This is a genomic window from Marinobacter sp. (assembly GCF_041686475.1).
Taxonomy (GTDB): domain Bacteria; phylum Pseudomonadota; class Gammaproteobacteria; order Pseudomonadales; family Oleiphilaceae; genus Marinobacter.
On record NZ_JAWLDU010000025.1, the window covers coordinates 1 to 47278 of the forward strand.

Annotated in this window: 37 protein-coding genes and 3 pseudogenes; 4 read left to right on the forward strand and 36 right to left on the reverse strand. The window is 58.3% G+C overall.

All coding sequences use genetic code 11. The features are described from left to right. Positions 1 to 495, reverse strand: a pseudogene (locus tag ACESMB_RS07800) (hypothetical protein); the annotation flags it as partial. A gap of 124 nt (positions 496 to 619) precedes the next feature. Between ACESMB_RS07800 and ACESMB_RS07805 the strand changes: the two are divergent. Further along, positions 620 to 1693 (forward strand): 3-deoxy-7-phosphoheptulonate synthase, encoded by a 1074-nt coding sequence (locus ACESMB_RS07805; protein ID WP_372925963.1) that lies wholly within the window; start codon positions 620 to 622, stop codon positions 1691 to 1693. A 2-nt stretch (positions 1694 to 1695) separates the two neighbouring features. Here the strand turns inward: ACESMB_RS07805 and cobA are convergent. The 20 genes and pseudogenes from cobA to leuC form a co-directional block, all read right to left on the reverse strand. Beyond that, positions 1696 to 2517, reverse strand: a pseudogene (gene cobA, locus ACESMB_RS07810) (uroporphyrinogen-III C-methyltransferase); the annotation flags it as partial. Between the two features lie 14 nt (positions 2518 to 2531). Continuing rightward, entirely contained in the window at positions 2532 to 3806 is a 1275-nt protein-coding gene (gene serS / locus ACESMB_RS07815) for a serine--tRNA ligase (RefSeq protein ID WP_372971265.1), read from the reverse strand. A 110-nt stretch (positions 3807 to 3916) separates the two neighbouring features. After that, a complete protein-coding gene (locus ACESMB_RS07820) occupies positions 3917 to 5263 on the reverse strand; it encodes a replication-associated recombination protein A (protein ID WP_372925965.1) in 1347 nt (448 codons plus the stop codon). After that, on the reverse strand, positions 5263 to 5919 hold the full coding sequence (gene lolA / locus ACESMB_RS07825) for an outer membrane lipoprotein chaperone LolA (RefSeq protein WP_372925966.1): 657 nt from the start codon (positions 5917 to 5919) through the stop codon (positions 5263 to 5265). Before lolA ends, ACESMB_RS07820 begins: the two co-directional genes overlap by 1 nt. A gap of 12 nt (positions 5920 to 5931) precedes the next feature. Further along, positions 5932 to 8529 (reverse strand): DNA translocase FtsK, encoded by a 2598-nt coding sequence (locus tag ACESMB_RS07830; protein ID WP_372971266.1) that lies wholly within the window; start codon positions 8527 to 8529, stop codon positions 5932 to 5934. A gap of 6 nt (positions 8530 to 8535) precedes the next feature. Further along, positions 8536 to 9777 (reverse strand): O-succinylhomoserine sulfhydrylase, encoded by a 1242-nt coding sequence (locus ACESMB_RS07835; RefSeq protein ID WP_372971267.1) that lies wholly within the window; start codon positions 9775 to 9777, stop codon positions 8536 to 8538. 30 nt (positions 9778 to 9807) lie between these two features. Next, the gene (purF, locus tag ACESMB_RS07840; protein WP_372925969.1) at positions 9808 to 11340 is read right to left on the reverse strand and encodes an amidophosphoribosyltransferase; all 1533 of its coding nucleotides are present in this window, start codon (positions 11338 to 11340) and stop codon (positions 9808 to 9810) included. Between the two features lie 35 nt (positions 11341 to 11375). Next, positions 11376 to 11945 (reverse strand): CvpA family protein, encoded by a 570-nt coding sequence (locus ACESMB_RS07845; protein ID WP_372925970.1) that lies wholly within the window; start codon positions 11943 to 11945, stop codon positions 11376 to 11378. A 95-nt stretch (positions 11946 to 12040) separates the two neighbouring features. Further along, positions 12041 to 12673 carry an SPOR domain-containing protein gene (locus ACESMB_RS07850; protein ID WP_372925971.1) on the reverse strand — a complete coding sequence of 211 codons (633 nt, stop codon included), beginning with the start codon at positions 12671 to 12673 and terminating at the stop codon, positions 12041 to 12043. Positions 12674 to 12794: 121 nt separating this feature from the next. Then, entirely contained in the window at positions 12795 to 14111 is a 1317-nt protein-coding gene (folC, locus tag ACESMB_RS07855) for a bifunctional tetrahydrofolate synthase/dihydrofolate synthase (protein ID WP_372971268.1), read from the reverse strand. Then, a complete protein-coding gene (accD, locus tag ACESMB_RS07860; protein ID WP_372925973.1) occupies positions 14095 to 15021 on the reverse strand; it encodes an acetyl-CoA carboxylase, carboxyltransferase subunit beta in 927 nt (308 codons plus the stop codon). Before accD ends, folC begins: the two co-directional genes overlap by 17 nt. Before the next feature lie 41 nt (positions 15022 to 15062). Next, a complete protein-coding gene (gene trpA, locus ACESMB_RS07865; RefSeq protein ID WP_372925974.1) occupies positions 15063 to 15875 on the reverse strand; it encodes a tryptophan synthase subunit alpha in 813 nt (270 codons plus the stop codon). Between the two features lie 20 nt (positions 15876 to 15895). Then, positions 15896 to 17110: a tryptophan synthase subunit beta gene (gene trpB / locus ACESMB_RS07870; RefSeq protein WP_372925975.1), complete on the reverse strand. Its 1215-nt coding sequence runs from the start codon at positions 17108 to 17110 to the stop codon at positions 15896 to 15898. Then, on the reverse strand, positions 17097 to 17726 hold the full coding sequence (locus tag ACESMB_RS07875) for a phosphoribosylanthranilate isomerase (RefSeq protein ID WP_372971269.1): 630 nt from the start codon (positions 17724 to 17726) through the stop codon (positions 17097 to 17099). The genes trpB and ACESMB_RS07875 overlap by 14 nt, the downstream gene beginning before the upstream one ends. 7 nt (positions 17727 to 17733) lie before the next feature. Beyond that, positions 17734 to 18630 carry a tRNA pseudouridine(38-40) synthase TruA gene (gene truA / locus ACESMB_RS07880; RefSeq protein WP_372925977.1) on the reverse strand — a complete coding sequence of 299 codons (897 nt, stop codon included), beginning with the start codon at positions 18628 to 18630 and terminating at the stop codon, positions 17734 to 17736. Between the two features lie 106 nt (positions 18631 to 18736). Further along, positions 18737 to 21955, reverse strand: coding sequence for a FimV/HubP family polar landmark protein (locus ACESMB_RS07885; RefSeq protein WP_372971270.1), 3219 nt, complete (start codon positions 21953 to 21955; stop codon positions 18737 to 18739). Between the two features lie 381 nt (positions 21956 to 22336). Further along, the gene (gene asd, locus ACESMB_RS07890) at positions 22337 to 23452 is read right to left on the reverse strand and encodes an aspartate-semialdehyde dehydrogenase (protein ID WP_372925979.1); all 1116 of its coding nucleotides are present in this window, start codon (positions 23450 to 23452) and stop codon (positions 22337 to 22339) included. Positions 23453 to 23571: 119 nt separating this feature from the next. Then, positions 23572 to 24645, reverse strand: coding sequence for a 3-isopropylmalate dehydrogenase (gene leuB / locus ACESMB_RS07895; protein ID WP_372925980.1), 1074 nt, complete (start codon positions 24643 to 24645; stop codon positions 23572 to 23574). A gap of 69 nt (positions 24646 to 24714) precedes the next feature. After that, a complete protein-coding gene (leuD, locus tag ACESMB_RS07900) occupies positions 24715 to 25362 on the reverse strand; it encodes a 3-isopropylmalate dehydratase small subunit (protein WP_372925981.1) in 648 nt (215 codons plus the stop codon). 17 nt (positions 25363 to 25379) lie between these two features. After that, complete coding sequence (gene leuC / locus ACESMB_RS07905) at positions 25380 to 26798, reverse strand: 3-isopropylmalate dehydratase large subunit (RefSeq protein WP_372925982.1); 1419 nt, start codon at positions 26796 to 26798, stop codon at positions 25380 to 25382. A 170-nt stretch (positions 26799 to 26968) separates the two neighbouring features. Between leuC and ACESMB_RS07910 the strand changes: the two genes are divergently transcribed. Continuing rightward, the gene (locus tag ACESMB_RS07910) at positions 26969 to 27835 is read left to right on the forward strand and encodes a LysR family transcriptional regulator (RefSeq protein WP_372925983.1); all 867 of its coding nucleotides are present in this window, start codon (positions 26969 to 26971) and stop codon (positions 27833 to 27835) included. A gap of 6 nt (positions 27836 to 27841) precedes the next feature. Here ACESMB_RS07910 and ACESMB_RS07915 read toward each other — a convergent pair whose 3' ends face one another. The 10 genes from ACESMB_RS07915 to ACESMB_RS07960 form a co-directional block, all read right to left on the reverse strand. Continuing rightward, positions 27842 to 29005, reverse strand: coding sequence for an MFS transporter (locus tag ACESMB_RS07915; protein WP_372971271.1), 1164 nt, complete (start codon positions 29003 to 29005; stop codon positions 27842 to 27844). Between the two features lie 181 nt (positions 29006 to 29186). Then, on the reverse strand, positions 29187 to 30281 hold the full coding sequence (gene aroC / locus ACESMB_RS07920; protein WP_372925985.1) for a chorismate synthase: 1095 nt from the start codon (positions 30279 to 30281) through the stop codon (positions 29187 to 29189). Between the two features lie 24 nt (positions 30282 to 30305). After that, on the reverse strand, positions 30306 to 31196 hold the full coding sequence (prmB, locus tag ACESMB_RS07925) for a 50S ribosomal protein L3 N(5)-glutamine methyltransferase (protein WP_372971272.1): 891 nt from the start codon (positions 31194 to 31196) through the stop codon (positions 30306 to 30308). Between the two features lie 54 nt (positions 31197 to 31250). Further along, positions 31251 to 32465 carry a patatin-like phospholipase family protein gene (locus tag ACESMB_RS07930; RefSeq protein WP_372971273.1) on the reverse strand — a complete coding sequence of 405 codons (1215 nt, stop codon included), beginning with the start codon at positions 32463 to 32465 and terminating at the stop codon, positions 31251 to 31253. A gap of 5 nt (positions 32466 to 32470) precedes the next feature. Then, on the reverse strand, positions 32471 to 33358 hold the full coding sequence (locus ACESMB_RS07935) for a DUF4892 domain-containing protein (RefSeq protein ID WP_372925988.1): 888 nt from the start codon (positions 33356 to 33358) through the stop codon (positions 32471 to 32473). A 4-nt stretch (positions 33359 to 33362) separates the two neighbouring features. Beyond that, positions 33363 to 34280 (reverse strand): alpha/beta fold hydrolase, encoded by a 918-nt coding sequence (locus ACESMB_RS07940; protein WP_372925989.1) that lies wholly within the window; start codon positions 34278 to 34280, stop codon positions 33363 to 33365. Positions 34281 to 34288: 8 nt separating this feature from the next. Continuing rightward, positions 34289 to 34639 carry a PilZ domain-containing protein gene (locus ACESMB_RS07945; protein ID WP_372925990.1) on the reverse strand — a complete coding sequence of 117 codons (351 nt, stop codon included), beginning with the start codon at positions 34637 to 34639 and terminating at the stop codon, positions 34289 to 34291. A 115-nt stretch (positions 34640 to 34754) separates the two neighbouring features. After that, on the reverse strand, positions 34755 to 35759 hold the full coding sequence (gene holB, locus ACESMB_RS07950; protein WP_372925999.1) for a DNA polymerase III subunit delta': 1005 nt from the start codon (positions 35757 to 35759) through the stop codon (positions 34755 to 34757). 17 nt (positions 35760 to 35776) lie between these two features. Then, positions 35777 to 37852, reverse strand: coding sequence for a transglutaminaseTgpA domain-containing protein (locus ACESMB_RS07955; RefSeq protein ID WP_372971274.1), 2076 nt, complete (start codon positions 37850 to 37852; stop codon positions 35777 to 35779). Further along, positions 37849 to 38886 carry a DUF58 domain-containing protein gene (locus ACESMB_RS07960; protein WP_372925992.1) on the reverse strand — a complete coding sequence of 346 codons (1038 nt, stop codon included), beginning with the start codon at positions 38884 to 38886 and terminating at the stop codon, positions 37849 to 37851. The genes ACESMB_RS07955 and ACESMB_RS07960 overlap by 4 nt, the downstream gene beginning before the upstream one ends. Before the next feature lie 289 nt (positions 38887 to 39175). Here ACESMB_RS07960 and ACESMB_RS07965 point away from each other — a divergent pair, with 289 nt between their 5' ends. Then, entirely contained in the window at positions 39176 to 40480 is a 1305-nt protein-coding gene (locus tag ACESMB_RS07965) for an anthranilate synthase component I family protein (RefSeq protein ID WP_372971275.1), read from the forward strand. A gap of 44 nt (positions 40481 to 40524) precedes the next feature. On the opposite strand, the gene thrH is transcribed toward ACESMB_RS07965, so the two are convergent. Continuing rightward, positions 40525 to 41136 carry a bifunctional phosphoserine phosphatase/homoserine phosphotransferase ThrH gene (gene thrH / locus ACESMB_RS07970; protein ID WP_372925994.1) on the reverse strand — a complete coding sequence of 204 codons (612 nt, stop codon included), beginning with the start codon at positions 41134 to 41136 and terminating at the stop codon, positions 40525 to 40527. A gap of 203 nt (positions 41137 to 41339) precedes the next feature. Between thrH and ACESMB_RS07975 the strand changes: the two genes are divergently transcribed. Then, positions 41340 to 42062 (forward strand): phosphoadenylyl-sulfate reductase, encoded by a 723-nt coding sequence (locus ACESMB_RS07975; protein ID WP_372925995.1) that lies wholly within the window; start codon positions 41340 to 41342, stop codon positions 42060 to 42062. Here the strand turns inward: ACESMB_RS07975 and cysB are convergent. The 4 genes and pseudogenes from cysB to ACESMB_RS07995 form a co-directional block, all read right to left on the reverse strand. Further along, on the reverse strand, positions 42059 to 43036 hold the full coding sequence (gene cysB, locus ACESMB_RS07980) for an HTH-type transcriptional regulator CysB (protein WP_372925996.1): 978 nt from the start codon (positions 43034 to 43036) through the stop codon (positions 42059 to 42061). The genes ACESMB_RS07975 and cysB overlap by 4 nt on opposite strands. A gap of 207 nt (positions 43037 to 43243) precedes the next feature. Then, entirely contained in the window at positions 43244 to 45487 is a 2244-nt protein-coding gene (dinG, locus tag ACESMB_RS07985; RefSeq protein WP_372925997.1) for an ATP-dependent DNA helicase DinG, read from the reverse strand. Further along, entirely contained in the window at positions 45487 to 46191 is a 705-nt protein-coding gene (locus ACESMB_RS07990; RefSeq protein ID WP_372971276.1) for a general secretion pathway protein GspB, read from the reverse strand. Before ACESMB_RS07990 ends, dinG begins: the two co-directional genes overlap by 1 nt. 1 nt (position 46192) lies before the next feature. Further along, positions 46193 to 47278, reverse strand: a pseudogene (locus ACESMB_RS07995) (peptidoglycan-binding protein); the annotation flags it as partial.

The following is a 47278-nucleotide window of genomic DNA, read 5'->3' on the forward strand; positions in this document are numbered from 1 at the left end:
GACCGCAATAGTCAGGGCATCGAGCTGATCCACCAGGGCTCTGTCAGAACGCCCGCCGGAGGCGCTCCAGCCGCGGCAGTCCTGCAGGCTGTCCAGCCACCCAATCAACGTCTCATGGAGTGCCCCGGCACCATCAAGATTCATGCGCCAGGCGAAAAAGAACCTCAGGCGGGCGATGCGACGGGCCAGCTCCGGATGCAGTCCGCTGGTCTTGAGGAACACGCCCATGATGCGGTCGGCAACATAGGCGGAGTTGATCTGCCGAACAGACCATGTCAGTGACACGGAACGAATGACACGGGTAACGGGCTCATCCCTCTGCTCTGTCCAGCAGGACAGCAGCAATGGCCCCCAGTCGCTGGCCGCGTCGGGTGACAGCTTTTGGGCAGGGTATGGAAGATCGGGAACGCGAATGCCGGAAAGCACGTCAGCCATCTTTTCTGCGACCCGTTTCCGGGGCAGGACTTCGCGCTTGTTCTGCGTGCTTTGCTGCATCCGTTCTCCGCGCGTCAGAAGCGTTGAAAAGGTCAATCAAATAACGCAGTATAACCAACTCGCCGGGGTTTACTGCAACTAAACGCCGGCCTGTTATGTTTTATGCGACGGGGATAACAACAGCATGTCGGGTACCAAACTAGAGAATCTGAATGTGGCGAGTCAGGAACCATTGATCACCCCTGAAGCGCTCAAGCAGGAGATGCCGCTTTCCGGCAAAGCCGCGGAAACCGTGGAGAACGGCCGCCAGGCTATTTATGACATCATGGACGGCAGGGATCATCGTCTGTTTGTGGTGGTAGGCCCCTGCTCCATTCACGATGTTGAGGCAGCCCGCGAATACGCCGCAAAGCTCAAGAAGCTGGCAGACGAAGTCAGTGATACCCTGCTGATTGTGATGCGTGTTTATTTCGAGAAGCCGCGTACAACCGTGGGCTGGAAGGGGCTGATCAACGACCCGCACCTGAACGATACTTTTGATATCGAGCAGGGCCTGCATATCGGTCGCCGCCTGCTGCTGGATATTTCCGAGCTGGGGCTGCCGACGGCCACCGAAGCTCTGGACCCGATTTCCCCGCAATATCTTCAGGACACCATTTCCTGGTCTGCCATTGGAGCCCGTACCACCGAGTCCCAGACGCACCGGGAGATGAGCAGTGGCCTGTCCATGGCCATCGGCTTCAAGAATGGCACCGACGGCAGTCTCGATGTTGCAGTCAACGCCATGAGATCCGTTTCACACCCCCACAGCTTTCTGGGCATCGACCAGCAGGGAAAAGTGGCAGTCATCCGCACCCGTGGCAACAACTATGGCCATGTGGTTCTTCGGGGTGGCGGCGGCAAGCCCAACTACGATTCAGTAAGCGTTGCCCTGTGTGAACAGGCACTGGAGAAAGCAAAACTGCGCCAGTCCATCATGGTGGATTGCAGCCACGCCAACTCCAGCAAGGATCCGGCGATCCAGCCGCTGGTGCTGCAGGACATCACCCACCAGATTCTGGAAGGCAACCAGTCCATCCAGGGAATGATGGTGGAGAGCAACCTGAACTGGGGCAACCAGTCAATTCCGGAAAACCTGGCAGATCTCAAGTACGGCGTGTCAGTGACCGATGCCTGTATCGACTGGGAGACCACCGAGAAAGCGCTGCACGATATGCGGGACAAGCTCAAGGACGTGTTGCCGAAACGGCGCGGCTGAGATCAGCCGCCTACCCAGTCCAGCCTGCTCCTGAGGGTTACCACCCTGCCGATCATCACCAGCGTGGGAGCAGGCGCGGCATTCCGCTCCACCCGCTCGACAATATTGGAAAGATCACCGACTACCACCTGCTGTTCAGGTGTGGTGCCTCGCGACACAAGAGCCACAGGCATATCCGCAGGCATGCCATGGGCGATCAGCTGCCGGCAAATAATCGGCAGACCCACCAGGCCCATGTAGAACACCAGAGTCTGGTTATTCTGGACAAAGTCCTTCCAGGGCAGATCGCAGGTATCATTCTTGAGGTGGCCGGTTACAAAACGGACCGACTGGGCATGATCCCGGTGGGTCAGTGGTATTCCGGCATAGGCGGCACACCCGGAGGCCGCGGTAATGCCCGGTACTACCTGGAATCTCACACCGGCGGCCGCAAGGGTTTCAATCTCCTCGCCGCCGCGACCAAAAATGAAAGGATCTCCCCCTTTCAGCCGAACCACCCGACGCCCTTTGCGGGCAAGCTCCACCAACCGGTTATTGATCTGATCCTGGGGCAGAGTGTGGTTCGCCCGCTGCTTGCCTACATGAATCTTTTCTGCAGATTCCGGTATGAGTGACAGGATTTCTGGCGAAACCAAGCGATCATAGAGCACCACTTCCGCCGAATGGATCAGCCGCCACGCCTTGAGGGTCAGCAGTTCCGGATCGCCCGGCCCCGCGCCGACAAGAGCGACCTCTCCTTCCGAACTGTTGGGGTTTTCCGTTACCGGATTCTTGCGGTACCGAACGGGTGCAGGCTTTGCACCAACGCCCTTCCATGGTGCGTCGTCGGATCTCTCACTCATTGGATTCGTTCCATGCCTCCCATGTACGGTTTCAGAACCTCCGGAACCAGAATGCTACCGTCTTCCTGCTGGTAGTTTTCCATGACTGCAATCAGTGCACGGCCAACCGCGAGGCCGGACCCGTTCAGGGTATGCACGGGTTCCGGCTTGTTGGTTTCCGGATTGCGCCAACGTGCATGCATGCGACGTGACTGGAAGTCCCGGGTGTTGGAGCAGGAGGAAATTTCGCGGTACTTGTCCTGTCCCGGAAGCCATACTTCAATATCGTAGGTGCGTGCGGCAGCGAAGCCCATATCGCCGCCACAGAGATCCACCAGACGGTAAGGCAGATCCAGGAGCCGCAGCACCTTTTCTGCGTGGCCTGTCAGTGTCTCAAGAGCGGCTTCGGAGTCCTCAGGGCGAACCACCTGCACCAGTTCCACCTTGTCGAACTGATGCTGCCGGATCATGCCCCGGGTATCCCGACCGTAGGAGCCGGCCTCGCTGCGGAAACAGGGCGTGTGGCACACCATCTTCAGGGGCAGCTCTCCGGCATCCAGAATGGTGTCGCTGACCAGGTTGGTGGCCGGCACTTCTGCCGTGGGAATCAGGTACAACGGCTTCTCACCGTCCATACGGAACAGATCTTCCTCGAACTTCGGAAGCTGGCCGGTGCCGTACAGGGTCTCTGCATTCACCAGATACGGAACATAGGCCTCCATGTAGCCATGCTCTTCGGTGTGCAGGTTCAGCATGAACTGAGCCAGGGCCCGATGAAGCCGCGCAACCGGGCCACGCATCACGGCGAACCGGGAATGGGCCAGACGGGTGGCAGTTTCAAAGTCCAGCCCACCGAGGGCCTCTCCCAGGGCAACATGATCCCTGGGCTCGAAATCAAAGCTTCTTGGCGTCCCCCAGCGACGAACCTCAACATTATCGTCTTCGCTCTCTCCCGCAGGTACTGACTCATCCGGCAGGTTCGGAATCGCGGCCAGGAAGTCGTTAAGTTCCTCCTGAAGCACCCGCAACTCGTCTTCGGCTTCCGACTTCTGCTTCTTCAGGTTTTCCACCTCATCCAGCAGCGGCTGAATGTCTTCTCCGGCGGCCTTGGCTTTACCGATGGATTTTGACCGGCGGTTCTGCTCGCTCTGCAAAGTTTCCGTTTTCACCTGAATCGCCCGGCGGCGTTCCTCAAGCTGATCGAAGGTGGCTTTGTCAAAGTCAAAGCCCTTGATGGCCAGGCGACGGGCGATCTCTTCAGTCTGGGTACGGACACGTTTGGGATCGAGCATGGTTATCCTGAGTTTTCCGGTTCAAAGAAATGTCTGTTTTTCACAATTGACTGGGCATTATACCTGCGAGGAGGTCTGTGGCTACAGCAGGCGCCGTCAGGCAGGGCATTTCAGCGTTGCGGGTAGCGCTTGCGGGTGCTTTTACTGTTCCATTCATCCAGCCTGTCGCGCTTTTCGGCGAGTTTGATTTCCAGGCCCCGGTTTACCGGCTGATAGTATCGCTGTTGATGGATGGCTTCGGGCAGGTAGGATTCACCAGCGGCGAACGCTTCGGGCTCATCATGGGCATAACGGTATTCATCGCCGTGGCCCATGGATTTCAGCAACTTGGTCGGAGCATTGCGCAGGTGAACGGGAACTTCATAGTCCGGTTGATTACGGATATCCGCCATACACTGATTGAATGCCTTGTACACGGCATTGCTTTTTGGGGCCAGCGCCAGATAGGTCACTGCCTGGGCAAGCGCCAGTTCTCCTTCCGGTGAACCCAGTCGCTCCTGGGCTTCCCAGGCGTCCATGGCAAGCTGCAGTGCCCTGGGGTCGGCATTACCAATGTCCTCACTGGCAATCCGGGCCAGCCGGCGAGCCACATACAGAGGATCACAGCCGCCGTCGAGCATACGGCACAACCAGTAAAGGGAACCATCCGGGTCGGAGCCCCGCACCGACTTGTGCAGCGCCGAAATCTGGTCGTAGAAAACGTCACCGCCCTTATCGAAACGCCTGAGGCTGGTCTGCAACACCTGCTCCAGATGGTCGCGGGTTATTGTCAGAGTGCCACTTCCAGCTTCCGGTTCGGCAAGATCCGTTGCCACTTCGAGAATATTGAGCGCGCGCCTGGCATCGCCTCCGGATGCGGATGCCATCAGATCCAGCACCGGTTGCTCAACGGTAAAGCGACCGTCCAGTCCTTCTGCGGATGACAACGCCCGCTCAAGCAGCTCCAGGATATCGTCATCGGAGAGATTCTTGAGGACATAAACCCGGGTACGGGATAACAGCGCGCTATTAAGCTCGAAAGAAGGGTTTTCCGTGGTCGCACCCACGAAGATGAAGGTGCCGTCTTCGATGTGCGGTAGAAACGCGTCCTGCTGGCTCTTGTTGAAGCGATGGACCTCGTCTACAAACAGCAGGGTATCCTTGCCCTCGCTTCGCTTACGCTCCTTTGCCCGCTCCACGATTGAGCGAATGTCCTTCACACCGCTCAGAACAGCGGAGACGGTTTCGAAGCTAAGGTCGCTGAGGTTGGCCAGCAGTCTGGCAAAAGTGGTCTTGCCAACGCCCGGAGGACCCCAGAGGATCATGGAATGGAGCTGCCCCTGTTCCACCGCCCGCCGCAGCGGTTTGCCCTCACCCACCAGATGAGCCTGACCAACGTACTCGTCAAGGCTCCCGGGGCGCATTCGCGCAGCCAGGGGTCGGAATCCCTGCTGTTCCCCGAACAGGCTTTCCTGCATCAGGCCCCGTCCCGGATCACATCCACGTCATCGGGGTACTCAAGGACAAAGGCGCTGTCGCTGACCTCTTCGTTCAGGAGGATATCCTCAAAGCTGAGAACGGTGAGCTGCGCCAGTGAATCTTCCATTCGCATTTCCTGGAGCTCACCCTCTGAGAAGGTAAGCCGCAGGGACACAAACAACGAGTCCTCGCTTCTGGGTTCCAGTGTAAACTCGTGGGTATTGTCACCGGCAGATTGCATCGACACCTTGTAGGTCTCATCCAGGTTGTCGACCTCGCCGCTGAGTAGCAGTGCAGGCGTCGTCGAAACTTTCTCATCCAGGCTGTGAACAGACACCTGCTCGAGGTCCGGATCGTAAACTTCGACCTTGCTGCCATCGCTGACCACAAACTGGGAGTGCGGCTCACTGGTCTCCCAGTAAAACAGTCCGGGACGCTTGGCCTTGAGGGAACCCCGGCTTTCCTGAACGCGGTTGCCGTTCTCGTTCACCACAATCTGGATAAAGTCGGACTGAAAGGATTCGTAACTCTCCAGCATCGAGACAAGTTCAGCAGCAGCATCTTCCCCGCTTTCTTCAGCCTGGACCGGCACCGCGAATACCAACAGCGCTGCCAGTATCGACGCGAGGCCAAAACCTTTTCGTAATTCCGTCATTGATCTGTACTCCTAATCTCGTGGTGGCGGTGGGGCCAGTACTTCGCGGGCACCATTGTGCCCCGCGGCGCTGACTACACCGGATGCTTCCATGGCTTCGACCAGGTTTGCCGCCCGGTTATAGCCGATCTTGAATTTTCGTTGCACGGATGAAATCGAAACACGTCTGCCCTCGGTCACGAACGCCACAGCTTCATCGAACAGGGCATCCCCTTCGCTGTCACCGCCCCCGTCACTCAGGCTGGGCACTCCCGGCAGATTCTCGCCTTCGGCACCATTGAGCACATCATCGACATAAACCGGCTCACCCCGGGCCTTCCATGCACTCACAACCCTGTGCACTTCGTCGTCATCCACGAAGGCGCCGTGGACACGTACCGGCAGCCCCGAGCCGGGTGGCAGGTACAGCATGTCACCATGCCCCAGCAGTTGCTCCGCACCGCCCTGATCCAGCACCGTGCGGGAATCGATCTTGGACGACACCTGGAACGACATGCGGGTGGGGATATTGGCCTTGATCAGGCCGGTGATGACATCCACCGAAGGCCGCTGGGTAGCAAGAATCAGGTGAATACCGGCGGCACGGGCTTTCTGGGCGATCCGGGCAATCAGCTCTTCCACCTTCTTGCCAACAATCATCATCATGTCGGCAAACTCGTCGATCACCACCACGATAAAAGGCAGGGTCTCAAGCTCCGGCCGTTCCTGCTCATCATTCGCCAGATATTCATCCGGCTTCCAGGTCGGATCCAGCAGGGGCTCTCCTGCTGCGACGGCGTCCTTGACCTTGCGGTTGTAGCCGGCCAGATTACGCACACCCAGGCTGGCGAGCAGCCGGTAACGTCGCTCCATCTCCGCCACACACCATCGCAGGGCGTTGGCAGCATCTTTCATATCGGTGACAACCGGCGCCAGTAGGTGCGGGATACCGTCATAGATGCTCAATTCCAGCATCTTCGGGTCCACCATGATGAACCGTACTTCCTCTGGCGTGGCCTTCAACAGCATGCTCAGGAGCATGGCGTTCACACCCACCGACTTACCGGAGCCGGTGGTACCGGCCACCAGCAGGTGAGGCATCTTGGCCAGGTTAGCGACCATCGGATTACCACCGATGTCGTTGCCCAGAGCGAGGGTCAAAGCAGAAGAGGATTCGGTGAATACCCGAGCACTGAGTACTTCACTCAGGCGGACCATTTCCCGCTCTTCGTTGGGAATTTCGATCCCGACAACAGACTTGCCGGGAATGACCTCAACCACACGGACACTGAGAACCGCCAGGGACCGGGCCAGGTCTTTTGCCAGGTTGGAGATCTTGCTCACCTTGACACCGGCAGCAGGCTTGATTTCAAAACGGGTAATCACCGGCCCGGGATTCACCTCCACCACTTCCACGGAGACGCCAAAGTCTGCCAGCTTTTCCTCCAGGAGGCGTGACATATGCTGCAGAGACTCTTCGGAGTATCCCCTCTCCTTGTGTTCCTCCGGCGGATCCAGCAGGGAAATCGGAGGAATGGGGCTCTCGATATCTTCCAGCAACGATGCCTGTTTGCTGCCACCACTGCCGCTGGTCGTTGCAGATTGATCTTCCCGCTTGAACGGAGAGATCTTCAGGGACTTGCCAGCGGGCTGTTTTTTGCTGCTCTTGGGGCCGGTTTCGGTAACCTCCGGTTCCGGCGCACTGTCATCCCGGGAGCTGAAGCTCTCCAGCCGCGCCGGTTCGGCATCATCTGTGGCATGCACCCCTTCCAGGCCAGGCTCGCGCCGTTCTTTCAGCGGTGGAGCCGTCTTTTCCTTCCGTTTTCGCGGCCCGAGACCCGGCAGGCGTCTCCACCAGGGCGTACCGGCACTGTGTTTTGCTTTCTCCGGCACCGGGACCTTGTCACGCACCACTGGCGGCTCTACCGGTTTGCTGGCTGGCTCCGGTGAATCCTTGGGTGGAACGCCCGGGGCCTTCTGTGTCTGGCCCCTGGATGAAAAAAGGTTTCGTACACTGTCGGCGGCGCGCAGTGTGAGGTTACCCAGTTGATCCATCAACCAGAACCAGGACAGCCCGGTACTGACCGTCAATGCGAAGAGGAATATGGAGATCAGCAGAAGGGTTGTTGCCGGCAGATTGAAAAAACGCACCATGGCTTCTGAAACTGCCGCGCCAAGCACACCACCGGACGTAACCCCGAGCCCGAACACTGAATAAAGTGACAGCAGGCTGGTGGCCGACAGCAGGATCAGCAGGAATCCGCCGAAGCGCACCATGAACAGGGGCAGATGCATGTCAATCGGGTCGTTACGGCGACGGATAAGCATCAGCGCATAGGCTGCGATCATCACCGGGAACAGAAAGGCGACATGGCCAAAGAAATCGCGCAGCAGGCTGGCAAGCCAGGCGCCAGTGCGGCCGGCGTAATTCTGAACGCTGGTTTCGTGCCCTATGCTGGCCCATCCGGGATCTGACGGGCTGAAAGTCACCAGCGCCATGCCCAGGTAGATACACAGTGCAATCAGGGCGATTACCGCCCCTTCCCGGGCCCCCTGGGCGAGAAAACGGCGGAACCTCACCTGCTTGTCGGTCAGATCTCCTGATTTCTTTGCTTTTGCGCTCTCAGCCATGAATGCTCAGACAGTTCCCTGACGGTAATTTTCAAGAGCCTCAAACCCGCGCTGCAAGTCGGTTTTGAGATCCTCAACAGCTTCAATACCTACCGAGATCCGTACCAGACTTTCGGTGATACCGGCCTGCTCCTTGTCTTCCGGAGACAGCCGGCCGTGAGTCGTAGTGGCCGGATGTGTAATGGTTGTTTTGACATCGCCAAGATTGGCGGTAATGGAAATCATCCGGGTTGCGTCTATAAAGGCCCAGGCCTCTTCCCTCGCACCTTTCACGGTGAATGCGAGGACGCCTCCGAATCCGCTCTGCTGACGCTTTGCCAGCTCATGCTGCGGGTGGTCGGGCAAACCGGCGTAGTATACCCGGTCCACCGTGCCCTGCCCTTCCAGCCATCTGGCCAACTCTAACGCATTGTCACAGTGAGCTCGCATACGGATTGGTAAGGTTTCCAGGCCCTTCAGGAATACCCAGGCGTTGAACGGGCTCATGGTCGGGCCCGCGGAACGAAGGAAACCGTAGACTTCCTCCATCAGCTTGTCAGAGCCTACTACCACACCACCGACGCAGCGTCCCTGGCCATCCAGGTATTTGGTGGCGGAGTGGATGATGATGTCCGCCCCGTGTTCAAGCGGCCGCTGCAACACGGGTGTGCAGAAACAGTTGTCCACCACAAACAGGGCATCGTTGTCGCGGGACAGTTTGGCCAGGGCCGCCATATCCGCCACTTCACACAGTGGGTTGGATGGGGTTTCGATAAAAATCATCCGGGTTTCCGGCCTCACCGCAGCCTGCCAGCCCGCCATATCAGTCGGACCCACGAAAGTGGTTTCCACGCCGAATCTGGCCAGATATTTCTGGAACAGTACATTGGTGGTGCCGAATACGCCCCGGGAACAGATCACGTGATCACCGGACTTCAGCAACGACATGCAGGTAGCCAGAATGGCTGCCATGCCCGAGGAAGTCGCCACAGCCCGCTCGCCGCCTTCCATCGCAGCAATCCTGGCCTCGAACGCCTGAACCGTCGGATTGGTGAACCGGGAATAGATATTGCCAGGCTCATCGCCTCCGAAACGGGCTGCCGCCTGGGCGGCACTGCCATACACGAAACTGGAGGTCGGAAAAATCGCGTCGCTGTGCTCCAGCTGGCCAGTACGGATCTGCCCTGCCCGGACCGCGAGAGTGTCCACCGACATGCCCTCGAGATCCGATTCCGGGATCAGGACGTGCTCTTCGCGGCGATAGGTCATGACAAACTCCTGTTTACGACCATGGTCTGGTCAGTCTTCATCGTTATACAGATCAATAATACCGTTGTCGGAGGAATCGGAAGAATCTCCGCCACCGGCCTGAAAACGATTTTCATCGTTACGGGCAGCTTCCAGCTTGTTCAGATACGCGGCATCCACATCGCCGGTAACATAGTTGCCGGTAAACACCGAGCACTCCCAGCCTTCAATCTCCGGGTTGACGTCGTTCACGCAGGTAATCAGGTCTTCCAGATCCTGGTACAACAGCCAGTCCGCGCCAATCAGCTCACCGATCTCGTCAACGCTGCGATCATGGGCGATCAGTTCATTGACCGACGGCATGTCGATACCGTAAACGTTGGGGTACCGTACGGGAGGTGCGGCAGAAGCAAAGTACACTTTGCGGGCACCGGCGTCCCGGGCCATCTGCACGATCTCCTTGCAGGTGGTACCCCGCACGATGGAATCGTCCACCAGCATCACGTTCTTGCCGCGGAACTCCAGATCAATCGGGTTCAGCTTCTGACGCACTGACTTCTTGCGCATCTTCTGGCCAGGCATAATAAAGGTCCGGCCGATATAGCGGTTCTTGATGAACCCCTCGCGGAATTTGACCCCCAGCCTGTGCGCCATCTGCATTGCAGACGTGCGGCTGGTGTCAGGAATCGGCATTACCACGTCGATATCGTGATCCGGTCGCTCACGCAGTACCTTCTCGGCAAGGGTCTCGCCCATTCTCAGGCGCGCCTTGTACACCGACACCTGGTCAATGATGGAGTCCGGCCGTGCAAAATACACATGTTCAAACACACACGGATACAGGTGAGGGTCTTCCGCGCACTGCTGGGTATAGAGCGTGCCGTCAGTTTCAATGTAAACCGCCTCGCCCGGCGCGATGTCCCGCACCAGTTTGAAGCCGGCGGCGCTGAGTGCCACGCTCTCGGAGGCGATCATGTATTCCTCGCCTTCCTCGGTTTTACGGATGCCATAGCAGGCCGGACGGATACCATTCGGATCGCGGAAACCGACAATACCGTAACCGGTGATCATGGCAATGACCGCATATGCTCCACGGCAACGCTTGTGTACGGCGCGCACTGCCGCAAAAATCTCTTCCTTGGTCGGATCCAGCTTACCCAGCTTCTGAAGCTCATGGGCAAACACGTTCAACAGGACTTCCGAATCCGAGTTGGTGTTGATATGGCGCAGATCGGTACGAAACAGATCGTTGCTGAGATCGTCGGCGTTGGTCAGGTTACCGTTGTGTGCCAGCGTAATGCCGTAGGGACTGTTGACGTAGAACGGTTGCGCCTCGGCCGAGCTGGAGCTGCCGGCTGTAGGATACCGCACATGACCGATACCCACGTTGCCCACCAGCCGGCGCATGTGACGGGTACGGAAGACATCCCTTACCAGCCCGTTGTCCTTGCGGAGATAAAAGCGCTCATCCTGGAAAGTAACGATACCCGCTGCATCCTGGCCCCGGTGCTGTAATACGGTCAGCGCGTCGTAAAGCGTCTGATTCACGTTGGAAGTACTGACTATCCCGACAATGCCACACATGGATACGGTAATCTCCGAAGCTTTAAAACTGAATGTTAGCGGTACGCAGAAGCGGGTTCCACGTTATCTTCCGGTTGCGGGTCAGAGGAGTCATCCATAGCTCCACCTGCCGGCCCGAGAAAACGGGCAAATTCATCTCCTAGCGTTCTTCTGGACCAGTCTTCCACCACTGCAAGGCGGTCAATCATAATGGATGTGCGCCACCAGGTGTCCTCGGCAAGCGGTGTGTAACGGGTGAAGGCAATTGCCACGACCACCACAACCACACCCCGCAACAGGCCAAAACCCATCCCCAGAACCCGGTCGGTAGCGGATAGCCCGGTGGCCCTTACCAGGTGACCAATCAGGTTGTTGACGATGGCGCCAACGATCAGCGTGGCAAAAAACAGGATGGCAAATGCCGCTATAAGCCGCACCAGCGGCGTTTCAACGGTGCCCTCGAGGAGAGACTGCATCTGGGGGTGGAACGTTCGGGCAATAATGAACGCACCCACCCAGGTTATCAGCGAAAGCGCTTCCTTGATGAAGCCACGTTTGAGACTGATAAGGGTGGAAACAGTAATCAGGGCAATGATGACCCAGTCGATCCAGATCAGCGCATCCATGGAAAACCCGGTGGAAATAAGGAAGCGCGAATTCTATCAGGAAACGTCACCTGACCAAACCGCCCATTGCCCGATAGTGGCCGACGGACACCGCTCTATTTGTCGCCTGAGGTGACCAGGCTGTTGAGGCCGAAGGCTTTGTCGAGAACCTGCTTGGCCTTCTCGGCCTCGGCTTTCTCGGCAAAAGGCCCACTGAACACACGGGTCAGCTCTGCGTCGCCGCGTGTTATCTGCTGCAGGTGGGAGTTATAGCCTTTGTCACGAACCTTGTCCCGCAGATTTCTGGCATTGTCACCGCTGCCGAAACTGCCCAGCTGCACCACCCAGGCCCCCTCGAGGGAACGGGTGAATTCTGCAGAATCCTCTTCTTTCACCGGCTCTTCCGGTTCGGGTTCGCCGGATTCTTCCTGGACGACCTGAGGCTCCTCAACTGTGGGGGCAGGCTCCGGTGGCTCTGGTTCTGAAATTTCCTGAGGCGGCTCATCCAATGAAGGTTCTGGCGCCACTGCGTCCTGGTCATCGCCAGAGGGTTCTTCGATACGATAGGCAGGGGTTTCGGGAACCTCGGGTTCAGGCGTTTCAACCTCCGGGAATGGCGGCTCCTCGGGAATCTTTATGGATGTGGATTCGCGCTCGGAGTGCGGCTCATCAAACATCATCGGTACAAAGATAACGGCAAGCGACACCAGCACAAGCGCTCCGATGATTCTTTGCTTCAGTCCGTCCACGTTACCTTATCCCCTGTTAATCCAAGACACGCCATAATTGACCAATACTGTGCCCGATAGTAACCGCCGCCTACAGAGAACTCAAAGGCTCATCGCAGGCATGACGGATATTTAAGACGGGTTACTTTCCCAGCGCCTCACGGGCCGCAGCAACGGTATAGAACGAACCAAAGATAACGATCAGGTCCTCTTTCGTCGCTTCCGCAAGAGCCAGCTTCAGTGCTTCGTTGACCGACACCGACAACTCCGATGGGTGCTCCCCGGCAATGTCCGCCAGGCGTTCTCCCAGTTCCCGGCATGACAGGCCCCGGGAGATGTCCAGTCCGGCAAGGTGCCACTGATCGACAACCGGTTCCATTGCCCTGGCAACGCCTTCCACATCCTTGTCGGCCAGTGCTGCATAGACTGCAATAACACGCCCGGCCGGCTTTCGCTGCCGGCTGATCCGGGCTGCCAGCCAGGCTGCCGCGTGGGGATTGTGGCCAACATCCGCAATCACATTTGGCATGGACTTCAAAAGTTCGTAGCGTCCGGGCAGCGTAAGCTCCGCAAGCAGCGACTCTATTGCCGCAACCGGCAGGTCAGGTTCAAGCTGACGGATGGCTACAACGGCTGCCGCCAGGCTGTGCACAGGAAGACCGGTATCCGGGATTCTGACTTGGTCACCGTAACGGGCCTGCCTGAGGGTGAATTCACCGGCCGCGTTGACGTCATCCTCAGAAGCTACAAGCTGGTAGGTCTCACCCGGTCGCTCGAGCCGGACCTTCTGGGCAGACACCTGTTGGAGCACCGACGAAGGAGGGTCGATATCCGCGTAAATGGCATCAATACCGGGCCGCAGAATGCCCGCCTTCTCGAAGCCGATGGCTTCGCGATTGTCTCCGAGAAAGGCCGCATGATCTATGTCCACCGAAGTGATGATCGCCAGATCCGGGTCCAGAATGTTCACCGCGTCAAGCCGGCCGCCGAGCCCCACCTCCAGAACCCAGTCGTCCACTCCGGCTTCATCGAATAACACAAAGGCAGCAAGGGTGCCGAATTCGAAATAGGTCAGTGTTGTGCTGCCCCGGGCATCTTCCACCCGCTCGAAAGCGCGAACCATGTCGGAGTCGGTTACATTCGAGCCGTTGATCCGCACCCGCTCATTGTAGTGGTGCAGATGTGGTGAGGTGTAGGCACCGGTGGACCGGCCTGACCTGATCAGCAGATGCTCAAGGGCTACGACCGCACTGCCCTTGCCATTGGTACCGCCCACAGTAATGATCCTCGCCTGCGGGTTACGACGGAACAGGCGCCGCAATACCAACAGAACGCGGTCAAGGCCGAGATCGATTTCGGAAGGATGGATAGATTCGAGGTAACCAAGCCACTGCTCCAGAGTGGCACCGGTGCCCGGCGCCTTCATAGGCCGGGCACCGGTATCATTCGGCGGGGACATCGCTTTCCGGGCGCTCCGACACCTCGAACTCGATCGGTTCTTCGGTGGCCGGTTTCTCCAGGCCAGTGAACTTGGCAAGCAGCGCTGCGATACGCTCACGCATCTGATGGCGATGCAGGATCATGTCGATGGCACCATGTTCCAGCAGGAACTCGCTACGCTGGAAGCCCTCGGGCAGTTTTTCACGCACTGTCTGTTCGATAACGCGAGGGCCCGCAAAGCCAATCAACGCATAAGGTTCGGCAATGTTGAGGTCTCCCAGCATGGCCAGACTGGCAGAAACGCCGCCAAACACCGGGTCTGTCATCACCGAAATATAGGGGATGCCTTCCTGCTTCATGCGCTCCAGCACTGCGGCTGTCTTGGACATCTGCATCAGCGACAGGATAGCTTCCTGCATCCGCGCGCCACCACTGGCTGAGAAGCACACCAGGGGAATGCGCTCTTCCAGGCAGACGTTGGCCGCCTGAACAAACTTTTCGCCAACCACCTGGCCCATGGAGCCGCCAAGGAAGTTAAACTCGAACGCTACCGCAACCAGAGGCGTCTCAAGGCAGGTTCCTCGCATCGCCACCAACGCGTCTTTTTCGCCGGTGGTCTTCTGGTTCTGGGTGAGCCTGTCTTTATAACGCTTGCTGTCTTTGAACTTCAGACGATCCCAGGGCTCCAGTTCTGCTGCGATTTCCCGGCGGCCATCTTTATCAAGAAAGATGTCCAGGCGGCGACGGGCCGTTACTCGCAGATGATGCTGACATTTGGGACAAACATCCAGATTCTTGTCGAGCTCAGGCTTGTAAAGAAAAGCCCCGCACTTCGGGCACTTCTTCCAGAGACCCTCAGGAACCCCGGTCCGTTGCTTGGATTCCGAGCGAATCTTGCTCGGCATGATCTTGTCCAGCCAGTTACTCATGATCTCATCCTGTCCATTGATGCCTGCCGGTTGCCTGTCAGTCAGGAAGCCAGGCTGTCCAGAGCTTCGCGCATCGGGTGAAGCAGATCTGACAGCGCCCGCTTGAGCTGATCAGGATCTGCCTGATTCCGGGCTATTGTATCGACCAGCACACTGCCGACAATTACACCATCGGATACCCGACCGACAGCGGAGGCAGTAGCTGCATCGCGAATACCGAAGCCGACAGCTACCGGAAGTGCTGTGAGCTCGTGAATGTGAGCCACATTCGCGGCCACTTCATCCACATCAATTTTGCCAGCCCCGGTCACGCCCTTGAATGAAACATAGTACACATAGCCGGAACTGTGCTCACTGATTGCACGAATCCGGTCATCGGTGGTAGTCGGAGCCAGCAGGAAAATGGCGTCCAGATTGCGCGCGGTAAACAGCGGAGCCACTTCGTCTGCCTCTTCCGGGGGAAGGTCAACGGTAAGAATACCGTCGACGCCGGCGTCCACTGCGGCATCGGCGAACTTTTCCTGACCCATGGCTTCCATCGGGTTGAGGTAACCCATCAGTACAATGGGGGTTGCATCGTCATTCTCACGAAAGGTCTTCACCATCGCCAGCACCTGGCGCAATGAGGTGCCATGCTTGAGGGCGCGCTCACAGGCCTGCTGGATAACCGGGCCATCAGCCATGGGGTCCGAGAAAGGCACACCCAGTTCGATAATATCCGCGCCTGCCGCTACCAGTGTGTGCATCAGATCAACGGTTATATCCGGATGCGGGTCACCGGCGGTAATGTACGGAATCAACGCCTTGCGACCCTGCCCCTTCAGGGATTTCAGAACCCCTTCAATTCGACTCATGCCAGCTCCTTTGCTGTTGCTTAAACTTCAATGCCATCTATTTCGGCGATGGTCTGCATGTCCTTGTCACCGCGCCCGGAGATGTTAATGACCACCACCTTGTCTTTGTCCATGGACGCTGCGAGCTTGATCGCGTATGCGACCGCGTGGGCCGTTTCCAACGCCGGCATAATGCCTTCAACGCGAGTCAGCTTGCGGAAGCCATCGAGTGCCTCGTCATCGGTGACCGACACATAATGCGCCCGGCCAATATCCTTGAGCCAGCTGTGCTCGGGGCCAACGCCAGGATAGTCCAGGCCAGCGCTGACAGAGTGTGTGCCGGCAATCTGGCCGTTTTCGTCTTCCATCAGGTAAGTGCGGTTGCCGTGCAATACGCCCGGACGGCCAGCGCTCAACGGCGCTGCATGCTGGCCGGTGTCGATGCCAAGGCCGCCGGCTTCAACGCCATACAGCGCCACACTTTCGTCAGTCAGGAACGGATAGAACATGCCAATGGCGTTGGAGCCACCACCAACACAGGCTACCAGGGCATCCGGCAGCTTGCCGGTGCGTTCCAGACACTGCGCACGGGTCTCGCGACCAATCACCGACTGGAAATCACGGACAAGCAGAGGATAAGGATGAGGCCCAGCCACGGTGCCGATAATGTAGAAGGTATCGTCCACGTTCGCCACCCAGTCCCGCATGGCATCGTTCATGGCGTCCTTGAGGGTACGGGTCCCACTGGTAACCGAGTGAACCTCGGCGCCCAGCAGCTTCATGCGGTACACATTCGGAGACTGCCGGCGAATGTCTTCCTCGCCCATGAATACGTGGCATTCAAGCCCAAGCCGGGCACAGACCGTCGCTGTCGCCACACCATGCTGGCCAGCACCGGTTTCAGCAATCACCCGCTTTTTACCAAGGAAACGGGCCAGAAGTGCCTGGCCGATGGTGTTGTTCACCTTGTGGGCACCGGTGTGGTTAAGGTCTTCGCGCTTCAGCCAGATCTGGGCGCCACCGGTTTCACGGCTCAGGCGCTCTGCAAAGTACAACGGGCTGGGCCTGCCCACATAATGCGCCAGGTCCCTGTCGAATTCGGCCTGAAACTCCGGATCGTCCCTGAGCCTCATGTACTCGCGCTCCAGAGTCATCAGCGAATCAAACAGCGTTTCTGACACAAATCGTCCGCCGTAAGCACCGAAGTGACCCCGTGCATCCGGAAAAGCCTTGAGCATTTCTTCAGTCAGTTTCATCGACACGGTGAACCTCATTTATAAAATCAGTGATTTTTTCGACGTCTTTGATGCCTTTGCTACGTTCCACACCGCCACTGACATCAACAGCCCACGGCCGAACCTGTGCCACAGCGCGGGATACGTTATCAGAAGCCAGTCCGCCGGCCAATATCAGCGGAAGGGGGCGGGATTCCGGAATCAGGGACCAGTTAAACGCCTGCCCGGTTCCGCCATATTTGTCCGGGTCCCAGGCGTCAACCAGCAATCCACTGGCATGACAATAATCCCGGAAAGCATCTGCAATATCCGAACTTTGCCGCACCCTCACCGCCTTGATCCAGCGCATACCGAAACTGTCGCAGAACTCCGGCGTTTCGTCGCCATGAAACTGCAGCAGATCCAGGGGCACCTGAGACAACACGCTCTCCACGAATTGCGCTTCCGGATTAACAAACAACCCGGTGGCAGACACAAAGGCGGGCAACGCATTCACCAGGTCCCGTGCAGCATCCGGTGTCACATAGCGGGGGCTGGGTTCGTAGAATACGAACCCGATGGCATCCGCACCTGCCCAGGCCGCGGCGACAGCATCCTGTTTCCGGGTGACACCGCAAATTTTGACTCTGGTTCTCATAAGGCGGCTATCGCTGTTTTCGATGTATGTGAGTCGGAGTGCGGGGCCTGTTGTCCGCGGCACTGAACCAGGGCGATACGAAACCCGGCCCGCATTGTGCCGCCGGTATCGAGAACCCCTCCGGGTAGCCCACATCCACCAGGTAAAGCCCATGGGGCGGAGCCGTTACACCCGCAGCTGTCCTGTCTTTGGCATCAAGTATCTCACGAATCCATTCCGGGTGCTGCTTCCCGGCTCCAACGGCCATCAGGGCGCCGGCAATATTTCGGACCATATGGTGCAGAAACGCATTGGCCTGAATATCAATTACGACGAATTCCCCTTTTCGGGTTACGTCAATTGCCTCGAGAAAACGAATGGGGGATCTGGACTGGCAACCTGCGGCACGAAAGGAGGAAAAGTCGTGCTCTCCTTTCAGAGACTGTGCGGCCTTGTGCATTGCCTGCGCATCCAGTGGCCGGAAGGTCCAGCTGACCTGGCCGCTCAGGATACCCGGTCGCACCGGGTGATTGTAGATAACGTAGCGATATCGCCGGTAGGTTGCTGAAAACCGGGCGTGAAAATCCCCGACACCGTTTCCCGCCCAGTGCACTGCGATATCGGCAGGCAGCGACGTGTTAATGCCCATAACCCATGAACGGGGATTCCTTACCGATGGAGTCTCGAAATGGGCAATCTGGTAACTGGCATGAACACCGGCATCCGTGCGACCGGCGCAAACCAGATCCACCGGGTAGTCTGCCACCTTCGAGACCGCCCGGGTAAGCTCGCCCTGCACAGAGCGGACGCCCGACTTCTGATACTGCCAGCCATGAAATCCCCGGCCATCGTACTCAAAGGCGAGCGCGACACGCCCTGCCCCGATACAACTGTCGGTTGTCAGTGGTTGCGGTGTAAGAAACAATAAAGTGTCCGGATGATTGTGCTGATGACAAAGCAAAACGCCGGCATTAATTCCGGGCTTGGCCCGGTAGCCGGCGTTTTGCGCTTCTGGTCCTGATTATAACGAATCAGGAAAGATTTTTAAGGAGATCCTGCGCTTCTGCTTTCTGCTCCTCGTTTCCTTCCAGTGCGACTTCCTCCAGGATATCCCGGGCTCCGTCCACATCACCCATTTCAACGTAGGCTCGGGCCAGATCCAGCTTGGTGGACGCCTCGTCGGTTCCGGAAAGGAAGTCGAAGTCATCGTCATCGCCGAGATCCGATTCATCAATGTCCGCCGACTTTGAAGAAGTGGCAGCAGACGCAACCGGAGGTTCTTCCTCGGCGACATCACGGGCGTCAGGCAGCTCTTCTTCAACCGCCTCGGCACCTTCCACCGTCTCTTCCGGGTCTGCAGGCTCTTCTCCGCTCAGCGCGTCTTCCAGGCCCAGTTCATCATCAAGTGATGCTTCGGAGTCGTCTTCCATGTCAATTCCCTCGGTGCCTGCACTATCGCCGGTATCCGCGAACTCCTCCATCAGAGCAAGGTCCTCGTCCGAAACATCAAGCTCCAGATCGTCCAGCTCATTTTCATTGCTGCCAGCAGAAGCTTCGTCGTCACTGGCAACCTTGTCCAGTTCGGCGTCCAGTTCATCGAGGAACGACTCATCCAGTGAATCCAGATCGCTTTCCTGAAGACCATCTTCTTCTGGCCCACGTTCCGCAGCTTCAGTGACTTCAGACTCAGACGCTTCCACCTCAGCCTCATCGAGACCTTCATCGAGAGTCTCGTCGAGTTCCAGCGAATCGAATTCGTCAGACTCATCTTCCCCAGCGGCTGTTTGGCCCTCGGCGGTCTCCAGTTCGGCTTCCAGATCATCAAGCTCGAGGCCCAGGTCTTCATCGTCACCGTCTTTCACGGTTTCTTCAGGGGTCTCGTCTTCCAGGGTGAAATCGAACGAATCATCGGTGAGATCGTCGGTCTCTGTCTCGCTCGCGGTTTCCGGGGTTTCTTCCGCAAGCGTATCCTGCTGCTCGTCGGTTGAATCTTCGATTCCGGAGAGATCGTACTCGATCGGGTCATCGGGACCGGATTCGCTGGCGGCTTCCGCTTCTTCCTGCTCATCAAGATCCAGCTCGGAAAAGTCTGTTTCCAGGCTACCGAACTCGTCTTCCTCTTCCTCACCTGCACGGGACTCATAGCGGTCCGCCTCAAGCTCTTCGGAAAGCGTGTCCTCGGACGAGCCGGCAGTCTCATAGGAGTCTGATCTCAGCTGAGACTCGAGGTCATCAATGCTGGGCATTGACTCAGCCTCATCCAGACGCGACCGCAGCTGATGAGCTTCGGCGATGGCCTGCTCATCTTCCAGTGTCTCGACTTCACTCAGTTGCTTGTCGAATGACGCCCGGTCCTGGTTATCCGCGTAAACACCGAGCAGTTTCAGGCGCAGATCAGTTCGGCTGGGCTCGCGTGAAATGGCAGTCTCAAGCGACTGGGCAGCCTGATCCATCCGGCCATAAGCAATGTAGGCATCCGCTTCAGCCAGCGGGTCATCATCCGGGCTTTCAGCGCCTGGCTCATCATCCAGTGTCAGATCGAAAGAATCCGTCTCGCCCTCAGTTCCAGCGTTGAGTTCATCGTAGAACGCCTTTTCACGATTGGCGTTACGACGGGCCAGCAACAGCAGGAGCAAAAGCAGGATCACCAGGCCGCCACCCAGGGCGATCTGGTACATCGAATTGTTGGTGATGGCACTGATGATATTGTCCGGGAAGCCCTTGTCAGGCTGTGCCGGAGGAGTCGAAGGTTCCTGATCAGGCTGCTCAGAAGCAGGCGCTGCCACGTCCGCCTCTTCCTCGCGTTCGTCATCAGCTTCTGTGCCGGCGGTGTCTGAGGCATCTGCAGTATCCTCAGCAGGATCATCCGTCGCCGGCATTTCTGCCTCGTTGGTTTCCTCGTCACCTGCGGCAGTTGCCAGCTGATCATCTGCAGTTTCATCGGCATCGGCAGCATCGGCGTTGACCGCATCGGATTCTTCAGTTTCCCCCTCCGCAAGCTCAGCTTCAGAGCCTGCCTCTGCTTCGACGTCCTCATCCGCTACCTGATCTGCAAGGGGTTCTTCCCCAGGCTCATCAGCGGGTTGCTCTCCGTCGCTCTCGCTCTCGCCATCGCCCTGCTGGATTTCCGCAAGCTGGGTGTTCTTGAGTTCCAGCAGTCGCTGGAGCGTCTCTACCTGCTCCTGCAGGTCGTCAACACGGCCGGTAAGTTCCTCGTTTTCACGACGAGCGCTTTCAAGCTCTTCCATGGCAACGGCAGAACCGGCATCTGCGCCACCGGAGGTGTCGCCATCTCCGCCGGCGGAACCACCCTCATCGGTATCGCGGGAATCGCTGTCATCGCTGGCCAGCAATCTCAACTCGTCGCCTCCGGTTTCGCCCTGGCCTGCCTGCCCGGAAGCGACCTGCGCATCCGCTGTCTCTTCAGTGGCGTCTACCGTGCGTTCAGGAGTCGAAAATGCTTCGTTCTGTGCTGCAACCTGGCGATTGGCCTCGGCACGGGACCGGCTGCGAATATCCTCTATATCCGGTACCCGCAGGACTTCGCCGCGCTTGAGACGGTTGATATTACCGCCAATAAACGCATCCGGGTTCAGTTCCTGCAATGCCAGCATCACCTGCTGCATGGATACGCTGTTGTCCGGGCGAACACTTGCGGCAATGTTCCACAGGGTATCTGACGGCCCTGTGGGCCCAAGGCTACGGCCACGCTGGGACGTGGTTTGGCTGGGCTCCTGAGCCCTTGCCTGAGGTTCAGGTTCGGGTTCAGGTTCTGCTTGCTGCTGTGACGTCTGCGACGCCTGACGAGTGGCAGGGGCTGAAACTTCTTCTTCTACCCCGGAATCCTCGGCGTAGACGGGTGGATCAACCAGAACTGCGTATTCGCGCATTAGCCGGCCATTGGGCCAGGTCACTTCCAGCAGGAAATTAAGATAGGGCTCCCGTAGGGGTTCCCTTGAGGAGACATTGACTACGAGGCTGCCATCACTGGCCGTCGTCACCTCGAAATCCAGTTTGGTAAGGAAATAGTTCCGGTCGATACCAACCCGTTGATAGGCTGATTCGGACGCGATGTTTACAAACACATCGTCGGGGTCAACTCCCTCGCTTTTGCGCAGATTGATCTCTGCGTCCAGAGGCTCATTCAGATAGGACTGTAATTCGATTTCTCCCAGACCCAGGGCCTGTGCGACGCCGGAACCGAGCCCTCCCGCCAGAGCCAGAGCAACCGCAAGCTTGCGTACCTTCATGCTTTTTCCTTACCAGTCTCCGTTATTCGTTACTGTTCTTTGGAACAGATATCGGACGAGGTTGGATGACTTCCGTCTTGATTACTGTCGTTATTATGTAATGTTTTTAATATTCAGTTGCGCAAGTATTGTTGATAATACCTCTTTTATCAATCAATCAGCCGCAGTCCTTGCACCATTTTTTCATAAATGGTTGGGAACATATTGTTACACAACGATGATCCGGTTCCATTGATCAGCCAGAGTCTAGACCACCGGAACAGAAACATGCACAAAACGCTTCCGAAAATAACAGGGGCGGAGGCGTATTTCAGCCTCCGCCCCTTATCGGTTCTCTGAAACCGGACGCAGTTGGCATAATCTTGCCTGCTGCGGACCGAGTTACTTCTCCTGAAGAATGCGAAGCATCCGACGAAGGGGCTCAGCGGCACCCCAAAGCAACTGATCCCCTACCGTAAACGCGGAGATATACTCCGGGCCCATGGCAAGCTTGCGGATGCGGCCAATGGGAACACTCAGGGTTCCGGTCACCTTCGCCGGGGTCAATTCCTGAATGGTGGCATCACGCTCGTTGGGAATCACCTTCACCCAGTCGTTGGCTTTCGCCAGAATCGACTCTATTTCGGCTATCGGCAGGTCCTTCTTCAACTTGATGGTCAGTGCCTGGCTGTGGGAGCGCATGGCACCGATGCGAACACAGATACCATCAATGGGAATGGGGTTGTCGCTGCGACCAAGAATCTTGTTGGTCTCCACGCCGGCTTTCCACTCTTCCTTGCTCATGCCGTTATCGAGTTGCTTGTCGATGAACGGGATCAGGCTGCCTGCCAGTGGCACTTCGAAGTGCTCAGTGGGAAAACCGTCAGAGCGCATGGTTTCGGTGACCTTGCGGTCAATTTCGAGAATGGCGGATGACGGGTCGGCCAACTCGCCGCCAACGGCATCCTTGAGTTCACCCATCTGGTTAAGCAGTTCACGCATATTCTGCGCGCCCGAGCCGGAAGCCGCCTGGTAGGTCATCGGCGACACCCATTCGATCAGGTCCTGCTCCAGAAGCCCCCCGAGGGCCAGCATCATCAGGCTGACGGTGCAGTTGCCACCAACATAGTCTTTAACGCCTTTCGCAAGGGCTTCATCTATAACGTTACGATTGACCGGATCCAGAACGATCACCGAGTGATCGACCATCCGCAGCGTGGAAGCGGCATCAATCCAGTAACCCTGCCATCCGGCATCACGGAGCTTCTGGTACACCGCACCGGTGTAATCCCCGCCCTGACAGGTGACGACCACGTCCAGGGTTTTGAGGGTGTCGATATCGAAGGCATCCTGGAGCGCAGGCACACCCTCCTTGCCCACATCCGGCGCCGGTTTGCCGGCCTGGGACGTGGTAAAGAAGATCGGTTCGATATCCGCAAAATCGTTTTCTTCACGCATGCGCTGCATGAGGACAGAGCCCACCATACCGCGCCAGCCAATAAGTCCAACTCGCTTCATGTGCGACCTTTGAACCTCGTTTTATGCCCGCCCGCTGCCTTTATCGCTGGCAGGGACAGGATGGATGATCCCGCGACAACAGCATCGCGTTGCCGTCGGGTCTCAAAAAATTACCGGCCTCAGAGTGCTGCCAGAACCGCGTCTCCCATCTCCCGGGTCGACACTTTCCGGCCCTCGGCCGACATGATGTCCGCTGTTCTCAGGCCCTGATCCAGCACCTGGCTGACCGCCGCTTCAATAGCCTCTGCCGCTTTTTCCTCGCCGAGACTGTAACGCAGCATCATGGCTGCACTGAGAATTGTAGCCAGCGGATTGGCAATGCCCTTGCCCGCAATATCTGGCGCTGAACCGTGACACGGCTCGTACATGCCCTGCTTCTCGGAGTTCAGGGAAGCAGACGGCAGCATACCGATGGAGCCTGTCAGCATTGCCGCTTCGTCGGAAAGAATATCACCAAACATGTTGCCAGTCACAATCACATCGAACTGTTTGGGCGCTCGTACCAGCTGCATGGCGGCGTTATCAACGTACATATGGGAGAGCTCGACGTCGGGGTATTCCCGGCGCAGGTCTTCCATGATTTCCCGCCACAGAACAGTGACTTCCAGCACATTGGCTTTGTCCACGGAACACAGTTTTTTGCCCCGCTGCTGGGCAGCCTCAAATGCCACCCGGCCAATACGACGAATTTCCGATTCGGTGTAGGCGTAGGTGTTGTAACCCTGGCGCTCTCCACTCTCCAGTTCACGCACTCCACGTGGCTGACCGAAATAGATGCCGCCGGTCAGTTCACGCACAATCATGATATCCAGCCCGGAGACCACTTCCGGCTTCAGTGAGGACGCCGACGCCAGCTGGGGATAGAGAATCGCCGGGCGCAGATTGGCAAACAGCTCCAGATTGGAGCGCAGCCCCAAAAGCCCCTTCTCAGGGCGACTGGCCATCGGGCGGCTGTCCCACTGCGGGCCGCCAACAGCGCCCAGCACAATAGCATCGGCCTTGCGGGCTTTCGCCAGGGTCTCGTCCGGTAAAGGCGTATCGTGCTCGTCAATAGCCGCACCACCTACCAGTGCAGATTCAAAATCAAGACCCAGGCTGAATTTCTCGTTGATCCTGTGCAGTACCTTCTCGGCTTCCGCGACAATTTCCGGGCCGATGCCGTCGCCCGGGAGCATGAGGATAGTTCTGGACATTGTGTTTCCTTTGAAAATTTTACGTTGTCGGATTACGCCTGCGGCGAATCCGACCTCCGGTTTGCGATCTTAACCACCGGCCCTGAACAACCAGGGCGCCGTTTCCCGCCTGGACGCTTCGTACGCTTTGATGGCCTCTGCATCCTCAAGCGTCACGCCAATATCGTCCAGGCCGTTCAGCAGGCAATGGCGCCGGAAATCATCCACTTCGAACGTGAATGACTCACCGGACGGAGTGGTAACCGTTTTTGCTTCCAGATCAATGGACAGCTGATAGCCTTCCTCTGCCTCAGTCTCGCGGAACAGCTGGTCCACGATATCTTCTGAAAGAACAATGGGTAACAATCCATTCTTAAAGCAATTGTTGTAGAAAATATCGGCAAAACTGGGTGCTATGACAACCTGAAAGCCAAAATCTTCCAGAGCCCAGGGGGCGTGCTCACGGCTGGAGCCGCAGCCGAAATTGCGACGGGCCAGCAGTACACTGGCATTCTTGTAACGATCCTGGTTGAGAACAAAGTCAGGATTGATGGGTCGTTGCGAACTGTCCTGGTCGGGCTTGCCCTCATCCAGGTAACGCAGCTCATCAAACAGGTTGGGCCCGAAACCCGTGCGCTTGATGGACTTCAGAAACTGCTTGGGAATAATCATGTCCGTATCCACATTGGACCGGTCCATGGGGGCGACGATGCCCTGGTGTTGCTTTAACGCTCGCATGGTGTCTCTCCTGTGGATCAGTTCATCATCTCGCGGACATCAACGAAATGGCCGTTGATCGCCGCAGCTGCCGCCATCGCCGGGCTCACCAGGTGGGTACGCCCACCGAACCCCTGGCGGCCCTCGAAATTACGGTTGGAGGTAGACGCACAATGTTCCCCCTGCCCCAGCTTGTCGGCGTTCATGGCCAGGCACATGGAACAGCCCGGGTCCCGCCACTCAAGACCGGCCTCGATAAAGACCTTGTCCAGCCCTTCCTGTTCAGCCTGAACCTTCACCAGGCCTGAACCCGGAACCACCATGGCCTGCTTGAGCAATGGCGACACCTTGCGGCCTTTTACCACGGCCGCAGCTTCACGAAGATCCTCAATGCGACTGTTGGTGCAGGAGCCGATAAACACCCGGTCCAGCCTGATCTCGGCAATTGGCATATTGGGTTTGAGGCCCATGTATTTCAGGGCACGGACAATGCCTTCCCGCTTGATGGGATCTGCTTCCGCCTCCGGATCAGGCACGTTGCCGCCAACACCGGCCACCATTTCCGGAGAGGTGCCCCAGCTTACCTGCGGCATGATCTCGGAGCCCTCAAGCTCGACGACCTTGTCGAACACCGCGTCATCATCACTGTGCAGTGTTTTCCAGTATTCAATGGCCCTGTCCCGCATCTCGCCATTGGGCGCAAACGGGCGATCTTTCACGTAATCGATCGTGGTCTGGTCCACCGCAACCATACCCACCCGGGCACCGGCCTCAATGGACATATTGCAGATGGTCATGCGGGCTTCCATGGAAAGGTCACGAATCGCCTCTCCACCAAACTCGATGGCGTGGCCGGTGCCACCCGCCGTGCCAATCTTGCCGATGATGGCCAGCACAACGTCTTTGCCGGTCACACCCGGCCCGAGCTTGCCGTTCACCTTCACCAGCATGTTCTTCATCTTCTGCTGAACCAGGCACTGGGTCGCCAGCACATGCTCAACTTCCGATGTACCGATACCGTGGGCCAGGCAGCCGAACGCACCGTGTGTCGAGGTGTGGGAATCGCCACACACGATACTCATCCCCGGCAACGTCGCACCCTGCTCGGGCCCGATCACATGCACGATACCCTGGCGCTGGTCCTTGATCTTGAACTCAAGAATCCCGAACTCGTCACAGTTCTTGTCCAGGGTTTCCACCTGGATCCGCGACACCGGATCGACAATGCCTTCCACGCCACGGGCGCGATCTGTCGTCGGTACGTTGTGATCCGGTGTCGCCAGGTTGGCATCCAGCCGCCAGGGCTTGCGACCGGCCAGGCGCAGGCCTTCAAAGGCCTGTGGCGAGGTCACTTCGTGGAGCAGGTGCCGGTCAATGTAGATCAACGCGGAGCCGTCCTCCCGCTGCTTGACGAGATGGTCGTCCCATAATTTGTCGTATAAAGTCTTGCCCGCCATGTTCTCTCTCACTCTCTGGGGGTTTCTGGTTTTACCACTATATTCCCTATCTTACCTCTTACCTCTGAATAACCTCAATTCATGTTTTTTATGTTGTTCATTCTGGTTTGGCATATTAAGCTTCCCGGCATGCGACCTTCTCCATAACAAGAAGTCAAAAGGCATACACCATGGACGCAAACGCACTAAAAGCATTCCTGACCATAGTAGATCAGGAGTCATTCTCAGAGGCCGCAGAGCTGTTACACCTGACGCAGCCGGCAATCAGCAAACGCCTGGCCGCGCTTGAGAACCAGCTGGGCACGAAGTTGATTGACCGGAGTAACCGACAGGTCCGGCTGACGGATGCGGGTGCGCGCCTGCTGCCCCATGCGCGGCGGATTCTGGATGAGGTGCACAATGCCCGACAGGCGCTTTCGGAGCGGGAGGGTTCGGTTTCCGGAGAGCTCTCGGTCATAGCGAGCCACCACATCGGGCTGCATCACCTGCCAGCCTGGCTGCGGCGGCTGAACCGCGATTATCCGGATGTGTCACTGGAACTGCAGTTTATGGATTCCGAGAGCGCCTTCGGGCAGATGCGTAAACGCACCGCGGAACTGGCGTTTGTGACTCTCAGCGAGAGTATGGACCAGGCGTTCGAGGTGTACGTGCGCTGGGAGGATGACATGGCGTTTGTGGTATCGCCGGAACATCCACTGGCTTCACTGGAGCATCCGGGGCTGGACGACCTGTCCAGTTACGATGCCCTGTTGCCGGAAGCGGGAACCGCCACCTATCGCACCATCAGCCGCCTGTTTCTCGATGCCGGCCTGCCCCTGAAAATCCAGATGCCCACCAACTACCTGGAAACCATCAAGATGATGGCCAGTGTCGGGCTGGGATGGAGTGTATTACCGGTGAGCATGGTGGATGATTCTCTCACTGTACTGTCCGTACCCCACTCCGTCAGCCGTATCCTCGGCGGCGTGGGCCTCAAAGGCCGGTCACTGAGCCCCCAGGCCCGTGCGTTACTGGACATAGCGTCCGAGCTTAAATAGTGCCGGTCAATGCTCCGGTGGCGGCCTCAGGCCTCGCCAGGTAATGACAATGGCGATCCCCATCGCAATCGCCCCACCCCAGAACGCGGCGGAAGTACTGAAACCATCCACCAGAAAGCCCGACATCCAGGCGCCGATAGCGCCACCGGCACCAAACGTCAGCCCGCTGTACAACGCCTGGCCCTGGCCGTGATGATGCTGACCGAAGAATCCCTGGATGTACTGCACGGAAATGGCGTGAAGAGCGCCGTAGGAAGCGGCATGCAGCAACTGCGCAAAAATCAGCACGGCCAGCACATCCGTTACCTCCGCGATCAGCACCCAACGGACCATCGTCAGGGCCAGCGCCGCAATGGCAATCTGCCGCACGGTAAAATTCCGGGTCAGCTTGTGCATCACCAGGAACAACCCGATCTCCGCCAGAACCCCCAATGACCACAACAACCCGATCGCCAGCTTGCCGTAACCGTGCTGCTCAAGGTGAATACTGAAAAACGTGTAATAGGCCCCGTGAGACACCTGCAGCAGGAAATTCATCAGGAAAAACGTCACCACTGCCGGGTGCGTCACAATCGCCTTCAGACTCCCCTTGGGCGCAGGCGGCTTGCGCTCACCCCGCTCCGACGGCACCAGAAACGCCGACACCGCAATCCCCGCAAACACCGGCAGCAGCAACCAGGGCAAAAGATTGATCGGCACAAGCTCCAGGATCCCACCCACCAGCGCAACAGCACCGATAAAACCAACAGAGCCCCACAACCGAACCTTGCCGTACTTGTCCCGCTGGGTGCCCAGCGACCGCAGGGTAATCACTTCGTACAGCGGAAGAATGGCGTTCCAGAAAAACGTGAACGCCAGCATCACCAGCAACAGGCCGTAGAACCCGGGCTCCATGAACACACCAGCGAAAAACAACGAACCGGTAATCGCTCCGAACCGCACCAGCCGGACCCGCTGCCCGGTTCTGTCTCCCAGCCAGCCCCAGACGCTGGGGGCCACGATCTTGGTCAACTGGATCGTTGCCATCAGGGTGGCGATTTCCAGATAGGAAAAACCGCGACCTTCCAGGTAAAGCGACCAGTACGGCAGTAAACCGCCCAGGAGAGCGAAGAACCAGAAGTAGAGGTTGGAAAGACGCCAGTAGATAGGAATTCTCCAATGAGTTATCACAGAAGTCCGACCGCCGTGGCAGGCAGGGCCTCTCAAAACCGTGGAGGGCCAGGGATGGCCCGACCGAGCCTACATGGATGTACTTGCGGCGTGTTTTGAGAGGCCCTGCTTGCCGCGGCGTGCACCAATGTCAGTCGTCGGATTACGCCTTTGGCTCATCGACCTACCGGGTGCTGGCCTATCAGGCCTGGCCGATGTCCGGGGTTGAGACGGAAACATCCCCATTCTGGCCGCGATGGCGCAGGTAGTGATCCATCAGCACGATGGCCATCATTGCTTCTGCAATCGGCGTGGCCCGAATCCCGACGCAGGGGTCATGCCGCCCGGTTGTGATCACCTCCACCGGATTGCCATGAACATCAATACTCCGCCCCGGCAACCTCAGACTGGATGTCGGCTTCAACGCAATGCTGGCCAGGATCGGCTGCCCGGAGGAAATACCACCGAGAACACCGCCCGCATGATTGGACAGGAACCCTTCAGGCGTCAGCTCATCCCGGTGCACAGTGCCCTTCTGGTCAATGCAGCCAAAGCCCGCCCCGATCTCCACGCCTTTCACCGCATTGATGCTCATCATTGCGTGGGCCAGGTCTGCATCCAGGCGATCGAAGACCGGCTCACCCAGCCCCGGAGGAACACCCTCGGCGACGACATTGATGCGGGCACCGATGGAGTTACCCTCTTTGCGCAGAGCGTCCATGTAGGCTTCCATTTCTGCGACCTTGTCAGCATCCGGGCAGAAGAACGGGTTCTGGTCGACTTGCTCCCAGTCCAGCTTCTCGATTTTTATCGGACCGAGCTGTGAAAGGTAGCCGCGAATCCTGATGCCCAGGCGCTGCTCCAGGAATTTACGGGCAACCGCGCCTGCGGCGACTCGCATAGCCGTTTCCCGCGCCGAAGAACGACCGCCACCGCGATAGTCCCGCACGCCGTATTTATGCATATAGGTGTAATCGGCATGGGCCGGACGGAACTGCTCGGAGATCTTGGAATAGTCCTTCGAGCGCTGGTCGGTATTCTCAATCACCAGGCCAATGGGCGTACCAGTGGTTTTGCCCTCGAACACACCTGACAGGATTCTTACCTCATCCGCTTCGCGCCGCTGGGTTGTGTGCCGCGACATGCCAGGCTTACGGCGGTCCAGATCCCGCTGCATATCCTCTTCAGACAGTTCCAGCCCTGGAGGACAGCCATCAATGATGCATCCCAGCGCAGCGCCATGGCTTTCACCAAAACTGGTGACCGTAAACAATTTTCCGAAGCTATTTCCCGACATGATTCAGTATCTTATCCAGGGTTCTTAATTTAGATCTTCAGCAGTTAACAGGAGCACCCCGTCACCACCGTTCTCGAATTCCAGCCAGGTGAAAGGCAGATCAGGATAGGCCTCCTGAAGCGCCGGCCAGCTGTTTCCCACCTCAACGATCAGCAAACCGCCGGGGTTGAGGTGCTCCGCCGCACCGGCAAGGATCCTGTGGGCGATGTCCAGGCCGTCGCCACCTGCGGCCAGACCCAGTTCCGGCTCGTGGCCGTATTCTGCCGGCATATCTGCTATGTCCTCAGCATCTACGTAAGGCGGGTTGCTAAGGATGACATCGTAACGGCCATTGATGCCCTCGAACACATCCGAACGGAGAGCTCTGACCCGATCGCCGACCTCATGATACTCGATGTTTGCCGCAGCCACCTCAAGGGCATCGGGCGAAATGTCCGACAGGTCCACTTTCGCCTCTTCGAACACCGTGGCCGCTGCAATACCGATGCAGCCACTGCCGGTGCACAGATCCAGCATCCTGCCAACCTCGTGCTCCCCCAGCCAGGGCTGCAAGCCGCTCTCGATCAGTTCTCCCAGCGGTGATCTGGGCACCAGAACCCGTTCATCCACGTGGAAAGGCAATCCCATGAACCAGGCCTCACCCAGCAGATACGCCAGGGGGACGCGCTCTTCGATGCGACGTTCCATACGCTCCACAATCAGCTGGCGCTCGTTCCGTGTCAGGCGTGCATCCAGAAACAGGGTGTTGTTCTCAAGCGGCAGATGCAGGCTGCGCATAACCAGCTGGACCGCTTCATCCCAGACATTGTCGGTGCCGTGGCCAAAAAACAGCGGCGAATCGGCGAAACGCGAGGAAACGTACCGCAGGTAGTCCCTCACGGTATGCAGGTCATCAATGGGGCTGGTCACAAGCATTCTTCCTGTCCGGAAATGATCAAAGAGCGGAATTATACGCGTCCGCTACGATGATTACAGCGCCATCGGGCCAGAGCTGTTGCGGTTCTCTTCATAGCGGTCCAGGGCCGCTGCCATGCGTTCACGGCCCAGCTGGATCAGTTCCGGTGCCTTGTGATAGTCATAACTGCGGCCTGCGTTCTTGGGAATATTCACAAGCAGATCCGGCGGATACCCGGCGATCTTGTATTGCACCAGCGCACTCTGCATGGTTTCGATGGTCAGGTTCATCACATCGAATTTACCAATGCCCAGCTTATCCCAGTCAATGGTTTCGTGGTCATCCTTTTGCTTCGACGGTTCTGTTTTGATGGCCGGTGGTGATTTCCGGTTTTCGTTCCTGGCAACCGCCTTGCTGATTTTCTCTTCCGGGGAGTCGGGCGGCACACCTGAGTCCTTTCTTGCGGTGAAGGTCTTGATTGCATCCCAGTCAAACCAGCGGGAAGCCTTGTCGCGGATCTTGTCGACCCACTCGTCCAGATCCGCACCCTCGTCTCCGGTATTCGCAAACACGGCATCCGAAAGACGGCGACTGCGGTCATCTTCGCCACTGAGGTTGACGGCCACAACCATATCCGCGTGGGAGGAAATCGTAGGGATGATGGGCAAGGGATTCAGCAGAGCGCCGTCAACCAGCACCCGTCCATTTAGAACCAGTGGCGTCACCACGCTGGGAATCGCCACGGAAGCCCTGATGGCCTGATCAAGCGGGCCTTCCTGGAACCAGATTTCCTTGTGGGCCAGAAGATCTGTTGCAACCGCGGTGTATGCCAACGGCAGGTCTTGAATCCGGATATCACCAATCATTTCCCGGACCACGGAAAAGATCTTCTCCCCGCGGATCGCTCCCACCGAGTTGAACGTCACATCAAGCAGTTTGAGTACATCAAACTGGCCCAGGCCGGTGACCCAGTCCTTGTAGTCTTTCATTTTCCCGGCGGCGAACACACCACCAATCAGTGCCCCCATGGAACATCCGGAGATGGCAATAATCTCGTATCCACGTTCCACCAGTATCTCGATGGCACCGATGTGGGCATATCCTCTTGCACCTCCACTACCCAGTGTCAGTGCGACGGTTCTGCCTTTGCCCGGCCTGGCGGTGGCAGCCCCTTCTTTCGCCCTGATGGATTGCGCGGCAGAGATGCCCGTACTGGTCACGATCTGCGCGATATCCTCTTTGGGCTTGTCGTCGTCATCCTCTGGTGTGGAGTCTGTCGGCCTGTTCATTCCTCTCACCTGGTAATTACCATCACTTCAACCCGGTCGCCCTGGCGGTCAGGGTCTGGTATCACGACCGTGGGGCCAATCGTAATAGTGGTCTGCTGACTCTCGGAAACACCGCTCTTGGCTAGCACCCGTGCCAGCGAACTGGCAGCATCCTCCGCCCGCGCCAGGGAGTCATCAAGGCTTTCGTCTTCCTGCAATTGCGAATAGGCAGTCAGGATTACCCGGGCCTCCTCTTCCCCGGCCCAGTCATTTATGAGCCGCCGGTCTGTCGCTGTCCAGTCAAACCGGAAGGTAACGCTCCCCTCCCAGGGCACAATAATGGGCCCCCTGATGCGCGCACTTTCATTGTCCAAACCCGGAATCAGCGTGCCCTGGGGTGAGACCAGATGCTCCACCCAGACATACTCGCGCTGGTTTCCCCGCGTAACGGTGTAAACCAGCGTCACCCAGGGCTGTCCGTTTTCGTCAATCGAGCCCGCTACCAGGTAATCCTGCTTGTTATCCCGACCTAAAAGGCTCGACTGATCAAAAATCTGGTTGGCCCACACGTTGCTGCGCCCGCAGCTGCGGCCCGAGCACTGGAACAGGATCTGTGCGCCGCGCGCCTGAAGTTCCCGCATGTAATGATCCCGGGCCTCCTCACGGTTGGCGCCCCTGACGACCTCATACAGTTGCCCCACGCCCTTGACCGGAAGCCTTTCCATGGTTGCCGACCGAATTTCATTATTGACCTCCCTGACAGGACTGAAGAGCACCATATGCCCGGGGGAGTCAATGGTGGTCTCCTCAACCAGATCCGCATCCGGGAAAGCTTCCGGTGGTGGTACCTGGGCGTGTGCAAGCCCCGATCCACCTGCGACAAACACCACCAGACACACTACTAATCGCGACATCCGCTTATTCTGCATCGTTCAAAAAGCCTCTTACTGCATCAACAACCGGCCCGACATCGCCGTCAAGATGGCAATGATGGCTTCCGGGAACGGAAACCAGGTCAAGATTGGTGATGGCATTGGTTCGTGAAGCCAACTCCGGCCGGCTTGCAAGCAGGCCTTTTTCCGCTTTCAGGAAGCGGGTTGGCGTTACAACTTTACCCAGACATGCCTCCACTTGTGATTCGTCCATCATTATCATGGAAGGATGTCGCAAACGCGGATCTGTGCGCCATACATAACCATCGCCCTTCTGCTTCATGCTGCGGGCAATCAACATTGATGCTGCCTCATGCGAGAGAGGAATCATTCCGCCCTGCCGGGCTTTGGCCGCCGCCTGCATGTCAGGATATACGACGTGTTTGCCGGAACCTGTCATCCGTTTTTCGATCGCTTTTCGCATCTGGCCAACCACTTCCTCCGGCGCACGGCTGATCGGGCCGAGACTGTCTATCATCACCAGCCTGCGAACTCGCTCGGGAAAGGCTGCTGCGTAGAGCAAACTGACAATACCACCGAGCGAGTGGCCAACAAGATCGACCTGTGAGTGCCCACTGGTGCGGAAATGGGTTTCCACAAGTTCGGCAAGATCCGCCACATAGTCCGCCAACAGATACCCCTGACCAGTCGGACGATGACCGGAATGCCCATGGCCCGCCATGTCCATTGCATAGACATGGCCTCGTCCCGTCAGTTCCGGAGCCAGCCGCGCAAAAGACAGGGCATTATCCAACCAGCCGTGAAGCATCAGTACAGGGCAGCTATTGGTGTTGCTGGCAGCAGGCCAATGCAGGCCCGCAAGGGTGATGTGGTTCAGGGGCCAATCTGTTTCCCGATACGGGGCCGTGGCACCGGGAGGGGAATCGAGAGCTGTATCATTCATTGAAACGCTTACATGGTGTGGGTGGGTCGGTCCGAGCTCAGTGAACCCGCCAGATAGGACTCGATCCTGGTGCGGGCGGTCTCGTCGTCACCGTTGAACTGGACTCCGATGCCGGCTGCCCGGTTGCCCTGGGCACCCTTGGGCGTAATCCAGATCACCTTGCCCGCTACCGGAATCTTCTCGGGTTCATCCATCAGGTTCAGCAACAGAAAAACTTCATCGCCCAACTGATACTGCTTCTGCGTGGGAATAAACAGGCCGCCCTGCCGTATATAAGGCATATACGCCGCGTAAAGCACGGCTTTATCCTTGATGGTCAGGGTAAGAATGCCACTGCGCGCGCCAAAACCGGGCCCCATAGTAAACACCTATCTCTCTGTGTGATGACGGAAGTCTGGAAACTCCTGATATTTCGCAATCATAGCAGTAGTTGCTCAAAACTGCCCCATCCTGCCAGACCTCCGGCAGGGTAAATTATCCTGCTGTCTGGCGGCGCACCGGCATGAGTTTCTGCCAGGCAATCAGTAACCGTCCCGCCTCAAGCTCCGGATTGACATTGTAGACCCCGGCAGACCGGGATTCATGAATGGCATCCAGGAGTTCGTGAGCCCGCCAGGCGGGGTTGTGATTGGCGAGGAACGTCAGCATCTCGGCCGCTTCTCCATCGCGGGGTTGGCCACCGGCGGCAATGCGCGCCAGGTCTCCGGCCCATCCCTCGAACAGCCACAACGCGCTTTCAAGGCCCATGGCTTTGAAAGGTCTGGCTGCTTCGCCAACAGACAGTTGGCCTTTCATGAAGCGCCGGAAATTTTCCAGGGCCTCGTCCCGAACGGTAATGAAGTCACCGGTGACGTATTCGAAAGCCAGCCGGGGAGCGTTGGCTGCCAGACCCAAGGCCTTTTCGCATTGTTCCGGCGTCGGGCGGCTGTCATCGTCAAGATCTTTCACCGCTGCGACCAGCCATTGTGCTGCCTGTTCCCGGCCGGGCGTGCCAATCAACAGGCTCTGGCAACGGGAACGGATGGTGGGCAGTACAGGCCTTCCGCTCTCCTGCAGCAACACCAGTGTGACATCGTCAGCCGGCTCTTCAAGCGTCTTCAGCAAGGCATTGGCCGAGTTGATATTGAGCTGATCAGCGCGGTCGATGATTGCCACCTTGCGCGCTGCCACCTGGGGCGAGCCCACGGCAAACGAAGACAGTGCGCGGATCTGATCGATCCTGATCATCCGGGACTTCTCAGGGGTATAGATACGAATGTCCGGGTGCGTGCCGGCAGCAACCAGCTCACACTGTTTGCAGCTGCCACAGGGAGAGCCGCCGTCCATGTCCGGCCTTTCGCAGACAAGCAACCCCGCCAGGGCGTTGGCAAACAGGCGCTTGCCGACACCATGTTCACCGGTCACCAGCAAGGCATGGGGCAACCGCCCTCCGGTCATCCGCTGCATGAGCCTGTCCCAGCTATCCTGCAGCCAGGCCATTGTTGCTATGGACGTGTTCACTCATTCACCTTCAGTGGTTGCCGGTCGGTCTGTCGTTTCATGGTTGCCAGCAATCGTTTCATTTTTTCCAGTTCGCGGCGATTACCGGCTCCGGAGTCCTGGCCATAGTAATGTCTGTTGATCATGCGGGCAAAAGCAGTTGCCGTTCCCGCCGCTGCGGGCTTCGCTCGGGACAGTCTCGACGCCAGCTGTGAAGGCGTTTCACCATGGCGAACCGGCACACCAGCCCGGTCGCACAAACGATGCCAGCGGGTCACTATGCGGCTGAAAGGATCCCGGCTTTCTCCGCGCCGGTACTGCCAGGCCGTGATCAGCCCCGCCAGCAGAAGAGCCGCGCCAATGAGACCAGCGGTAATATAGCCAAGCTCCCGCAGGCCGATACCGCCGGGCAACCGCGACATCAGGTCCATCTGGGACTGGCCCTGATAACCTACCACCCAGCGCTGCCAGTGGTAGTTCATCCGGTCCAGTTGCAGGGATGCCCACTGGAGCATGGCCATATCGCCATAGCGCTGGGGCGAAGTCCAGTCTTCTTCCAGAAACGAGCCTTCCTCCGCCATGGCATCCCGCAGGCCGGATTCAATCCGTTGAGGCGCAATAGCAGCAGTGGGATCCATTCGCACCCAACCCTCTCCTGGCAGCCAGGCTTCCACCCAGGCGTGGGCGTCGTACTGGCGAACGATCAGGTATTCATCACCGGCGCCGGAATCCCCACCCTGGTAGCCCACCACAACCCGTGCAGGAATGCCTGAAGCCCGGAGCACAAAGGTTGCGGCACCTGCGTAATGGGCACAGAACCCGCGTTTTTCATCGAACAACAGCGCGTCGATACCGTCGTTCGGCATGGCAGGCGGGCGCAGGGTGTAGAAGTATTCCTGTTCCCGGAAACGATCCAGCAGATGCCGGATTATGCCCTCGGGATCGTCGTACTCACCGGCAAGATTTTCCGCAAATTCCCTCGCCCTGGGATTGCCGCTGCGGGGCAACTGAAGATAGCGATCCACGTTATCCGGGTCGGCACCGTATTGCTCGCTGTCACCCGCTGCCGTCAGGGCCATGCGGTACCTGACCGAGCTGTCGGCGGGTCGGTCGAAGCGGAACAGTCCCTCATCGCTGGGTTTGACGTTGTCGGACACCGCTTCGGAGTTTTCCAGGGCGAACGCCCAGGTCTGATCCGTGGGCTCCATCAGGACATCGTATTGGTTCGATTCCAGCTCACCCACGCCGCCATCAACGGACACCTTCCCGGGCCTGCGGAACTGCCGCCCGAAACCCTGCTCCCAGGTTTCACCATCGAGCCGGTCCAGAATCAATCCACGCCAATAGCGATCACGATAGGCCGGGATGTCCCCGCCGAAGGAAACCCGGAAGGCCCGCTCGCTGCTCTGGGCCAGGCTGGAAATATCGCCAGGCGTCATGGAGTCGCTGATGCCCGTGCGGGCCTCGCCTGACACCAGCGGAACACTCCAGAGCGGCGCCATACGGGGGAAAAACACGAACAGCAACACCACGATCGGCAGCGTTTTCACCAGCATCATGCCCAGGCGCCGCCAGCCGGCTTTCATGGCCCCGGGGATGTCCGGTGCGTTGACAACCTGCAGCCCGACCAGCAACAGGACAACACCGGCGAGGTTAATCACACTCCAGTGGATCTCCTGACGAAACAGGAAATTCACCGTGGCGAGATACACCAGGATAAAAAACAGCACGTAAAAATCCCGCACCGACCGGGTTTCCAGCCATTTCAGACCCACCGCCAGCACAAAGAAGGACGACGCCGTCTCCACCGTGAAGCGCCCCTGAACCGTGGCAATGTAGATCGCCACCAGGGCAAGCATGATGCCGCTTCGCAACCATTTGCCGGGCAACCTCAGGCGCCCGGACTGGGCCAGCCAGCGCCAGCCCGCAAGCACCACACAACTGCCAATCAGCCAAACCGGCAGCCGGTCCCACTGGGGCACCAGAAGCAGTGCAAAGCTGGCGATCAACCAGATAAGCGCCTTGCCAGATACCAGTTCCGCAGGGGAAGCGTCTGCATCGGCAGAGCGAAAGCGTCGAAGAGGCATCTTCATGCAACCCCCTCCGTGCCGGCACGCCCGCCAGACCTTGTACTCTCTCCAGCACGGGTGCCATAAGGTAATGGCCCGCCTTCCCGCGGCTGCTCGAGGCCGAATACCGCCAGCGCCCTGAGACACCGATTGGTATGGGCTGCCCCGGTATCCGGCTCTATAACCTGGCCGGGCAGATTCAACCCGAAACGGCTGTTGCTTCGAGAACGCCCGATTACCTGGTGGGCCAGATAGCCCAGCCGCAGTTCCCGATCCACGCCTGCGAAAGCCTCGTAATCGAGCCAGTGAGGGCTACCCTGTTCCCCCTCCCAGTCGGCGATGACCATTTCCCCGGTGCGCGCGTAGCGCTTCCATTGAACCCGTTGGCTCATATCGCCTTCCCGCCAGGGGCGTATATCCGCATGATCATTGCCGTCAATGGAACGGGATTTCGACTGCTCCTCGCCGTCCTGCACGGTACTGAAAACTTCCGGCGCAGCCAGGGGATTCGGATAGACAATGCCGGATGTCACGGGCCGCAACCAGGACCAGGCTTTGAACAGACCAAACGGAAAGCGGGTCTCCACCAGGATACGGTCTGGCTGAAGGTAGCCGCGACGGTACGAGGGAATAGCCAGGTTGAGATCCGCCTGCTGACCAGACGGTATGTGCTGCTGGTCAAGAACCGTGTCATCGCAGGAAAGCGACAGGGCCAGGGTGTCATGGCGTGGCGAAACCGCACGCAGTCGGAAAGGAATCATATCCCCTGCAAAACCCTCACCGGCCTGGATCAGCGTGAGCTCAAGCCCGGACAGATTGCGGTGGGTCTGGTGCATGGCTGCCACCACGATGGCGCCCAGAAGAAAGGTCAGCAGGTAGATCAGGCTGTTCTGGTAGTTGATGCCGGTAATCAGCATGATCAGCAGCAGAATCGCGAACACAACACCCGCACCCGTGGGCAGGATAAAAATATTGCGCTGCCCGAATGCCCGCTGGTCCGACCGGGGAATACGCCGATTCACCCAGCGCTGCCAGCGGTTGCGAATTGCCTTCAACATAATTGCCCTGTTACCAAACCGGTTTGATCAGGCCCCAACTATAAACACGTTTGCGGCCCTTTTCAGAAGAATACTGCAAATACTCCGTTACTGATCACAAACGCCATGTAACTTGCGCCGAGCGCGGCTACAAAACGCTTACCAATGCCGATACAAGTCTTCATACTGGTTACGGCCCTCAGGTTTATTGTTTAGAATGCACCGGCCAAAGCCTTTTCTGGCCCCAATCGGTGACTTGCCGGACAGGCTACCGTGAACCCATGCAAGATTTTGTTAAGTATGTAACATCGTGAAAACATTAAGCGGGGAAGAGGCAGAGCGCCTTGTTGCAAATATCATCGGTCATCATGGGTTCATTGATTACACCGACGCCCGGAGGCAGCAGCGGATTGTTACCGCGCTCCCCCTGAAACACTGGCAGGTGCCCGGGGACGAAACGGCTTTCATGGCGCTGATGACTGAAACAGAGAAGGCCTGGGCGGAATTCTCCGCTGGGCCGGGCCAGGCAGTGGCTGGTGGCGTGCTTGGCACCCTGTTTTACGAGGCCGGCAATCAGACAGTGCCGGGATTTTCCGGGCAGGATAAAACGGGAGTCCGGGATCATGGCTACATTGGCCTATACCTCTGGCAACTGACCATGGACATCTCGGGGGCCCAACCTCCGACACTCGACTTCCACCCCGATTGCGACGACCGCACCCGAGAATCTGTCCTCCAGCTTGCAGGGCGGGCGCCCGATTCCCCGGCACCCTTCCGCATTATCCAGCGCTTCAGCCCGGACAGAGCTCCTGAGGATTACCGCAACGGCGTGTCGGAAGTGCTTCGTTATATCCATGCCGGCGACTGTTACCAGGTCAACCTGTCCAACAAGTACACCGGTCGTTACCGGGGCGAACCCTACACTGCGTTCCGGGCCCTCTGCCACGCGGTACCCGTTCCCCACGCGGCCTATGTGCACGCCGGAGCCTGTCAGGTGCTGAGCATTTCCCCGGAACTCTTCCTCAGCATCGAGCAGGGTCGAAAAGTCATCAGCAAGCCGATCAAGGGTACACGCCCGAGGGACCGGACCTGCCCGGAAAACGACCGGAAGATAGCCAACGCCCTGGCCAGTGCCGAGAAAGACCGTGCTGAAAACCTGATGATTGTCGACCTGATCCGCAACGACCTGTCCCGGTTCTGTGATCCTTTTTCAGTCTCGGTACCTGACCTGTTTCGCATCGAAAGCTATGAGAACGTGCACCAACTGGTCAGCACCGTGGAAGGCAGGTTGCGGTCAGACATCACACCCCTGCGGGCGCTCCTTTCGGCGTTTCCGGGCGGCTCCATCACCGGTGCACCCAAACGCCGGGCAATGGAAATCATCGATACCCTGGAACACCACAGCCGGGGGCCCTACTGCGGCTCGGTCTTCCGCTGGGATTTCTCCAACAACCTGGAAAGCAATATCGCCATTCGTACCCTGATGACGGATTCGGAGGAGCAAATTCACTGCTGGGCGGGATGCGGCATCGTTGCAGACTCAGATCCGGACGATGAGTACCGGGAATCCGTGGACAAGGTGCAGAAGCTGATGAGTGTTCTGGAGGCCATGTAACGGGCACGCGGGGCGGCTGAACCACCCCGGTTTCATCCGTTACATCAGTTGTGGATAGCGCTGGCCTTGAGAAACTCGGCTTTCAGTTCCTCAAAGGTCTGCACCGCCGGGAACTGCGGGAATTCCTCGATGACGTTCTGCGGCGCATGGAACAGAATGCCGGCTTCCGCCTGGCCCAGCATGGTGGTGTCGTTGTAGGAGTCACCTGCTGCAATCACGCGGTAGTTCAGCAACTGGAACGCCCTTACGGACTGGCGCTTGGGGTCACGCTGGCGCAACAGGTAATCGGTAATCCTGCCTTCTTCGTTCACTTCCAGTTTGTGGCAAAGCAGCGCCGGATAACCCAGCTTGGCCATCAGTGGCATGGCAAACTCGTAGAAGGTGTCGGAAAGGATCACCACCTGGAAACGTTCGCGAAGCCAGTTCAGAAACTCGCTGGCGCCGGGCAGCGGGTCCAGCTCGCCAATCACTTCCTGGATCTGTGGCAGACCGTAGCCGTGCTGGTCCAGCAGTTTCAGGCGCTGGGTCATCAGCACGTCGTAGTCGGGAATGTCACGGGTAGTCGCCTTGAGTTCCTCAATGCCGGTTTTTTCCGCAAACGCGATCCAGATTTCCGGGATCAGTACTCCTTCAAGGTCAAGGCACGCGAGTTCCACAATGGTCTCCTGATAGTTGAACGCTGGTCAGCCCGGCGGGTCTGTAACCGCCGGAGATTGGAATCAGGCGGTATGATATGAAAAACCCGGGCTGAATGCATCGTGGATGTGTCCGGCTATAACGATATATTCCGGCATTCCTTCAGACTGCCCCGGGTTAATGGTAGATTTATCACACATTTACACCCCAGGTGATGCTTTCAATGACGGATATTTCACAGCTACAGACGGAGCTTGACGGCCAGAGCCCCAGGGCCATCCTCAAGGCCGCACTGGCGAAGTACGACAACATCGCCATTTCCTTCAGCGGTGCCGAAGACGTGGCGCTGATCGAGCTTGCCCACAAACTGACTGATAATCTCCAGGTTTTCACCCTGGACACCGCGCGCATGCACCCGGAAACCTACGAATTCATTGAAAGGGTGCGCAAGCACTACGGGGTTCATATCGAGGTGATGTTCCCGGATGCCACCGAAGTGCAGGATCTGGTCAACCGCAAGGGCATGTTCAGCTTCTACGAGGATGGTCACGGGGAATGCTGCGGTATTCGCAAAGTGAATCCGTTACGAAGAAAACTGGCCACCGTGGACGCCTGGATCACCGGCCAGCGCAAGGACCAGAGCCCGGGCACCCGCAACGATGTACCGGTGGTGCAGATTGACGACGCCTTCTCCACCGACGAGAAACAGCTGGTAAAGTTCAACCCGCTGGCGAACTGGAGCTCAAAAGACGTCTGGGACTACATCCGCATGACGGAAGCGCCCTACAACAAACTGCACGAGAAAGGCTTTGTCAGTATTGGCTGCGAGCCCTGCACACGCGCGATCCTGCCGGGGCAGCATGAACGCGAGGGCCGCTGGTGGTGGGAAGAAGCCACACAGAAAGAGTGCGGCCTTCATGCCGGCAACCTGATCGCCCGGGACTAGTAAGTGGGCAACTCGATGTCGTTGAACAGGCCTTCGATCTCCGCCCTGCTGCCCTGATGGGCAACGGCCTCGTCAACCCGCTCACGGGTAAGATGTGGGGCAAACCGCTGGATAAAGTCGTACATGTACCCGCGCAGGAACGTCCCCTTGCGGAAACCGATACGGGTCACGCTCGGGCGGAACAGTTTGCTGGCATCCAGTGCGACCAGATCGGTATCGGTTTTCTCATCAAACGCCATGCTGGCAATAATGCCGACGCCCAGGCCAAGACGCACATAGGTCTTGATGACGTCGGCATCGGCTGCGGTGAACACTACTTTCGGGATCAACCCATAGGCCTGGAAGGCTTCGTCCAGTTTTGAGCGGCCGGTAAAACCGAACACATAGGTAACCAGCGGGAACTCCGCCAGGTCCGGCAGGGTCAGCTCCGGCTTCTGGGCCAGGGGATGATCCTTCGGCACGATGATACTGCGGTTCCAGCGGTAGCAGGGCATCATGATCAGATCGTTGAACAGTTCCATGGCCTCGGTCGCAATGGCAAAGTCCACCGCGCCGTTGGCCGCCATTTCAGAAATCTGCATGGGTGTGCCCTGGTGCATGTGCAGGGACACTTCCGGATAGGACTCGATAAATCCACTGATGATTGGTGGCAAGGCATACCGGGCCTGGGTGTGCGTTGTCGCTATACTCAGGTCGCCCCGGCGCTGATTGCTGAATTCCTGCGCGATTTTCTTGATGCCCTCCACCCGGCGCAGGATCTCCCCTGCTTCCCGGATAATGATTTCACCGCCCGGCGTAATGCGGGTCAGGTGCTTGCCACTGCGGGCAAATACTTCCAGGCCCAGCTCATCTTCCAGAAGGCGAATCTGTTTCGATATTCCCGGCTGCGATGTAAAAAGGCTCTGGGCAGTGGCGGATACGTTGAGATCATGGTGCGCAACTTCCCAGATATAGCGCAACTGTTGTAATTTCATCTATCCTGTCGCTCCCCATAAGGCCCGGCCTGAACCGGGGCATGTATACGCTGGTGTTATTGTAGAAGAATACGCATAACAACGTGATTTTTCATTCTTATCGAGTATACAGAATCCGTTCCACCACAGTTTAGACCAAAAAACCGATAACGCCCCATGGCGCCAGGGTCATTACAAGAAGCAGCTGTCAGGGCTGGCGCTTTTTCATCAAGGCTCGATAATGCGCCGGAAAGGTGGCAGGGCATCCAGCAGTAACTGCCCATAGCGGCGGGCAATAATGCGGCGGTCAAGAATGGTGACCCGGCCGGTATCCGACTCTGTCCGCAGCAACCGGCCCACCGCCTGGACCAGCTTGATGGAGGCATCCGGCACCGTAATTTCCATGAACGGATTGCCGCCACGGTGTGTCACCCATTCCGCCAGGCTGGCTTCGATGGGATCATCAGGCACCGAGAACGGCAGCCGCGTGATCACCACGTGGCTCAGGTATTTGCCCGGCAGGTCGATGCCTTCGGCAAAACTGGCCACCCCGAACAGAACACTGGGCAACCCCTCGTCGACCCGGCTGCAGTGGCGTCGCAGCACCTCACCTTTGGCCATGTCATCCTGGGTCGTAATCAGGTCTGGATATTCCGGTGCCAGTGCATCCCGCACCAGTTGCATCTGGCGTCTGGACGTGAAAAGTACCAGCGTTGCCTTCTCCCCGGCCCACAGGTCCGGCAGCCGGGCGACCACCTGATCGGTGAAGGCGTCGTCCGTGGGCATGGCAGTCATGGCCGGCACTTCCACCGTCGCCATCTCGCCGTAACGGAAAGAACTGGGAACCACCACGAAGCGGCTGGTTTCTGGCAGGCCGGCGCGGGATTTCAGGCGGTCGAACCGACCCAGCGCTGTCAGTGTTGCACTGGTCAGAACTGCGCCATACGCCCGGGACCACAGCCGCGAATACAACAGGTTATCCGCAAGTACCGGGCTGCTGTACAGGGTGATGTCTTCTGCATGCTCCCAGCGTTGCCTGACGGCCCAGCGAGCCGCGGGCGGGCCGGAGCGCTTCTTCGGTGTGGGTGCGGTGTTTTCGGACTCTTCCGACTCTCCTGGCTCTCCTGGCTCTCCCGGCTCTCCAGAGACTCCAGATCCTGCAGACTCCCCGGATGGCTGGCCGGGGTTATCGCTCCAGGCCGCCCACAATCGCAGCTGATCTTCAGCGCGGCTGTGGAAAGAACCGATCACCGGGTACCAGGATTCTGCTGTATCCCGGTCCACATCGCTGGCCTTGCGTTCATCAAAGGCCGTCTGCAACTCGTCAACCATCACCCCGAGCTGCCGTGTCAGCGTTGCGGTGGCGATCCGCGCCTCCACCGCCAGCGCCGCCAGTGCCTCCGGCAACGCACCTTCCGGATAGCGCCACTGGGCGGAACGGCGTTCTTCGTTGAACTCCCATCCGGTGTTCTGCTCCGCTTCCTCGTAAACCTTCGCCAGTGTCAGATCCAGTTCCCGGGAGGCAGAGCTGATCCTGTCGATGGTCTTCGCAGCCTGGGTCCCCGGTGTCAGAAACGGCTGCATCTTGCCCAGGGCCTGTGACAGTTGCTTCAGCCATTGCCGTGTGGAACTCAGTGGCACAGACGCCGCAAAATGATTCAGCGCCTTGTCCGGCAGGTGATGGGCCTCATCGAAAATAAACAGGGCATTTTCGGGCTCCGGCAGAATGGCACCGCCGCCAAGCGCCAGGTCCGCCAGCACCAGGTCGTGGTTGGCCACCACAATATCAGCGTCGTCCAGATCCTTGCGGGCATCGAAAAAGGCACAGCTGTCGAAATAACTGCAGTGCCGGTTGGTGCACTGGCGATGGTCGGTGGTGACCTGGCGCCAGACATCATCGGGAATCTGGTCCGGCCAGTGGTCGCGGTCGCCATCCCACTTGCGGGAGCCATAGCTGGCCAGCATGTCCTCGAAGAACGCCCGGGTACCGGGCTCTTCCTTGCCGGGCCCGTCCAGCAGGAACAGCGGCATGGTGTCACTGTCGCCATTGCCTTCATCGTGCAGGCGCGCCTCCAGCCGTGACATGCACAGGTAGCGGCCACGGCCCTTGGCCAGGGTCCAGGTGAAATCCTGCTTGCTGTGCTTCTTCAGGTCCGGCAGATCCTTGTGAACAATCTGGTCCTGAAGCGCGACGGTGGCGGTGGATATCACCAGTGTCTTGCCCAGCGCCCGGGCCACGGGAATGGCGGCAATCAGGTAGGCCAGTGTCTTGCCGGTGCCCGTGCCGGCTTCCACCACACAGGCGCCCGCCGGTGATGTTCGCTGTCCGTCGTTCTCGGTGATGTCACCCATATAGCGGGCAATTTCGGCAATCATCAGGCGCTGGCCGTAGCGGGCGCGGATTTCCTTGCCGGCCAGCACATCGCGATAGGTCTGTTGTATCTGCTGTTTGACGTCCTCGGATAATGCCATTATTCGGGGCTCACCCAGTTGCGGACGACACCCACGCGGAAACGGCGGCCGTCCATGCTCAGCTCCACCCCTTGCTCGGTAATACGCTCAACGGTGATCCCGGAAAACGACTCACCGGGGCGAAGATAGTTGTCATTGATCATCACCCGCCTGGACGATGGCTCGGACGCATAGATATGACTGTTGAAGATCAGGTCAGGTACCTTTTTCTGGAATGACAATGGGAGCTCTACAAGATGAGGGGTGCGTTCGGCAGCTGCATCACCCTCAGCTGGTTCCGAGGGATTGACTGCGCTGGGCTCCCTCGGCGTCGGAACAATAACCGTTGGGCGTTCGCGGCTGTCGGCGGTATTGCTTTGCGATACCGTGGGCACCGGTATTTCAACAGCATCCGCCAGTGTATCGGTACGCGGTGCCGATGTCGCTTCAGCAATGGACTCCGTCGATTTTACCGGTTCAGCTACAACCGGCTCCGGATCGGGTGCCACCGGTTCGACCTCCACCTCTGCAACGGGAGCGGCCGGCCAGAACGCCCAGACCAGAATGGCGGCATTCAGCGCCAGACCGATGGCAACCCACACCAGTACCGGAACGGATTTCTTTTTCGGTTTGTGGATCATCTGAACCTGCTGGCCAAGATCCGGTACCCGGCCCTGACGGCGTTCGGTTTCAGATTTTCTCAGGGCATCAAGAATATAGGACATGTCAGTTAACCATCCCCTCCGAGCCGAGCCGGGGACCACCGGATTCCAGATCCTTATTCATCTGGATGATGGTCATGGCACCGGCAATACCGTCCACGGTCAGGCCTTTCTGTTCCTGGTACCAGCGGATCTGTTCCTCAGAGGACAGGCGGTTGACGCGATTTTCCTCTTCGCGGGAGCCAGCGTAGCGGCTGGCCAGTTCCATCATCCGTGAGTCCATCCAAATCTGTTCGGAGACCCCATCGCGGGTTTCATCGTCCTGATTCTCGCGAATGTAGGAAGGCACTTCCCACACCAGGGTAAAGTCTCCGAACCAGTAGGGTTCGAGGCTGGAGAAACTCACCTCCCGCTGGCCTTCCGGAAGCTGTATGGTTGCGCGGTTGCCTTCAAGGCCACTCAGTACCGCATAACCGGTGCTACCGCCACCGTCACGAAGTTGCAGAATCGCGGGCCGATCCAGGTATTCCAGGCTCCGGCGTGAGCCACGGTTCTCCAGGCAACGGAGGCCCTCGTCCTCGGCATAGCGGCAGGCCACCGGATAATCCGAGGCGCGGTATTCCCGCCCCCACAGGTCGAACAGTTCCGCAAACGCCGCAGGTAACGGCAGGGTGTCAGCGGCGAATTCAAAACCGGACGATGACGCATCAGGCTGAACATCGTCCGCCTCCTCGCCGGGCCCGGAATTGCTCTGCTGAAGAATCGGCTCGGCAACTGCCGGCTCCTGGGCAGGTTCCTGCGCTGGCTCTGCGCGCTCTATGGTCCCGGACACCACCTCTTCTTCAGCACCGGCGGAAGCATCCGGGGTCATCCAACCCGCCCCGGGCAAACGATCCAGTGCCCAGGCAGTCATGATGATGGCCATCACAATACTGGCAGCCACCAGAACCAGGTGGGACTTGCCGGAAAGCGAGCCGGAACCACGCCGGGACCGGTTTCCATTCACCTCCCGCGCTGCGGTGCGGATATGGGAGGCATTGATCTGGTGTTCGCCCTCGGCATAGGCGCCGAGCAGGGCCCGGTCGCTGATCAGGTTGATCAGCCTTGGTATACCCTTGCTGGCACGGAACAATGCCCGCACTGCCCCGTC

Coding starts and splice junctions, on each gene's coding strand:
- asd (WP_372925979.1), bottom strand. CDS start 23,452: ATGAAGCGAGTTGGACTTATTGGCTGGCGCGGTATGGTGGGCTCTGTC.
- dinG (WP_372925997.1), bottom strand. CDS start 45,487: ATGGCATTATCCGAGGACGTCAAACAGCAGATACAACAGACCTATCGC.
- cysB (WP_372925996.1), bottom strand. CDS start 43,036: ATGAAATTACAACAGTTGCGCTATATCTGGGAAGTTGCGCACCATGAT.
- trpA (WP_372925974.1), bottom strand. CDS start 15,875: ATGAGTCGAATTGAAGGGGTTCTGAAATCCCTGAAGGGGCAGGGTCGC.
- ACESMB_RS07805 (WP_372925963.1), top strand. CDS start 620: ATGTCGGGTACCAAACTAGAGAATCTGAATGTGGCGAGTCAGGAACCA.
- ACESMB_RS07830 (WP_372971266.1), bottom strand. CDS start 8,529: ATGGCTGAGAGCGCAAAAGCAAAGAAATCAGGAGATCTGACCGACAAG.
- leuB (WP_372925980.1), bottom strand. CDS start 24,645: ATGTCCAGAACTATCCTCATGCTCCCGGGCGACGGCATCGGCCCGGAA.
- ACESMB_RS07835 (WP_372971267.1), bottom strand. CDS start 9,777: ATGACCTATCGCCGCGAAGAGCACGTCCTGATCCCGGAATCGGATCTC.
- folC (WP_372971268.1), bottom strand. CDS start 14,111: ATGTCCCCGCCGAATGATACCGGTGCCCGGCCTATGAAGGCGCCGGGC.
- trpB (WP_372925975.1), bottom strand. CDS start 17,110: ATGAAACTGACTGAAGAAATGCTCAAGGCTTTTCCGGATGCACGGGGT.
- ACESMB_RS07940 (WP_372925989.1), bottom strand. CDS start 34,280: ATGAATGATACAGCTCTCGATTCCCCTCCCGGTGCCACGGCCCCGTAT.
- lolA (WP_372925966.1), bottom strand. CDS start 5,919: ATGACGGAATTACGAAAAGGTTTTGGCCTCGCGTCGATACTGGCAGCG.
- ACESMB_RS07845 (WP_372925970.1), bottom strand. CDS start 11,945: ATGGATGCGCTGATCTGGATCGACTGGGTCATCATTGCCCTGATTACT.
- holB (WP_372925999.1), bottom strand. CDS start 35,759: ATGGCCTGGCTGCAGGATAGCTGGGACAGGCTCATGCAGCGGATGACC.
- ACESMB_RS07975 (WP_372925995.1), top strand. CDS start 41,340: ATGACGGATATTTCACAGCTACAGACGGAGCTTGACGGCCAGAGCCCC.
- leuD (WP_372925981.1), bottom strand. CDS start 25,362: ATGCGAGCGTTAAAGCAACACCAGGGCATCGTCGCCCCCATGGACCGG.
- purF (WP_372925969.1), bottom strand. CDS start 11,340: ATGTGTGGCATTGTCGGGATAGTCAGTACTTCCAACGTGAATCAGACG.
- ACESMB_RS07935 (WP_372925988.1), bottom strand. CDS start 33,358: ATGTCGCGATTAGTAGTGTGTCTGGTGGTGTTTGTCGCAGGTGGATCG.
- ACESMB_RS07875 (WP_372971269.1), bottom strand. CDS start 17,726: ATGAGAACCAGAGTCAAAATTTGCGGTGTCACCCGGAAACAGGATGCT.
- ACESMB_RS07955 (WP_372971274.1), bottom strand. CDS start 37,852: ATGAAGATGCCTCTTCGACGCTTTCGCTCTGCCGATGCAGACGCTTCC.
- aroC (WP_372925985.1), bottom strand. CDS start 30,281: ATGTCGGGAAATAGCTTCGGAAAATTGTTTACGGTCACCAGTTTTGGT.
- accD (WP_372925973.1), bottom strand. CDS start 15,021: ATGAGTAACTGGCTGGACAAGATCATGCCGAGCAAGATTCGCTCGGAA.
- leuC (WP_372925982.1), bottom strand. CDS start 26,798: ATGGCGGGCAAGACTTTATACGACAAATTATGGGACGACCATCTCGTC.
- ACESMB_RS07910 (WP_372925983.1), top strand. CDS start 26,969: ATGGACGCAAACGCACTAAAAGCATTCCTGACCATAGTAGATCAGGAG.
- serS (WP_372971265.1), bottom strand. CDS start 3,806: ATGCTCGATCCCAAACGTGTCCGTACCCAGACTGAAGAGATCGCCCGT.
- ACESMB_RS07930 (WP_372971273.1), bottom strand. CDS start 32,465: ATGAACAGGCCGACAGACTCCACACCAGAGGATGACGACGACAAGCCC.
- prmB (WP_372971272.1), bottom strand. CDS start 31,196: ATGCTTGTGACCAGCCCCATTGATGACCTGCATACCGTGAGGGACTAC.
- ACESMB_RS07820 (WP_372925965.1), bottom strand. CDS start 5,263: ATGCAGGAAAGCCTGTTCGGGGAACAGCAGGGATTCCGACCCCTGGCT.
- ACESMB_RS07960 (WP_372925992.1), bottom strand. CDS start 38,886: ATGTTGAAGGCAATTCGCAACCGCTGGCAGCGCTGGGTGAATCGGCGT.
- ACESMB_RS07885 (WP_372971270.1), bottom strand. CDS start 21,955: ATGAAGGTACGCAAGCTTGCGGTTGCTCTGGCTCTGGCGGGAGGGCTC.
- ACESMB_RS07945 (WP_372925990.1), bottom strand. CDS start 34,639: ATGGGGCCCGGTTTTGGCGCGCGCAGTGGCATTCTTACCCTGACCATC.
- ACESMB_RS07990 (WP_372971276.1), bottom strand. CDS start 46,191: ATGTCCTATATTCTTGATGCCCTGAGAAAATCTGAAACCGAACGCCGT.